This window comes from Pseudomonas sp. CK-NBRI-02 (assembly GCF_008124495.1).
GTDB classification, from domain to species: domain Bacteria; phylum Pseudomonadota; class Gammaproteobacteria; order Pseudomonadales; family Pseudomonadaceae; genus Aquipseudomonas; species Aquipseudomonas guariconensis.
The window spans coordinates 1-56,398 of sequence record NZ_VSJH01000004.1; the positions used below are offsets into that span (position 1 = coordinate 1).

53 protein-coding genes and 6 pseudogenes (1 of these 59 cut by a window edge) are annotated in these 56,398 nt (G+C 59.8%); 18 read left to right on the top strand and 41 right to left on the bottom strand.

Annotated elements, in window-relative coordinates; all coding sequences use genetic code 11:
- On the bottom strand, nt 1-1,035 hold a 1,035-nt coding region (locus tag DQ397_RS03435), incomplete at its 3' end, for a cache domain-containing protein (RefSeq protein WP_148921474.1).
- Between the two features lie 328 nt (nt 1,036-1,363).
- On the opposite strand from DQ397_RS03435, the gene DQ397_RS03440 reads away from it, so the two are divergent.
- The 6 genes from DQ397_RS03440 to DQ397_RS03465 all read left to right on the top strand — a co-directional run bounded on the left by DQ397_RS03440 (nt 1,364) and on the right by DQ397_RS03465 (nt 6,496).
- Complete coding sequence (locus tag DQ397_RS03440; protein WP_043214736.1) at nt 1,364-2,329, top strand: amino acid ABC transporter permease; 966 nt, start codon at nt 1,364-1,366, stop codon at nt 2,327-2,329.
- A 15-nt stretch (nt 2,330-2,344) separates the two neighbouring features.
- Nucleotides 2,345-3,109, top strand: a complete 765-nt coding sequence (locus DQ397_RS03445) for an amino acid ABC transporter ATP-binding protein (RefSeq protein ID WP_043214733.1) — start codon at nt 2,345-2,347, stop codon at nt 3,107-3,109.
- A gap of 60 nt (nt 3,110-3,169) precedes the next feature.
- Nucleotides 3,170-4,009, top strand: a complete 840-nt coding sequence (locus DQ397_RS03450) for an ABC transporter substrate-binding protein (protein WP_043214731.1) — start codon at nt 3,170-3,172, stop codon at nt 4,007-4,009.
- Between the two features lie 80 nt (nt 4,010-4,089).
- Nucleotides 4,090-5,394, top strand: a complete 1,305-nt coding sequence (locus DQ397_RS03455; RefSeq protein ID WP_043214730.1) for an FAD-binding oxidoreductase — start codon at nt 4,090-4,092, stop codon at nt 5,392-5,394.
- 23 nt (nt 5,395-5,417) lie between these two features.
- Entirely contained in the window at nt 5,418-5,888 is a 471-nt protein-coding gene (locus tag DQ397_RS03460; RefSeq protein ID WP_043214728.1) for an Lrp/AsnC family transcriptional regulator, read from the top strand.
- A 116-nt stretch (nt 5,889-6,004) separates the two neighbouring features.
- Nucleotides 6,005-6,496: a GNAT family N-acetyltransferase gene (locus DQ397_RS03465; protein ID WP_043214726.1), complete on the top strand. Its 492-nt coding sequence runs from the start codon at nt 6,005-6,007 to the stop codon at nt 6,494-6,496.
- A gap of 151 nt (nt 6,497-6,647) precedes the next feature.
- Here the strand turns inward: DQ397_RS03465 and DQ397_RS03470 are convergent, their stop codons facing one another.
- The 3 genes from DQ397_RS03470 to DQ397_RS03480 all read right to left on the bottom strand — a co-directional run bounded on the left by DQ397_RS03470 (nt 6,648) and on the right by DQ397_RS03480 (nt 9,844).
- Nucleotides 6,648-6,839 (bottom strand): YhfL family protein, encoded by a 192-nt coding sequence (locus DQ397_RS03470; protein WP_043214725.1) that lies wholly within the window; start codon nt 6,837-6,839, stop codon nt 6,648-6,650.
- Between the two features lie 276 nt (nt 6,840-7,115).
- Nucleotides 7,116-8,126 carry an Ldh family oxidoreductase gene (locus tag DQ397_RS03475; protein ID WP_043214722.1) on the bottom strand — a complete coding sequence of 337 codons (1,011 nt, stop codon included), beginning with the start codon at nt 8,124-8,126 and terminating at the stop codon, nt 7,116-7,118.
- Between the two features lie 92 nt (nt 8,127-8,218).
- Nucleotides 8,219-9,844, bottom strand: coding sequence for an APC family permease (locus tag DQ397_RS03480; protein ID WP_043214720.1), 1,626 nt, complete (start codon nt 9,842-9,844; stop codon nt 8,219-8,221).
- 476 nt (nt 9,845-10,320) lie between these two features.
- Between DQ397_RS03480 and DQ397_RS03485 the strand changes: the two genes are divergently transcribed.
- From DQ397_RS03485 to DQ397_RS03510, 6 genes are all read left to right on the top strand, one after another.
- Nucleotides 10,321-11,034, top strand: a complete 714-nt coding sequence (locus tag DQ397_RS03485; protein WP_324834976.1) for an AraC family transcriptional regulator — start codon at nt 10,321-10,323, stop codon at nt 11,032-11,034.
- A 227-nt stretch (nt 11,035-11,261) separates the two neighbouring features.
- On the top strand, nt 11,262-12,194 hold the full coding sequence (locus DQ397_RS03490; protein WP_043214715.1) for a 4-hydroxyproline epimerase: 933 nt from the start codon (nt 11,262-11,264) through the stop codon (nt 12,192-12,194).
- Nucleotides 12,195-12,266: 72 nt separating this feature from the next.
- Nucleotides 12,267-13,214 carry a dihydrodipicolinate synthase family protein gene (locus tag DQ397_RS03495; protein WP_043214714.1) on the top strand — a complete coding sequence of 316 codons (948 nt, stop codon included), beginning with the start codon at nt 12,267-12,269 and terminating at the stop codon, nt 13,212-13,214.
- A 106-nt stretch (nt 13,215-13,320) separates the two neighbouring features.
- The gene (locus DQ397_RS03500; RefSeq protein WP_043214711.1) at nt 13,321-14,898 is read left to right on the top strand and encodes an aldehyde dehydrogenase (NADP(+)); all 1,578 of its coding nucleotides are present in this window, start codon (nt 13,321-13,323) and stop codon (nt 14,896-14,898) included.
- 95 nt (nt 14,899-14,993) lie between these two features.
- Nucleotides 14,994-15,653 (top strand): GntR family transcriptional regulator, encoded by a 660-nt coding sequence (locus tag DQ397_RS03505; protein WP_043214709.1) that lies wholly within the window; start codon nt 14,994-14,996, stop codon nt 15,651-15,653.
- Between the two features lie 82 nt (nt 15,654-15,735).
- On the top strand, nt 15,736-17,019 hold the full coding sequence (locus DQ397_RS03510) for an FAD-binding oxidoreductase (protein ID WP_043214708.1): 1,284 nt from the start codon (nt 15,736-15,738) through the stop codon (nt 17,017-17,019).
- Nucleotides 17,020-17,050: 31 nt separating this feature from the next.
- On the opposite strand, the gene abaF is transcribed toward DQ397_RS03510, so the two are convergent.
- Both abaF and DQ397_RS03520 read right to left on the bottom strand, forming a co-directional pair.
- Complete coding sequence (abaF, locus tag DQ397_RS03515) at nt 17,051-18,412, bottom strand: fosfomycin efflux MFS transporter AbaF (protein WP_043214705.1); 1,362 nt, start codon at nt 18,410-18,412, stop codon at nt 17,051-17,053.
- A 285-nt stretch (nt 18,413-18,697) separates the two neighbouring features.
- Nucleotides 18,698-19,357 (bottom strand): GntR family transcriptional regulator, encoded by a 660-nt coding sequence (locus tag DQ397_RS03520; RefSeq protein ID WP_043214741.1) that lies wholly within the window; start codon nt 19,355-19,357, stop codon nt 18,698-18,700.
- A gap of 487 nt (nt 19,358-19,844) precedes the next feature.
- Here DQ397_RS03520 and DQ397_RS03525 point away from each other — a divergent pair, with 487 nt between their 5' ends.
- Nucleotides 19,845-20,180, top strand: coding sequence for an OprD family outer membrane porin (locus tag DQ397_RS03525; protein WP_080642151.1), 336 nt, complete (start codon nt 19,845-19,847; stop codon nt 20,178-20,180).
- Here the strand turns inward: DQ397_RS03525 and imm45 are convergent.
- The 3 genes and pseudogenes from imm45 to DQ397_RS24900 form a co-directional block, all read right to left on the bottom strand.
- Complete coding sequence (gene imm45, locus DQ397_RS03530; RefSeq protein ID WP_080642150.1) at nt 20,146-20,463, bottom strand: Imm45 family immunity protein; 318 nt, start codon at nt 20,461-20,463, stop codon at nt 20,146-20,148. The two genes, DQ397_RS03525 and imm45, sit on opposite strands and share 35 nt — an antisense overlap.
- Before the next feature lie 359 nt (nt 20,464-20,822).
- Complete coding sequence (locus DQ397_RS03535; protein WP_080642149.1) at nt 20,823-21,260, bottom strand: barstar family protein; 438 nt, start codon at nt 21,258-21,260, stop codon at nt 20,823-20,825.
- 18 nt (nt 21,261-21,278) lie between these two features.
- Nucleotides 21,279-21,464, bottom strand: a pseudogene (locus tag DQ397_RS24900) (hypothetical protein); the annotation flags it as partial.
- Between DQ397_RS24900 and DQ397_RS03540 the strand changes: the two are divergent.
- A pseudogene (locus tag DQ397_RS03540) lies at nt 21,402-21,620 on the top strand (transposase); the annotation flags it as partial. The pseudogenes DQ397_RS24900 and DQ397_RS03540 overlap by 63 nt on opposite strands.
- Before the next feature lie 459 nt (nt 21,621-22,079).
- On the opposite strand, the pseudogene DQ397_RS24905 reads toward DQ397_RS03540, so the two are convergent.
- From DQ397_RS24905 to DQ397_RS03580, 8 genes and pseudogenes are all read right to left on the bottom strand, one after another.
- Nucleotides 22,080-22,364: pseudogene (locus DQ397_RS24905) on the bottom strand (polymorphic toxin type 50 domain-containing protein).
- A gap of 162 nt (nt 22,365-22,526) precedes the next feature.
- Complete coding sequence (locus tag DQ397_RS03555) at nt 22,527-22,763, bottom strand: hypothetical protein (RefSeq protein WP_043214700.1); 237 nt, start codon at nt 22,761-22,763, stop codon at nt 22,527-22,529.
- Entirely contained in the window at nt 22,760-23,170 is a 411-nt protein-coding gene (locus DQ397_RS24450; RefSeq protein ID WP_178113770.1) for a hypothetical protein, read from the bottom strand. Before DQ397_RS24450 ends, DQ397_RS03555 begins: the two co-directional genes overlap by 4 nt.
- 128 nt (nt 23,171-23,298) lie before the next feature.
- A pseudogene (locus DQ397_RS03560) lies at nt 23,299-23,625 on the bottom strand (hemagglutinin repeat-containing protein); the annotation flags it as partial.
- Between the two features lie 73 nt (nt 23,626-23,698).
- Nucleotides 23,699-24,091 carry a hypothetical protein gene (locus tag DQ397_RS03565; protein WP_148921475.1) on the bottom strand — a complete coding sequence of 131 codons (393 nt, stop codon included), beginning with the start codon at nt 24,089-24,091 and terminating at the stop codon, nt 23,699-23,701.
- Nucleotides 24,088-24,330, bottom strand: coding sequence for a hypothetical protein (locus tag DQ397_RS03570; RefSeq protein WP_148921476.1), 243 nt, complete (start codon nt 24,328-24,330; stop codon nt 24,088-24,090). The genes DQ397_RS03565 and DQ397_RS03570 overlap by 4 nt, the downstream gene beginning before the upstream one ends.
- A 68-nt stretch (nt 24,331-24,398) precedes the next feature.
- Nucleotides 24,399-24,494, bottom strand: a complete 96-nt coding sequence (locus DQ397_RS24910) for a hypothetical protein (RefSeq protein ID WP_148921477.1) — start codon at nt 24,492-24,494, stop codon at nt 24,399-24,401.
- Nucleotides 24,495-24,510: 16 nt separating this feature from the next.
- A pseudogene (locus DQ397_RS03580) lies at nt 24,511-24,753 on the bottom strand (transposase); the annotation flags it as partial.
- A gap of 71 nt (nt 24,754-24,824) precedes the next feature.
- Here DQ397_RS03580 and DQ397_RS03585 point away from each other — a divergent pair.
- Nucleotides 24,825-25,115: a hypothetical protein gene (locus tag DQ397_RS03585; protein WP_230387447.1), complete on the top strand. Its 291-nt coding sequence runs from the start codon at nt 24,825-24,827 to the stop codon at nt 25,113-25,115.
- A 39-nt stretch (nt 25,116-25,154) separates the two neighbouring features.
- Here DQ397_RS03585 and DQ397_RS24915 read toward each other — a convergent pair.
- The 4 genes and pseudogenes from DQ397_RS24915 to DQ397_RS03605 form a co-directional block, all read right to left on the bottom strand.
- Nucleotides 25,155-25,399 (bottom strand): annotated as a pseudogene (locus DQ397_RS24915) (CPCC family cysteine-rich protein).
- A gap of 488 nt (nt 25,400-25,887) precedes the next feature.
- Nucleotides 25,888-26,286 (bottom strand): hypothetical protein, encoded by a 399-nt coding sequence (locus DQ397_RS03595; RefSeq protein WP_043214263.1) that lies wholly within the window; start codon nt 26,284-26,286, stop codon nt 25,888-25,890.
- Nucleotides 26,286-35,138 (bottom strand): DUF637 domain-containing protein, encoded by an 8,853-nt coding sequence (locus DQ397_RS03600; RefSeq protein WP_052352499.1) that lies wholly within the window; start codon nt 35,136-35,138, stop codon nt 26,286-26,288. Before DQ397_RS03600 ends, DQ397_RS03595 begins: the two co-directional genes overlap by 1 nt.
- Before the next feature lie 22 nt (nt 35,139-35,160).
- The gene (locus tag DQ397_RS03605; RefSeq protein WP_043214264.1) at nt 35,161-36,864 is read right to left on the bottom strand and encodes a ShlB/FhaC/HecB family hemolysin secretion/activation protein; all 1,704 of its coding nucleotides are present in this window, start codon (nt 36,862-36,864) and stop codon (nt 35,161-35,163) included.
- A gap of 542 nt (nt 36,865-37,406) precedes the next feature.
- Here DQ397_RS03605 and DQ397_RS03610 point away from each other — a divergent pair.
- The 3 genes from DQ397_RS03610 (at nt 37,407) to DQ397_RS24920 (ending at nt 39,949) form a co-directional block, all read left to right on the top strand.
- A complete protein-coding gene (locus DQ397_RS03610) occupies nt 37,407-38,144 on the top strand; it encodes a hypothetical protein (protein WP_043214266.1) in 738 nt (245 codons plus the stop codon).
- Between the two features lie 144 nt (nt 38,145-38,288).
- Nucleotides 38,289-39,032, top strand: coding sequence for a hypothetical protein (locus tag DQ397_RS03615; RefSeq protein WP_043214267.1), 744 nt, complete (start codon nt 38,289-38,291; stop codon nt 39,030-39,032).
- A gap of 218 nt (nt 39,033-39,250) precedes the next feature.
- Nucleotides 39,251-39,949 (top strand): DUF4145 domain-containing protein, encoded by a 699-nt coding sequence (locus DQ397_RS24920; protein WP_080642137.1) that lies wholly within the window; start codon nt 39,251-39,253, stop codon nt 39,947-39,949.
- Nucleotides 39,950-40,305: 356 nt separating this feature from the next.
- On the opposite strand, the gene DQ397_RS03625 is transcribed toward DQ397_RS24920, so the two are convergent.
- From DQ397_RS03625 to DQ397_RS03725, 20 genes are all read right to left on the bottom strand, one after another.
- The gene (locus DQ397_RS03625; RefSeq protein WP_043214268.1) at nt 40,306-40,515 is read right to left on the bottom strand and encodes a hypothetical protein; all 210 of its coding nucleotides are present in this window, start codon (nt 40,513-40,515) and stop codon (nt 40,306-40,308) included.
- Entirely contained in the window at nt 40,487-41,026 is a 540-nt protein-coding gene (locus tag DQ397_RS03630) for a DUF2514 domain-containing protein (protein ID WP_052352500.1), read from the bottom strand. The genes DQ397_RS03625 and DQ397_RS03630 overlap by 29 nt, the downstream gene beginning before the upstream one ends.
- A complete protein-coding gene (locus DQ397_RS03635) occupies nt 41,023-41,466 on the bottom strand; it encodes a structural protein P5 (RefSeq protein ID WP_043214270.1) in 444 nt (147 codons plus the stop codon). The genes DQ397_RS03630 and DQ397_RS03635 overlap by 4 nt, the downstream gene beginning before the upstream one ends.
- Before the next feature lie 70 nt (nt 41,467-41,536).
- Nucleotides 41,537-42,133, bottom strand: a complete 597-nt coding sequence (locus DQ397_RS03640) for a tail fiber assembly protein (RefSeq protein ID WP_238556634.1) — start codon at nt 42,131-42,133, stop codon at nt 41,537-41,539.
- Complete coding sequence (locus DQ397_RS03650) at nt 42,133-42,927, bottom strand: hypothetical protein (protein WP_043214275.1); 795 nt, start codon at nt 42,925-42,927, stop codon at nt 42,133-42,135. Before DQ397_RS03650 ends, DQ397_RS03640 begins: the two co-directional genes overlap by 1 nt.
- Before the next feature lie 15 nt (nt 42,928-42,942).
- Nucleotides 42,943-43,818 (bottom strand): hypothetical protein, encoded by an 876-nt coding sequence (locus tag DQ397_RS03655; protein WP_043214278.1) that lies wholly within the window; start codon nt 43,816-43,818, stop codon nt 42,943-42,945.
- Complete coding sequence (locus DQ397_RS03660; RefSeq protein WP_043214280.1) at nt 43,819-44,133, bottom strand: hypothetical protein; 315 nt, start codon at nt 44,131-44,133, stop codon at nt 43,819-43,821.
- Complete coding sequence (locus tag DQ397_RS03665; protein ID WP_043214281.1) at nt 44,130-47,597, bottom strand: host specificity protein J; 3,468 nt, start codon at nt 47,595-47,597, stop codon at nt 44,130-44,132. Before DQ397_RS03665 ends, DQ397_RS03660 begins: the two co-directional genes overlap by 4 nt.
- Before the next feature lie 198 nt (nt 47,598-47,795).
- Nucleotides 47,796-48,392, bottom strand: coding sequence for a tail assembly protein (locus DQ397_RS03670; RefSeq protein ID WP_238556635.1), 597 nt, complete (start codon nt 48,390-48,392; stop codon nt 47,796-47,798).
- A 72-nt stretch (nt 48,393-48,464) separates the two neighbouring features.
- A complete protein-coding gene (locus DQ397_RS03675; protein ID WP_043214283.1) occupies nt 48,465-48,815 on the bottom strand; it encodes a hypothetical protein in 351 nt (116 codons plus the stop codon).
- A 107-nt stretch (nt 48,816-48,922) separates the two neighbouring features.
- Nucleotides 48,923-49,216 (bottom strand): hypothetical protein, encoded by a 294-nt coding sequence (locus tag DQ397_RS24665; RefSeq protein WP_080642138.1) that lies wholly within the window; start codon nt 49,214-49,216, stop codon nt 48,923-48,925.
- 156 nt (nt 49,217-49,372) lie between these two features.
- Nucleotides 49,373-50,128, bottom strand: a complete 756-nt coding sequence (locus tag DQ397_RS03685; protein WP_043214286.1) for a C40 family peptidase — start codon at nt 50,126-50,128, stop codon at nt 49,373-49,375.
- Between the two features lie 2 nt (nt 50,129-50,130).
- The gene (locus DQ397_RS03690) at nt 50,131-50,880 is read right to left on the bottom strand and encodes a phage minor tail protein L (RefSeq protein ID WP_043214289.1); all 750 of its coding nucleotides are present in this window, start codon (nt 50,878-50,880) and stop codon (nt 50,131-50,133) included.
- Nucleotides 50,877-51,215: a phage tail protein gene (locus DQ397_RS03695; protein ID WP_043214291.1), complete on the bottom strand. Its 339-nt coding sequence runs from the start codon at nt 51,213-51,215 to the stop codon at nt 50,877-50,879. Before DQ397_RS03695 ends, DQ397_RS03690 begins: the two co-directional genes overlap by 4 nt.
- On the bottom strand, nt 51,215-54,505 hold the full coding sequence (locus DQ397_RS03700) for a phage tail tape measure protein (protein ID WP_148921479.1): 3,291 nt from the start codon (nt 54,503-54,505) through the stop codon (nt 51,215-51,217). Before DQ397_RS03700 ends, DQ397_RS03695 begins: the two co-directional genes overlap by 1 nt.
- Nucleotides 54,506-54,553: 48 nt before the next feature.
- Complete coding sequence (locus DQ397_RS03705) at nt 54,554-54,778, bottom strand: hypothetical protein (RefSeq protein WP_043215903.1); 225 nt, start codon at nt 54,776-54,778, stop codon at nt 54,554-54,556.
- Nucleotides 54,775-55,119 (bottom strand): hypothetical protein, encoded by a 345-nt coding sequence (locus tag DQ397_RS03710; RefSeq protein ID WP_043215904.1) that lies wholly within the window; start codon nt 55,117-55,119, stop codon nt 54,775-54,777. The genes DQ397_RS03705 and DQ397_RS03710 overlap by 4 nt, the downstream gene beginning before the upstream one ends.
- A 39-nt stretch (nt 55,120-55,158) precedes the next feature.
- Nucleotides 55,159-55,659 carry a hypothetical protein gene (locus tag DQ397_RS03715; protein ID WP_043215905.1) on the bottom strand — a complete coding sequence of 167 codons (501 nt, stop codon included), beginning with the start codon at nt 55,657-55,659 and terminating at the stop codon, nt 55,159-55,161.
- A 55-nt stretch (nt 55,660-55,714) separates the two neighbouring features.
- On the bottom strand, nt 55,715-56,101 hold the full coding sequence (locus tag DQ397_RS03720; protein WP_148921480.1) for a DUF3168 domain-containing protein: 387 nt from the start codon (nt 56,099-56,101) through the stop codon (nt 55,715-55,717).
- A gap of 1 nt (nt 56,102) precedes the next feature.
- Nucleotides 56,103-56,398: the 3' portion of an HK97-gp10 family putative phage morphogenesis protein gene (locus DQ397_RS03725; RefSeq protein ID WP_043213209.1), read on the bottom strand. The gene runs 196 nt beyond the window's last position; only the last 296 of its 492 coding nucleotides appear in the window; its start codon lies off the right edge, out of view; its stop codon occupies nt 56,103-56,105.

Sequence of the window (56,398 nt, forward strand, 5' to 3'; positions counted from 1 at the left end):
GCGCTCGACGAAGCGGTTGAACGACGTGGCCAGCTCGCCGAACTCGTCCTTGTGCTGCACCGCCAGGCGGCGGGTCAGGTCGCCTTCGCCTTCGGCGATGTCCTGCATGGCGCGGCCCATGGTGGTCAGCGGACGCATCAGCACCGGGATGAGCAGGCCCAGCAGGCCGGCGATGGCAGCCACGGCGATGAGCATGGCGATGATCGCCGAAGTACGGAACTGGCTCAGTGCGGCGTAGGCTTTGTCTTTGTCGATGGACAGACCGATATACCACTGCGCCGAAGGCAGGCCTTCGACCGGAGCGAAGGAGATGATCCGATCCTGGCCGTTGAGGGTGACGTCCTGCATACCTGGCTCGACCTTCAAGGCGGCATCGGGGTAGATGTCCTTGAGGTTCTTCATCAACTGGTCCTTGTCGGGGCTGACGATGACCTGGCCGTTGCGATCGGCGAGGAAGGCGTGGCCGATGCCGCCGAAGTCTACCGAATTGATGATCTTCACCAAGGTATCCAGGGTCAGGTCGCCACCGACCACCCCAAGCAGGGCGCCGTCGGCGCGGCTTTTGACGGGCGAGGCAATGGTGACCATCAGGCCACCGACAGCGCCTTGGTAGGGAGCTGTGATCACCGTATGGCCGGCACTGGTTGCCGCGTTGTACCAAGGCCGTTGGCGCGGGTCGTAGCCATCGGGCATCTGCGTGTCGGGACGCTGGGTGAACACGCCAGTGGCATGGCCCAGGTAGGTGAAGAGGAAGTTACTGGTGTAGGACGGTTGCTCGATCAACCCGGCCAAGTTCTCGCCGGCGCCCTGCTGGGCGATGTCCTGGGCCAGGTTTTCCAGTACCAGGATGCGTCCGGACATCCAGTTCTGCACGCTGCTGGCGGTCAGGGCGCCCGCCTGTTGCACGGACGACTCGATGTTCTGGCGGATGATGTTGCGCTGCAGGTAGTCGTTGTAGAGGGTAAACAAGGCAAACGCCAATACCACGATGCCACAGGCACTGAGCAGAATCTTGTGGCGGAATTTCAGGTTCATGTTCAGAGACCTTGGTAATTTTTCTTTTTTTTGAAGGTTGCACGCTCACCCCGCCGTAGCGGGGTTCTACCCATTCGCTATCGGCTGCCCAGGCTCGGTTCTTGAGTACCCCTTAGCGGTTTTCCGACCTACGGCACGCAACGCCTTCGCGCGCCCTCATGCCTAGCAGATTTCAAAGGCTCACCTGCATCTGTAGGGGTACGCCTCCTACAAACGCCCCAAAAAACCCTTTGACCCATGCAGATCGCAAGGTGCCGCCCGACGTTTTGCCCACCGATAATGGACCCACAACAACAAAGGGGCTCACCCCCGCAGAGGCACGAAGACAATGTACAAAGACCACATAGTCAAAACGCGTGTGACCGATAACGTCGCGTTCATGGGAACGATCGCTGTCGTCATCTTCGTCGTCGCGCTCTTCTCTGGCGTAGGTGAAGGCAGCCTGGCCCGGCTCATGGGGCCGATCGTGCTCGACCTGCAAGCCCCCTTGCTGCGCAATATCGCCGTGGCGGCCACCCTCTCGACCACGCTGGTCCTGAACCTGTTCATCCTCGGACGCTTCCCGTTGCGGGCGCAGATCATCACGGTCTGGTGTGAACTGCTGGTGCTGTTCTTGCTGTTCTTCGACACCTTCAACCTGTCTTACAGCTTCATCGCCAGCAAGGTCGGCTACATGATCACCCAAGGGGTGTTCACCACCGTCTATGTTTCCACTCTGTCTATTGCCATCGCGTTCGTCCTGGCCCTGCTGGGCGCCACGGCGCGGTTGTCCACTAACGGCTTCGCCATCGCCATCGCCAGCTTCTACACGTCGTTCTTCCGCGGCGTGCCGCTGTTGATCCAGATCTACCTGATCTACCTGGGCATTCCACAGCTCGGCTACGTGGTCGGCGCAGTGCCTGCCGGGGTACTGGCGCTGTCGCTGTGCTACGGCGCCTACATGACTGAAATCTTCCGCGCCGGTATCAGCAGCATCCCGAGGGGCCAGTGGGAAGCTTCGCGGGCAATCGGTCTGACGCCCTGGCAGACCATGAGCCGGGTGATCCTGCCGCAGTCGATGCGCTTGATCATTCCGCCGACCGGCAACCAGTTCATCTCGATGCTCAAGGACAGCTCGCTGGTCTCGGTGATCGGCGTCTGGGAGCTGATGTTCCTGGCTCGCACCCAGGGACGCGCCGAGTTCCGCCACCTGGAAATGCTCATCACCGCCGCCGTGCTCTATTGGCTGCTGTCGATTGTCCTGGAGACCGTCCAGGCCCGCCTCGAAAAACGCTTCGACCGCGCCCACCGCTGAACAAGGAGCATCACGATGAATCAAGCCTTCGCCTGCGCGGCGCCACACGCTGCAGTCTCGATCCGTGACCTGCAAAAATGGTACGGCGACTTCCATGTGCTCAAGGGCATCGATCTGGAGATCGCCAGCGGAGAAATCGTGGTCGTCTGCGGCCCTTCAGGGTCAGGCAAATCCACATTGATCCGCTGCCTCAACCTGCTCGAGGACTTTCAGAAAGGCCAGGTGCTCATCGCCGGCGCCCCGTTGACCCGCAGCGCCGACAGCGTAGCCGGGATCCGCCGCCAGGTGGGCATGGTGTTCCAGCAGTTCAACCTGTTCCCGCACCTGACCGTGCTGGAAAACCTGATGCTCGGCCCACGGCTGGTGAGCAAGCTCAGCGAGGCCCAGGCACGCGCACTGGCCTACGAGTACCTCGATCGGGTACGTATCAAGAGCCAGGCCGACAAGTTCCCCGGCCAGTTGTCAGGTGGCCAACAGCAGCGTGTCGCCATCGCCCGCGCCCTGTGCATGCGCCCGCGCATCATGCTGTTCGACGAGCCCACTTCGGCGCTGGACCCGGAAATGGTCAAGGAAGTGCTCGACGTCATGGGCGAGCTGGCCCAGGACGGCATCACGATGCTGTGCGTGACCCATGAGATGGGGTTCGCCCGCAAGGTCGCCGACCGGATCATCTTCATGGACCAAGGCCGCATCATCGAGCAGGCCAAACCCAACGACTTCTTCGACAACCCCCAGCATGCGCGGGCCCGGGAGTTCCTCTCGCAAATCCTCAGCCACTGAAACCACACCTTGCTACCGCACGCATTCGACACCCACTACCGTGTAACCGGAGACGTACCGATGACCTCAGTTGCTCGTATCTTCGCTGCCGCCGCCGTCGCCAGCGCCTTGTCGATCACCACCTGCGCCGCCTGGGCAGGCGCGACCCTGGACCGAATCCAGCAAAGCAAGGTCCTGAAAGTGGCCACCGCCGCGAACTGGCCGCCCCAGTCATTCCTGGGCGAGGACAACACCTTGAAAGGTTTCGACATCGATGTGGCCAACGAGATCGGCCGCCGCATCGGCAGCAAGGTGACGTTCGTCACGCCGGAGTACGGCATCATCACCGCCGGGCACTGGTCCAGCCGCTGGGACCTGTCGGTCGGCTCCATGACGCCGACCACCGAACGTGGCCGGGTGCTCGACTTCCCTGCCATCTACTACTACACCCCATACGTCTTCGCCGTGCACAAAGACGCCGCCGGTACCCAAGTCGCCGACCTCAACGGCAAGACCATCGGTGTCGAAGCGGGCACCACTTCCGAGGATTACATCAATCGTCGGCTGAAGATCGACGCCGCAGACGTGCCGCCGTTCAGCTACAGCATCGAGCCCGGCGACGTGCAGACCTATGGCGATAGCATGGGCCCGCTCGACGACCTACGCATGGGCAACGGCACGCGCCTGGATGCCACGCTGTCCGCCCTGCCCACGGTGATGGGGGCCATCAAGCACGGGTATCCGATCGTGCCGGTGGAGGGCAAGCCCGCCTACTACGAGCCCCTGGCCATCGCCGTGGACAAAGGTGACGAAGCCTTCAATGCCCAACTGGCCAAGATCATCGCCGACATGAAGTCGGACGGCACACTCAAGCAACTCTCCGAGAAGTGGTACGGCACCGACCTTACCCGCGTCCAGTAACCCCTGACTGCCCGGCCCACGCCCTTCATCACGAAGGGCGCACGGCCCGCCTGCGCCTCGAAAAAAGGATGACCGACTCGATGTCCAGCTACACCAACAACTATTACACCGCCACCATGCGCCCTGCCCCTTCGCGCCCGACACTGGCGGGCAAGGCGCAGGCAGATGTGTGCATCATCGGTGGCGGCCTGGCGGGCCTGAGCACGGCCTGGGAGCTGCTTGCCCGAGGGCGCTCGGTGGTGCTGCTGGAGGCAGCCCGCGTGGCCTGGGGCGCCTCCGGTCGCAACGGCGGCTTCGTACTGCAGGGCTGGTCCGAAGGCCTGTCGGCAATCGAACGACGCTGCGGTACCCACACGGCCGGGGCGTTGTTCCGCCTCTCGCTCGAAGGCGTCGACATCGTGCGAGCGATGATCGCTCAACATGGGCTACCCGGTTGCGCGCCCACCACGGGCAAGCTTAGCGTGGTGCGCTATGACGACGGCGACAACCTCCAACGCCAGCGCGATCGTCTGGCGCGCGAGTTCGGTTTTGAAATGGAGTACCTCGACACTCGGGCGATCCGCGACAAACTCAACACTGACCGGTACTTCCAGGGGCTGCGCGACAGCCACGGCTTTCATTTCCATCCCCTGAACTACTGCCTGGGCCTGGCCGAGCTGATCGAACTCAAAGGTGGCAGGATCCATGAGCAGTCGCCGATGGTTCGGGTCGAAAGCCGCGCCGGGCGCCATCAGGTGATCACCGCACAGGGCAGCGTCGAATGCGCTGAGGTGGTGTACTGCTGCGGCGGCTATGGCGGCCCAGAGTTCGGCCCGCTGCGTCGCGCCTTCCTGCCGATTGCCACCTACGTGGTGCTGACCGAACGCCTGGGCGAGCGCCTCGCGGACGTGGTTCGTACCACCGATGCAGTCGGCGACAACCGCCGCGCCTCGGACTACTACCGCATCGTCGATGGCGACCGCCTGCTCTGGGGCGGACACATCACCACGCGCAACTTGCAGGATGAAAAGCGTCTGGGGCAACTGCTGACCCAGGACATCCTCGCTGTCTACCCACAACTGCGCGGCCTGAAGATCGAAAAGGCCTGGTCGGGCCTGATGGGCTACGCCCGCCACAAGATGCCGCATATCGGCCCGTTGGGCGCGGGGCGGTGGTCTTGTGCATCGTTTGGGGGCCATGGTATGAACACCGCACCTGTCGGGGCGCGCGTGGTGGCCGAGGCCATCTGCGGCGAAACGGACCGCTACCGCCTGTTCGATGCCTATGGCCTGGAATGGAACGGCGGCCCCTTTGGCCCTGCGGCGGCACAGACGGTCTATGCCGGCCTCAAGCTGATGGACAAGTTCCAGGAGGCGCGGTCGCAACGGCGGGCCATCAAGTACTGACCACCTGATCAAGGCCCACGTCCATGGATGCGCAAACCCCCGGTTCACTGTTCAGCCTGACCGAAAAAGACCGGCAACTGCTCGCGCTGCTGCAAGCCAACGCGCGCGAGCCCACCGCCTCGCTGGCACGCAAGCTCGGCGTCTCGCGTTCGGCAGTGCAAGAGCGCATCGCTCGCCTGGAAAAAGCCGGTGTGATCACCGGCTACAGCGTGCGCATCGACCAGGACAAGCTGCAGCAAACCATCAACTGCTTCACCATGACCTCCTGCACCAACAAGAGCTACACCGATGTGATGACCTCCTTGCGCAAGATGGAGGCGGTCCAGGCGGTGTATGCCGTATCGGGCGAAACAGACTTCATCATCCACCTGGCCACCCACACTTTGGGCGAGCTCAACGCCGAGCTCACCCGCATCAACATGATCAAGGGCGTGGCGCACACCGCCTCGCATATCGTCATGGAAACCAAGTTCAGCCGGCGGTTGATGCTGTAGTCATCGGTTGCGCTCATCCATGTCCAACGCACTGTATGGCCGGTTTCCTGCGGATCTGTCACTAACGCCCGGGATGGGCCTGCACTAGCATCGGTCACTCCGTCGGAGTGCAGCGCATGAATGAATTCCCCTGCGATATCGATTTCTCGGGCCTGACACCTCGCAGGCTGGAAGTGAACGACCACGCGATGATCTGTGACCACCGAGAACGGATGTTCCTGGAGGCCGGGGGCGATCCTTCGCAACTGCGTGTGATGACCGAACACTTTCGGCCCTGGCTGCTGCCGCGCCTGACCGATGGGCGCTACTACGGGTTCGCCTTGATGGACGGAGCAGTCAACGCGGCGGCGATCGGTCTGATGAGCATCGACTGGCCGCCCCACCCTTCCCATCCGAACCAGGATCAGCGCGGTTATGTGCTCAATGTGTTCGTCGAACCGGCCTACCGGCGGCGGGGGTTGGCGTCGGCCTTGATGCGACTGGCCGAGGCTGAGTTCCTCGCGCGTGGGGTTGGCTTTGGGGTACTGCACGCAACGGAAGTTGGCCGGCCGGTGTATGAGGCACAGGGATGGAAGGCCACTGCCGAGATGGCCAAGTCACTGTGTTAGATAGTTGTGCTTTTGGTTTGGATGGTTGGACCTCAACAACTAATATCATAACGCCACTACTTGTTGGGCTCGGGCAATAAAAAACCCCCTACTCCATTAAGAGAGGGGGTTCTGATTACACCCAATCGAGGTGTAATCCGTACATCCAAAATTACTGCTGTTGTGGCAGCTTGTCGATCGGGCCGCAACCACCGATAACTTTGGAAATGGAAACCGATGGGTGGAACAGGTAGTCGTACGAGCAGTTCTTTGGCTGGTTGTAGACTTGGCCGGTGCAGCCGGAGAGCAGGGCCACGCCCGAAATGACAGCAACAGCGGCAGTGGCTTTGATCAGCTTTTTCATTACTAAATCCTTTAATTTATAATTCACCATCGCACTGATGGCGGCGCGATATTAACCACTTTGTCAAAAAAAATAAACGCCGTTTTCATGGTGCCATAACAAGAGTCGGCAACTTCCTGAGCGCACATAACGCACCGTTATCCAATTGGATTGTTTTTAACTAGCGAGCCATGCAAACAGCAACGCAAGCAACATCCGATTAAAACAAATGTTCGAACGTTACTTGCACGTTGCAACCAGCGCCTAGTTGTATTCAGGTAACGCTTGAAGTCCACTTCACAGCAGGCGTCGAATGTCCTCGACGACCTGACGATTCACCCAGACGCCTTGGGCCAACGAGCGCTTGCGAGCATTGAAGCGCCGCTGGGAAGGCAAGCGTGCCCCCTGGTCGGTGATGGCGGCGAACAGATGCTCTGCCCGCTGCAACCCGGCTTCGAGGTCGTCGCCGAGAAACGCCTTGGGGTCAAACGCCAGCAACAGTTCGCCATGGCACGGCGTGGCACCGGCGCCGCCATCGAAGGCCATGGACTCAAGGCTGGTCATGTCGCCAATCAGTGCGCCTGCCAGCAGCTCGATCATGGCTGCCAGGGCCGATCCCTTGTGTCCACCGAAGGTCTGCATCGCGCCGGCCAGCGCAGCGCTGGCGTCGTTGGTCGGCTGGCCCTCGCTGTCCAGCGCCCAGCCATCGGGGATCGGCTTGCCCTCCCGCGCATGCAGCTCGATATCCCCCCGGGCGATGGCACTGGTGGCGAAGTCGAAGACGAACGGCTCGCCAGCCGGGCGCGGCCAGGCGAACGCCAACGGGTTGGTGCCGAACACGCCCCGCTTGCCTCCTGCCGGCGCTACCCAGCTGTGGCTCGGGGTCATCGCCATGCCGACCAGGCCATGGGCGGCGATGGCCTCCACCTCCGGCCACAATGCAGAAAAGTGGAAGCAGTTGCGAATCACCAGGGCAGCAATGCCCTGCCGACGGGCCTTTTCCACCAGCACGGGAAGGCCGGTCTGGAAGGCCAGCAACGAGTAGCCCTGGTGGGCATCGACCTTGACGATCGAAGGCCCGACGTCATGCAGCGTCGGCAGCACCGCCGGATCGACCTTGCCAGATCGCAGCGAACGCACGCACACCAGCACCCGGTACAGGCCATGGGAATGGCACTCGTCGCGTTGACCTTGGGTGATCACTTCGGCGATGGCCTGGGCGTGGGCAGTGGACATGCCGTTGGCCAACAGCGCGCTGACGGCCAGTGCATGGACCTCTTCGAGCGTCATGTGGACCCTGTCATTCATTTGCGATTTACTCCCTGAATGCGACCGCGGCAGCCCTAGGCTGCCGCGGTGCGTGCGTGAAAATGCCAGGCGTGGCGGAGTCGACCTGCGACTCAGCGTGCGTGGGCGGTGGTGAATCCTTTGGCGCTTGGCTGGACGTTCGGTTGTTCTTCCTCTTCATCGGCATCCAGACGCAACAGGTGTGCCGGCACGCCGGTGCGTGCGCCCCAGTAGTAGATGCCCAAGGAGCACAGGCCAACGACGACATTGTCCAGCGGATGGGCGAGCACGCCGATGCCACCGAAACTGCCGAGTTTGGAGAACACGATGATCATCGCGTAGAAGCCCACCAGCCACAGCGACGAATGCACTTGCTGCTTGAGCGACAGGTGTTCGGTGGGCACGAAACGGCCGGCCAACAGATAGACGACGAACATCAGGATCTGCAGGCTCAGCAGCCAGGACACCGTGCTCCAGCCCGACCAGTAGACGATCAACGAAGCGATGATGAACGACACCGGCCCCAGCACGCTCATGGCCTTGACGCGGAATGGGCGCTCCAGGTCGGGTGCGCTGCGGCGCAAGGCGGCGACCGAGACCGGAGCGACCGCGTAGCTCAGCACCAGGGCTGCCGATACCACGTTGATCAGCGCCTCCCAGGAAGGGAACGGCAGGGTCCAGAAGATCGACAGGCCGAAGGTCAGCCACAACGCCGGGCGCGGGATGCCGGATTTCTCGTCGATGCGGGTGAACACCTTGAAGAAGGTGCCGGTCCGCGCCCAGCCGTAGATGACCCGTGGCGTGGCGTTCATGTAGATGTTGCCGCAGCCGCTCGGCGAGATCACCGCGTCGGCGACCACCAGGTAAGCCAGCCAACCCACGCCCAAGGCGACGGCGATGTCGCGGTAAGGCAGCGAGAACTCCTTGTTGATCAGGCCCCAGCCATTAGCCAGCATCTCGGTCGGCACACTGCCCAGGAACGCCACTTGCAGCAGCACATAGATGGCGGTGGACAACAGCACCGAGAGGATCAGCGCGATAGGAATGGTTCGTTGCGGATTACGCACTTCGCTGGCCACCGAGATGATTGGCGTCAGCCCCAGGTACGCGAAGATGATGCCACCCCCGGAGACCGCCATTTCGATGCCGGACATGCCGAACGGCGCGAAGCCCTGGACCTCGAGGTTTTCCGGGCGGAAGAAGCTGTAGAGCACGACGATGACCAGCAGCGGCACGATGAACTTGAACGTGCTGATCAGGTTGTTGGCCTTGGCGAAGGTCTTGACGCTGCGGTAGTTGACCACGAAGAACAGGCACAAAAGGGCGAATTGCACCAGCCAGCCGGCCAGGGTCGCGTCATTGGTACCCGGATGGGTCAGTTGTGGAAACCAGGCCGCGGCGTACTGACGCGAGGCGACGACTTCGATCGCCACCAGGCTCGAGAACGCGATGATGGTGATGAAACCCATCAGATAGCCCAGCAAGGGCCCGTGGGAAAACACCGGATAGCGCACCACGCCACCGGCGCGCGGCAAGGCGGCGCCCAATTCGCAGTAGACGATGCCCAGCAGCAGCACGGCGAAGCCGCCGATCAACCAGGAGATGATGCCTGCCGGGCCTGCGATGGCCGACACATGGCTGGCGGCGAACAGCCAACCGGAGCCGAAAATGGCCCCCAGACCGATGAACGTCAAGTCCATCAGCGACAGTTGTTTCTTGAATTTACCTTGGCCTGACATAGCTAAGCCCTTTTTTGTGGATTATTGAAATAGGCAGAAACTGTGTTGCAGATCAGTGTGCTTGGGCGGTGAAGTTGCAGCCTCTCGATTCGAGAATGCGCGCTCACCGGGTGTCCGGTGCGTGGCGCTCTGTTTTTAAGCGATGGGTGAACAAACCCCGTCCCAGAGAGGCGGGTGGTCTATGGCCGCCTGTGGATCGAAGGGTCCGACGAGGTGCCTGGCACGCTCTGTCTTTTTTAGGTTGAACTGATCGCGGCCACGATTGCTTGATGGTTTTCATCAGCCCTGATGACGAATTCAGCACAATTTGCAGCCACGACTTGACGCGAGGGCCAGCCGCCGAGGCATCCTGAACGGCAAACACAGCCCCTGTCGAAAGCACCCCAGGCTGCCTTCGCTCTCTCAGGACACGCACCATGCCCGAGCAGCATTTCTCCACCTTCAGCGAAGGCCTCACCGCCCACCGGCCGAAAGACATGAAGGAGCTGATGGCCTGCATCTCGCTGATGCAGCCCATGCTCGACGCCATTCCCAATGCGGTGATCTTCGTCAAGGACGCCCAGGCCCGTTACCTGATGGCAAACCGCACGCTGGTCGAGCGTTGTGGCCTCAAGTCCCTCGCCCCCCTGCTCGGACGCACCAGCGCGCAAGTCTTTCCCGCGCAGCTCGGGCCGGGCTATACCGAGCAGGACCGTCGCGTCCTGGAAGGCGGCCTGGTACTGCAGGATCAACTGGAGGTGCACCTGTACGGCAGCCAGGAGCCGGGCTGGTGCCTGACCCACAAGCGCCCGATTCTCAATCGCCGCGGCGAGGTGATGGGGCTGATCGGCATTTCCGTCGACCTGCAGTCAGCCGCCCAGGCTCACCCGGCGTACCAGCGGCTGTCGGCGGTGGACACGTACATCCGCGAGCACTACCACCGCCCGATCACGCTGGACGACCTGACCGAAGTCGCCGGCCTCTCGGTGGCGCAACTGGAGCGGTACTGCAAACGCATCTTCCACCTCACGCCCCGGCAGATGATCCACAAGGCACGCCTCGAGCAGGCGCACCTGCTGCTGCGCACCGACCTGCCGATCACCGAGATCGCCCTGCGCTGCGGCTACACCGACCACAGCGCGTTCTCGCGCCAGTTCAAGACCATGACGGGCTTCACCCCGCGCCAGTACCGACAGGCAACCCGCAGCTGACCATCGGACAAAACACCTGACCGCACGTCACTGTGGGCGCGGGTTCACCCCGCAAATACGGGGCTGAACTCACCACCGCACTCTCGGCTGAACACGCTTGCACAGGTATCGATATCCGCCGAGGGAACGCATGAGGGGGTTGATTGTATAAAATCTACATTGTATAAAATCTGCAATCCGCCCATCCCAGCCCCCCGGCGAATGCGTTCAGAGGATTTACAATTTCAATGAAAAGCATCCATGTCATCGACTCCCACACCGGCGGCGAACCTACCCGCCTGGTCATGAGCGGCTTCCCTGCCGTCGCCGGCCAGACCATGAGCCAGAAGCGCGACGCATTGCGTAACGACCATGACCAATGGCGCCGCGCGACCCTGCTCGAGCCACGCGGCAATGATGTGCTGGTCGGCGCCCTTTACTGCGAGCCCGTCTCGCCGGACGCCACCTGCGGAGTCATCTTCTTCAATAATACCGGCTATCTGGGCATGTGCGGCCACGGCACCATCGGCCTGGTCGCCTCGCTGCATTACCTGGGGATGATCGAACCAGGCGAGCACAAGATCGACACCCCCGTCGGCCCGGTCAACGCCACTCTGCACGCCGATGGCGCCGTCACCGTGCGCAACGTGCCGGCCTACCGCTACCGCCATGATGTGCCGGTCCAGGTGCCTGGCTATGGCGAAGTGCGTGGCGACATCGCCTGGGGCGGCAACTGGTTCTTCCTGGTGTCCGACCACGGCCAGGTGCTGGAACTGGCCAACGTCGAAGCGCTGACCGCCTACACCTGGGCGATCCTCCAGGCTCTGGAGGCCAGCGGCATCTTCGGCGAGGACGGCGGCGTGATCGACCACGTCGAACTGTTTGCCGCCGACCCGCAGGCCGACAGCCGCAACTTCGTGATGTGTCCGGGCAAGGCCTATGACCGTTCCCCCTGCGGCACCGGCACCAGCGCCAAGCTCGCGTGCCTGGCCGCCGACGGCAAGCTCGCCCCAGGCCAGACCTGGGTCCAGGCCAGCATTACCGGCAGCCGATTCGAAGGCCGTTATGAACAGGAAGGCGAGCGCATCCGCCCTTCGATCACCGGCCGCGCCCATGTCACCGCCGACAGCCAGCTGCTGATCGACGAGCAGGACCCCTTCGCCTGGGGCATCTGCCAATAACACCCACGCGCGTCGCGTGCGATGCGCGCCTCCTTCACGACCGACCTGAATGAATGCTTCAAGGAGCCCACAATGACTGACAACATCTTCACTGGCTGCATTCCTGCCCTGATGACCCCCTGCACCCCGGACCGCAAGCCAGACTTCGACGCGCTGGTGAAAAAGGGCCGCGAGTTGATCGATATCGGCATGAGCGCCGTGGTGTACTGCGGCTCGATGGGTGACTGGCCGCTGCTGACCGAAGCCGAGCGCCAGGAAGGCGTGGCCCGCCTGGTCGCCGCTGGCATCCCGACCATCGTCGGCACTGGCGCGGTCAACTCCCGTGAAGCCGTCTCCCATGCCGCTCACGCCGCCAAGGTCGGCGCCCACGGCCTGATGGTCATCCCACGCGTACTGTCCCGTGGCTCGTCCATCCCGGCCCAGAAGGAACACTTCAAGGCCATCCTGAACGCGGCGCCGAACCTGCCGGCGGTGATCTACAACAGCCCCCACTACGGCTTCGCCACCCGCGCCGACCTGTTCTTCGAACTGCGCCGCGAACACCCGAACCTGATCGGCTTCAAAGAGTTCGGTGGCGCGGCCGCCATGAGCTACGCCGCCGAATTCATCACTTCCAAGGATGAAGAAGTCACGCTGATGGCAGGCGTCGACACCCAGGTCTTCCACGGTTTCGTCAAGTGCAACGCCACCGGCGCAATCACCGGCATCGGCAACGCACTGCCACGTGAAGTGCTGCTCTTGATCAAGCTGTGCAAGGAAGCGGCCGTGGGTGATGCCAGGGCACGTCGCCTGGCCCTGGAGCTCGAAGGCGCGCTGGCGATCCTGTCGTCCTTCGACGAAGGCGTGGACCTGGTGCTGTACTACAAGCACCTGATGGTCCTGAACGGCGACAAGGAATACACCCTGCACTTCAATGCCACCGATGTGCTGAGCGACAGCCAGCGCCGCTACGCGGAGAACCAGTACGCCCAGTTCCGCCGCTGGTACGCCAGCTGGTCGGTTGAAAACAACCTGGTCTGACCCCGCCCGGCGTCACCTCCCTGAGGCGGCGCGCCCCCTTTGGCGCGCCGTCCTCACCGTCCCGCCCGACGCGGGAATCCGTCTTTCCCGACCTCAGGAGAGCCCCATGAGTCTTTCAGGTAACCTGCTGATCGGCCAACGCGCCATCGCCGGTACACAAGCCCCGGTCTTCGCCATCAACCCCGCCACCAACGCGCAGCTCGAACCGGCCTATCCAGGCGGCAGCCGTGAGCATGTCGAGCTCGCCTGCAGCCTGGCCTGGGAAGCCTTCGACCGTTATCGCGATACCTCGCTTGAAGCACGTGCCGCCTTCCTCGAACGCATCGCCCAGAACATCGAAGCCCTCGGCGACACGCTGGTCCAGCGCGCCGTGGCTGAAAGCGGGCTGCCGCAAGCACGCATCCAGGGCGAAATCGGTCGCACCTGCTTCCAACTGCGCACCTTCGCCCGCACCGTCCGTGCCGGCGAATGGCTCGACGTGCGTGTGGACGAAGCGCTGCCTGAGCGCCAGCCACTGCCGCGTCCGGACTTGCGCCAGCGTCATGTCGCCCTAGGCCCTGTGGCGGTGTTCGGCGCCAGCAACTTCCCCCTGGCCTTCTCGGTGGCCGGTGGTGATACCGCCTCGGCCTTCGCCGCCGGCTGCCCGGTGATCGTCAAGGCCCACAGCGCCCACCCGGGCACCAGCGAACTGGTTGGCCGCGCCATCCAGCAGGCCGTTCAGGATTGCGAACTGCCCGAAGGGGTGTTCTCGCTGCTGTATGGCTCCGGTACCGAAATCGGCATTGGCCTGGTCAATGATCCACGCATCAAGGCCGTCGGCTTCACCGGCTCGCGCAGCGGTGGCGTAGCCCTGACCCAGGCCGCCCAGGCACGCCGCGAGCCCATTCCGGTGTATGCCGAAATGAGCTCGATCAACCCGGTATTCCTGTTCGAGTCGGCACTGGCCAACCGCGGCGCCGCGCTCGCCGAAGGCTTCGTCGCCTCCCTCAACCAGGGCGCCGGCCAGTTCTGCACCAATCCGGGCCTGGTGATCGCAGTCAAGAGCCCTGCCCTGGACGACTTCATCGCCACCGCCAGCACTGCCATCGCCAAGAGCCCAACCCAGACCATGCTCACGCCCGGCATCTACAAGGCCTACAGCACGGGCGTCCAAGCCCTGGCAGCCAATGCCAATGCACGCCTGCAAGCCAAAGGTGCCGAGAGCGAAGGCCACAACCAGTGCCAATCGCACCTGTTCGTGACCACTGCCCACGACTTCATGCGTGACCACACCCTGCAGGCCGAGGTGTTCGGCTCCTCTTCGCTGATCGTCGAGTGCGACGACCTGGCCCAGGCCAGGCAAGTGGCTGAGCAACTCGAAGGCCAGCTCACGGCCACCGTGCACATGGACGATGCCGATACCGACGCGGTTGCCAAACTACTGCCAACCCTGGAACGCAAGGCCGGACGCATCCTGATCAATGGCTGGCCGACGGGTGTTGAAGTGTGCGATGCGATGGTCCACGGAGGCCCGTTCCCGGCCACCTCCGATGCCCGCAGCACCTCGGTGGGCACCGCAGCGATCCTGCGTTTCCTGCGTCCGGTGTGCTACCAGAACTTCCCCGACAGCCTTCTGCCAACGGCGATCAAGCAGGGCAACCCGCTGAACCTCAGCCGCTTGGTCAACGGCCAGCGGGTTAGCTGACCGGCAATAGCGCATCCACCTACAGGACGTCGGTGGATGCGGTTTTGCCCTTTGCATACAATATGCAAATTCCAATCGGGTTCTCGAACAGTACTATGGCTAGCTTCAAGACACGTGCCCAGCACGTTGCGGACGATCTTCGCAAACGCATCCTCAGCGGTGAGTTCAAAGGCGCCACCCAATTGCGCCAGGACGCGCTCGCGCGGGACTACGACGTCAGCCGGATCCCCGTGCGCGAGGCGCTGCTGACCCTCGAGGCCGAAGGGCTGGTGCAGTTCCATCCGCATCGGGGCGCATTCACCACCGAACTCTCCACCGCCACCATCCGCGAACTCTTCGACCTGCGCGTATTGCTCGAATGCCGGGCCCTGGCGCAGGCCATACCGAAACTGACCCCAAGCGAACTCGACCGGGCCGAGCGCCTGCTGGACCAATACGATGCCGCACTGGATTCAGGCAGCGACATCGACAACTGGAGCGAGCTGAACTTCGCCTTCCACACTGCCTTGTACTCGCCGGCCCAGTTGCCGGAAACCCTGGCGATGATCACGCACCTCAATACCAAGTGCGATCGCTACATCCGCATGCAGCTGCTCTACACGCGGGAAATCCAGAAAGCCGAAAAAGAGCACCGAGAACTGCTGGAACATGCTCGCAACAAAGACATCGAGGCGGCCTGCCGCCTATTGGACCGCCACATCCGCGAAGCCTGCGAGGGCATCGTCGCGGTCCTGGAAAACAGCCTGAACCACTGACCCCCTGCCCTGAGCTTCGTCGCCAGGGCGCGGTTTGAACACGACAATTGTATAAAATCTACGATCACCGAGGTGTGAGCAGATGCTTTCAAACGAACTTCACCGCAACGGTCACGAGGTCTATGACATCGCCGTGGTCGGCGCCGGCATCGTAGGCGTGGCCTGCGCCCTGGCCTTGTCGCGCCAGGGCCATCGGGTGCTGGTGCTCGACCGGGATGAGCCGGGCCAGGGGGCATCCTTTGGCAATGCCGGTCATCTGGCCACCGAACAGGTCTTCCCCATCGCTGACGTGTCCATCCTCAAGCGCTTGCCGGCCATGCTGCTGGACCCGATGGGCCCACTGCGCCTGGACTGGCGTTACCTGCCCAAAGCCCTGCCCTGGTTCACACGTTTGCTGCTGAACCTGCGTCAACGCCCCTACCGCAACAGCGTCGCCGCCCTGCGCGCACTCAACGAGGCGAGCCTGGATGCCTGGCGCCGCCTGCTGGGCTCCATTGCAAACACGCAGTTGCTCAAGGAAGACGGCTCCCTGCTGGTCTTCGAACGCCCTGAATCGCGCACCGCGATCGACGCGCTCAAGCAGAAGATGCAGGCTCAGGGCGTGCCCGTCGATTTCTGGGACGCCAACGCCGTGCGAAATGTGGCGCCGCAGTTGTCCGAATCGATCCAGGGCGCACTGTTTTTCCCCGCGACCGGTCATTTCATCGACCCTCACCAGGTGGTGAGGGCGCTGGTGCAAGCGGCCCAGAACAAGGGTGTTCACTTCGCCCGCCAGCGCGTCGAGGGTGCCCGGGTGCACGCCGATGGCGTTGTGCTGCGCACCGACAAGGGCGAGGTCAACGCCCGAAAAGCATTGATTGCCTGCGGTGCCCACTCCGCCAAACTTACCCAGCAACTGACCGGCAAGAGCGTGCCGCTGGACACCGAACGCGGCTATCACCTGATGCTGCCCAACGAGCACGGCCGCCTGCCCATGGCTGTCACTTCCCTGGAGCGCCGCTTCATCATGACGCCCATGCAAGGCGGCTTGCGCCTGGCCGGCACCGTGGAGTTCGCAGGGCTGGAGCGAGCGCCGAACATGCGGCGGGCCTGGCAACTGCATCGGCTGACCGAGGGGCTGTTCAAGAACGCGCTGAATGTAGAAGCGGCGAGCACCTGGATGGGCTTTCGTCCGTCCCTGCCGGACTCGCTGCCGGTGATCGACCAGGCCTGCGACGGCAAGGTTTTGCTCGCCTTCGGTCACCAGCACCTGGGGCTTACCCAGGCAGCGACGACTGCCGAACTGGTTGCCTCCATGACGGGATCGGTGCCCGCTGGTGCTGGGCAGTTGCCTGCGCTTGCGCCTTACCGTTTGGATCGGTTCTGAAGTCGGGGGCTGCTTTTCAGCCCCCAGCGTCTCAGCGCTTGGCCAACTCCTCGTCCACCGCCCGCAATGACTTGCCCCGGGTCTCGCGGGTCGCGGCCACCGCGACGATCGAGATCAGCGCAGCCCCCACCAAGTACCAGGCAATCGGCGTCGAGCTGTTGTACTCCTTGAGCAAAGTCACCGCGATCAGCGGCGCCAGCGAACCCGCCAGGATCGGTGCGACCTGGTAGCACAGCGACAGCGCCGTGTAGCGGACGTGGGTCGGGAACAACTCCGCCATCAGCGCTGAGTAAGGCGCGTAGGTCATGGACTCGATGGCCAGGCCCAAGGTGATCGCGGCCATGATCAGCCACTCATTGCCGGTGTCCATCATCGGAAAGCCAACGAAGCCCCAGAACCCGGTCAGCACCGCCCCGACCAGGTACACCGGCTTGCGCCCGATGATGTCCGACAGGTACCCCATGGCCGGAATCATGAAGAAATGCAGCAGGTGCGCGCCGAACATCAGCAGCAAAATCTGCGAGGTGTCCTTGTGCACCACGAGCTTGAGGTAGGTAATGGAGAAGGTCACCACGGTGTAATAAAGAATGTTCTCGGCAAACCGCGCGCCGATGCCGATCAGCACCGCACGCCAGTGCTTGGTCAACACCTCCACCACGCCCAGTTGCGTCTGCGCCACTTTCTGTTGGCGCGCCTGCGCCTCCTTGAAGATCGGCGCATCATCCACCCGCTTGCGGATCCAATAGCCGATCAGAACCACGACCGCGGAGAACCAGAACGCCACTCGCCAGCCCCAATCGAGGAACTGCGCCTCCGAGAGGCTCGAGGACAGGATCAGCAGGATGACCGTGGCAATCAGGTTACCGGCCGGAACACCCGCCTGGGGCCAACTGGCCCAATACCCCCGACGGTTGTCCGGGCTGTGCTCGGACACCAACAGCACCGCGCCTCCCCACTCGCCCCCGAAGGCAAAGCCCTGGATCAGTCGCAGCAACACCAACAGCACCGGGGCGGCATAGCCGATCTTTTCGAAGGTGGGCAGGCAGCCCATCAGGAAGGTCGTGATGCCCACCACCACCAAGCTGATCTGCAGCAGGTGCTTGCGCCCCAGCTTGTCGCCATAGTGGCCGAACACCAATCCCCCCAAAGGCCGCGCCAGAAAGCCCACGGCATACAGTGCGAAGGCCGCGATGATGCCATCCATCGCGCTGCCGGTCTGACGGAAGAACAACTGGCCAAAGACCAGGGCCGAGGCCGTGCCATAAAGGAAGAATTCGTACCACTCCGCCACAGCGCCGGCCATGGCGGCAGCCACCACGCGTTTGATACCGGCGGGCGCATGGTCCGCCTTACGGTCAAGCGTTTTGGATGCCACAGAGGTCGTAGAGGTCATCGATGTTCCGCTCCGTTGATCGTTCGTCTTCGGCGTCCGGCCCCAATGTCCGGGGATGGATCGTCCACTTTTGTTATATCGTATTTCGTATACGATTTTACCCGAGCAAGAATGGGGCCAGCACTTCGCCCGGCTTCGGGCAAAGCGGCGCAGGGCGCGCTGCTACAGGGCTATCGGGTAAAACGGGACATGCCGCACAGGGCCGGGCGGCCCCGAGGGACTGTTACGGGAGGAAGCAATATGGCAGGCGATGCCACAGAAGGGATCAGCCTCAGCGCCGGTCGCTCAGCGATGGGGCAAGTGCTCGTAAAGGCTCTGGCAGACGCCGTCGATGTGCGCTTCGATCAGCTGTGCGGCCAGGTCGGCATCGCGGTTTCGGCACGCGGCGACGATGTCCCGGTGTTCGTGATCGGCGCGCTCCTTGCCGGCTGACAGGCTCATCTGCATGCGCAGGTAGCGCTCGACCTTGTCGTGAATCGAGCGGATCAAGCCCACCAAAAATGGCCTTTGCGCGGGCTCATAAAGACATGCATGCAGCGCCCAGTTCAGTTCGGCCCAGCGGCCAATGTCATCCTCGCCAATGAACTCGGCGCAAATCCTTTCCGCTTTCTGGAACGTCTCTTCGGTCATGTTCGGCACCGCCAGGCGGATGGCCTTGACCTCCAGCAGCACACGCACCTCGAACATCTGCGCCAGCTCAGGCTCGGAAATCTTGGTCACCAAGGCGCCACGGTTGCGGTGAAAATCCACCAGCCCTTCCGCCTCCAGGCGCTTGAGCGCTTCGCGCACCGGGATCTTGCTCACGTTGAACGCCTGGGCGATGTCGTCCTGACGCACCGGCTCGCCTTCGGCCAGATGCCCGGAAATGATCGCTTCACGCAGGTGCTCGGCGATGATTTCAGAGGTCGAGGGTGTGACACCCAGATTGGGGGCTTTGCGGGGCAGGATCGGCACGGCGGCATCCAGAGGCAATACAGTGTGGATATCTTATACGATACGCGGCACGACCGGCGCCAACCCAGTGCCTTCGCGGCGGCGCTGATCAGCACATCGCGACCGGCGCTGATGCCCAGCTCACCGCGATTCGATGCGTACGGCGTTGTTGGCGATTTCCTTGTGGATGCGGTCGTTGACGCTGCGGGTATCGACCGAGGTGACGGTGCGTTCGTTGATGGACGTCGCCGATCAGGTGTCGGTTTTCGAAATAAATGCGATTTTTCGGAAATTAATGCGACTAGGCTGATTCTCTTAGCTTCTGGCGCACTTGGAAAATGAGCAATGCGTCAGCCAATAGGCTCCGGAAAAAATCGGGAGCCAGCACCATTATCAGATAAGCGCTTTGAATGGGGATTCATGGAGCTCTTACGAAAACAGCGATTACCGCAAGCGCTAGTAATCTGCGTGGGTCAACAATCACGACCAGAGAAACCATATGCCGCCAGCTAGCGGAAATGCAAACTCGGGCACGATCGACACCGCTGTTCGCGGCATTGAGATAACCTATAATTCCCCCCATACGATAACCCTCGCCTACCAGCAGCCGGGGGACCAGCTATTTGACTATGTGGACTTTGGCGATACCGACCGAAGCGGAGATTCAATTTTCTTACTAAATTCCATGCAGTACTCCAAATTTAAAGGCTCTAGGAAAAAGTCCTGGCAGCTTCGTAACGACCTGAGCAGGTTGGCACCATTTTCAATGGCTTGTTGCTTCACTTGGCCATTCTGGAACATCAAACCACCGATACAGACTCATACCTATCAATGAAATAAACATCCAAAACATCACAGTCAGGATAGATCCACCTCCCCCAGTTAGACACTACCCATTCTTTATCGAGCCCGCCATCCACAGAAGAGCTTTCCATAGGCAAGTAGACCAGTATCAATCCAGCCTTGTAACCGGAAGTGACAATTAATCCATACGGCCTATCTTCAATCTGACTATCGAATACCATAAAATCCACAAGCTCTTCGTATGGATACTTTCCGCGCGCTCTAAATATGCTGCCGCGTGCAAAAGAGCGACTTTTGTGATCAACCAATCTCACCCTAACCTCCGGTTATTTAATTTTCAGATTATGGCCACCAGCCTTATCGGCAGGTTTTGTTTTTTTGAATTCAAAGTTCACTTCCCTAGGTGCTTGCCATTTTTAGGATCGATAACCTCAAGCGTCCGTACTGGGTGCCTAGAGCATACAAATTGCCGTCACCCGACTTATATACATCGCGCCCATTTAGTTTAGACAGCTTATTATCCTTAACTAATCCATTAGCGACCGTCACGCTAGAAGCTGCGTTCTTGATCTGAGCTACCCGCTCCCCCGGGGGGGGTAATCTAGACAAGTTCTTCTCAAACTGAGCAACAGTTTGGCCGCCTGGTAAGGAACTTTTGCACCAACGGCTTAATCTATTTCTTCAGCAAATCTTCTACCGTAAGCCTATCAATATCTCTAAAGACCACTTCTATTTCGTGCCCTTCGTCACCAGCCCAATCAAGGGCCGAATCACGCAAAACCTCAAGGTATACTTGTAGATCCTCTCTTGGCAATTCTGGCAGAGTCACATGCACAAGAACGATCTTGTGGCATGGAATCCAGCTGAGATCTCTTAAGCAATCATATAAGGCATCCCAGTTAAACCCAAAATACCCCGGCAACCAAAGCAGATAATACAGTGCCCTTATTAATTCTTCTGCAACTCCGATGGAGGGGTCAATCCGCACATAAAAAACCTCAGCCGCGTCGTATGAAGGCGGGATGTCCACAAACTTGAATGGCAACATTTTCGACAGGCCTCCGATTTTAATCTGAATGAAGGTTTTGCAGTGGTCGGCTGTGTAATACATTTCGCCGCCTTTCCCTACGACGATTCGCTGTGGCCCTGGCCCTACAATACCTGGCGTAGGATGGACGTATTCGATGTAATAACCGGCTCGTTTTTTTGGCAAATCCGATGCACGATTCTGGAATATAGAGCAGTCGTTTCGATATACAAGGCCAAGCGCAAAATCGAGAAGGCCAAGGCGCAGGTGCGGGCCAAGGTCGAGCACCCGTTCCGGGTGATCAAGCGCCAGTTCGGCTACGTGAAAGTGCGCTTCCGCGGCCTGGCCAAGAATACGGCGCAGATGGTCACGTTATTTGCCCTTTCGAACCTGTGGATGGCTCCCCGACATTTACTGGCGAATGCAGGAGAGGTGCGCCTGTAATGCGCGGAATGGTTGCTGCGAGGCACTCGCGGCAACCAAAAATCATGAAACAAACGACGGATTTGATCATGTTTTGACCAGCCGTCGTTTTTGAAATCGCTGATGGCGAAGTGACCGGGAAATTTCGGGCTACTTCAGACCATCCTTAAGTCCACCTTATTTAAACAGGAGGTTCTTGCCTCTGAAAAACCCAAACCCCAGAGTCCTCAATCGGTGCTGGATAATCTACTCTTAGGCACTCCGCCGTAACCTCACACTCAGAACAATAATCCGCAACAGCCTCTGCTTCAATAAAAGAGGACAGTTCAGAGTCACCCCCTGAAATCTCCCCACCAATATAAAATCTTACATTCAGACGATGCCCTTTCAGAGTGAATACAACTGCCCGCATATTAGCTGAAACACAACCCAAAAGCGCTCTTTGCAGAGAGAGCCTGGCAAAAACCACAGCATCGATATTCATATCACGGCCTCACCGAAACTGTTAATCCCATCTTTAGAATAGTGAATAATTCCATTGGAAGTTGGCATAGCCTTTCCTGTCACAGGATCAACATAATTGCCAATAGCCCCGCCAAAGCTCACTCTTTATTTTGATCCTAGCGCTCCTACTGGAAGATTCCCGACCTGCTGTCCAGTGCCTGCCTTTTCCGCCAGCATTCTTGGGTCAGAAGTTAATATGCTTCGTCCGGACGTATATAAATTATGCCCAGGGAAATGTTTTTCTTGAGCGCTCCATTTTATTTCTGGGACTGTAGCAGTTGCTTTTGCACCAAAAAACCTAGTAAACCACTACACCCATCAGACTCGGCCCAGGAGAAACTCTGCCGTTAAAAAGCAGAGCGGGTAGCTTTGAGTCTTGACGCGTGGCCGGCTAGTGGGTGTCTCATTTTCATCATATTGCCACTACCCCTCAATCGACCTCTTCGCCAAAATTATTGATTCTAAGAAACCAGCCAGCGGGATTTTTAGAACTGAGCCATTCAAGTCAGCAAACACCTCAAGTTCTAATTTATCCACTCCTTTATCCTGATTAATTTGAGCTACCGACTCTCCCTTATACTGAATTTCAATAGTCAACTTCTCATAGCGGCTATCGCTAAACCCAAAAATCTCAAAGTCAGGGTTGCTGTCAAGTTTCATAGCTGCACCTTTGGATCTAAGAAACCCGAGAATGAGCCATCACTATTGAACCGTAGCCCTCTACCATCTGGCGTTCTCACCTCTAGCCCACCCCGACTCAAATTTTTAAAGGTTGCGTCAGGATGTTTGAGAATTTCATTAACAATTCCTTGAGCGGTAGCATTTTGCTTTTCAATCCCACCTGAAAGCTTAGGGAATGTTCCAGTTGAGCGCTGCCCAGATGCATGTTTTGTCAGGGCTCTAGCGGCCTCTGTCAGACCTTCCTTATTAATAGGATTTGCAGCCGCTGAGACGAGGTCATCAACCGTGCGCCCACCAAAGCTTCGCAATGCGCTGGAGGTTGCTTTTGCACCTACTTTAGCATTTTTCGCGAGATTACCAGCTGCCGCCATTTGCAAGACTTGCAAAGCGAAAGCCGTACGATCTCCATACTTCAGCCGGATCAACTCCTGCTGAATGGCAGTGATCGCCTCATCATTCGACTGGGAAGTCAGGAGTACTCCAACAGCAGCCCTGACATCCTCATGCCGTAAGCGATGGCCTGGCTCACGCTCTGCTGGTCAATGTGCTTGATGTCGATCTTCAGCCCTTCCACGGCCTTGATCGCGACGTTGCCTTGGGCAATCAGCTGGGTCTGGCGCAGCGTCTCATCGGTTTGGCCCTTGCCTTTGGATGACTGCCAGGCCAGATCGCCTTTACTCTTCTCATGGCTCTCCTGGTGCAGGTCTTTCACTGCTTCGAAGGTGACGCTGCCACCACTGACAATGGCGATGTCGTTACCGCTGTCGAGTTTGGCACCTTGGTATTTCTGGTCACCGCCGCTGCGCAAGGTGATGTCGGCGCCCGCGCTGATTTCGCTGCCTCAAACTCAATCTGCACTTCGCTGCAGCACCTCCTCATAACGTCGCCTGATACTCACTACCCCCTGTGCACCATTAGCCCACCATTTCCTTTAAGAAACGAAGCCCATTCTCGTCCCGAATTGCATATACGCTTTCATACTGAAAAGAAAGAATAAATTTGCACGTTTTTTTCTCAGATAAAAAACTCAAAAAATGCTTAATTTCATTAGCGCTCGCTGCCAAAGAGTCGATTGGACAATGAAATGCACCTCTCACCCCCACATTCCAACTTAAATTCGCCCCTTCAGTTACCACCTCACTTAAACCATCACATTCACAAAATACAAAATATGTATTAGAAATTTCAAAATTCCCTGACACACCGTCACTCTCAGAACAAACATCAGCCCCAAACTCAGATAGCACCTGGGAAACTTCACCCAAAGCAATACCAGACTCTATCTCAAGACTCATAGTTACTGTCATTTCACAACCTCAATCACTTTGAACTCCCCACCCTTCATGAGGTATAACTTTTTCAAACCTTCAACCGGCTTAAGGCTCAAGGCATCTCCCACTTGATTGATAGTCAAAGGAGAGTCAGCCAAGTTAATTACTATGCTACTGGCCTGCTTTTTGACCTTATCACCTATTGTCATCAGCACAGAACCTACACTGCCAGTTCTCGGAGATGCAACATCAGCCAACTCTCCATTGATACGCAAATCCGGGTTGGCTCCTTTTTTACCAGTATTAGCCAGTTGCTCAACGTCATTGAATCGCCCCTGCTTTCCTAGACACTCTCCAAGCTCAGAAAATAGCGTTTCTCATACTCTACTGGCGACAGCTGCATAGCACTGCTGTGTCGACGTTTTGGGTTATAGAACATCTCGATGTAATCGAAACTTTAAGATGTCTCGCTCTTCCGTCACGCGCTTGAGTTCAGCACGCAGCTTGCGCAGTTCGGCTTGCTGGTCATCGTCTTGCTGACGCTGATCTTGGGGTTTGCTGTAGAGCTTGATCCAGGCGTAGAGACTGTGAACGGACATGCCCAAACGCTGGGCAACATCGGCGACAGGCTTGCCTTTCTCGGTCACTTGTTTGACCGCTTCGATCTTGAATTCTTCAGGGTAACGCTGACGACTCATGACACCTCCTATTTGGGCCTCATTATGAGGCTTGGAGGTGTCTACGAAACCAGCGGCGATTCATAAGCGTTATGAACATCGCATTGATGCATGTGGCCATCCCCTTCAAGAGCAACCGGAAAGGTGCCAGCTTCTTCACGTCGAATGACCCGATTCTGGAACCAGACTTAGCCGCTCTACTCGAGGGCAACCTGATCCAGGACGTGCTGGCTCCGTTGGGCGCAGATGGCTGGACGCTGGTCAGCGTACAGCCCGTGTGCCGCGCCGAGATCAAGATCGGCAACCACAATGCCCAAGGCTGGGCCTATGGTTTCCCGATGCCCACAGGATATCTCCTGTTCCTACAACGAGAGCGACTATGAAGCTATTTATGAGTCATATCCTGTCGCTTTTGCACCGAGTTAGTCCGGAATTTCTTCCACAAATGGCTCACGGACAGAGTTCAGGAATTTTTTGTCGACAGCGCCGATCGTAACGAAATTAATTCTGGCCTGCTCAAGGCTGACGGAATTCGCCCCCCATCGTAAGTCGGATCACGGAATTGTGCATCGTCATCTTCCCACCCACAAACAGGGCAAATCTCAAAAGTTCCTGGAGGACTCTCATCAAACGTCAAAAATTCACAACAAGGGCAAGGGTGTCTCACTGCTTAATCTCCTATTGCCGATTTCAGTAGTTAATTCCATCAGTAGGAGGAAACATCGTTCTAGGTGCACCATCTTGCTGTAACACACCAAATGTACTTGTACCTGGGTCATATCTAAGTGTGTCCCCTCGTGCATTGGTCTTTGCCGTGCTGGTGATGTTTTGCAGCGCCTGATTGACCGCGAATCGACTGATGTCGCCCACCGTATTCAAACGGTGTGGCGATCTTGCCAGTCATTCGCGATGTGGGTAGTACCGTCAACAACTATATGGATGGCCAGTACCATCGCCTAGGCGGCGCTGCATGACGTCCGCCGAGCAGGCCGAGCATGTAGTCGCTGTTGAGGAAGCCTTTGAGGCTGCCCCAATTGAATTGGGTTGACCAATCTGCAAAACACCTGAGCGCGCCTTATAGATTGGTCGAACATAATATTTTTAAAGAGCGGTGGATAAGCAAAGCGTTATCTACCCTACATCCAGGCTACTCGCTCAATTAGACAGGGACTTCCTTGAGTATCGTTCTTCTAATATTTCAGCAGACCTTAGAACACTCTCCCCCTCATCAGGAAAGAAAGCAGAGTAAACATCAGCTGCAACTTTCATCAGAAGAACGTAGTCAGGCACTGGGATACTTGAAGTTTCCACTTCACCCAAAAAGAAACTGACCTCATTGAAGTCTTCCGGGTCGTCCCAGTCCTGATCAAGTGAGTAGAAAAAACCCTCACTTACAGAGAAGCCAACTCCCCGCGAAGCGTCATAGATAAACGCAGGAAAATTAGTTCGCCCTCTCACTATAGATGCCTCTATCAGCTCATAAAGGTCCTCATAATCCAGGCCAGTTGAAGCAAATGATTCCTTGAGGCTTTCAAGCCAAGCCAAGCCAGCCATCAGTTCGTCCTCGGCGGCATAGTAATGAAGGAGTTTGTTATTTCTCCAGTTTTGCTATTACGTATCACCTGGAAGTAATAGCCGTCAACCTTAATACTAGCCTCTCTCAACGCCGGACTGGTTTTGAAGAAAGCCTCGGCCTGAACTGCCGCGCGACTAGACATATCAGCCACCTTGCTATCCGGCAGCACCTTTGGATCGTATGTCGTTTTCGTGGATGTAGGCTTATACCCACCAATCAATTCGCCCTTAGTGTTGGTTCTAGGCAACTGATAGCGGTACTCAACAAGACCTGGAAAGCGGGCGTCCGTGATTTTGTTGGAGATTTTCGCGCCGGTTATTTCAACCGACTCTAGGAAGGCATCGCTATTATGAGCCCCAGAGATCGTGCCCGCCTTGCTATTTCGCACGCCAATCTGAGTGTTGTGACTGAGAACTGACTCGCCAAAGTTCTTCGGAAGTGTGGAAGCTGCTTGACCTCCTGTCGTGGCAGTTCCTTTTGCACCCGCAACCCGCTCAGCCTTAACCGCCGCCCAGTACTCATATGCCTTGTTTACATTAGACGAAGCCCCAGGTACAGCCCCTGCTCCCGGACGGCTACCACCCGCCCCCGCCATCCCGGCAATGCCGCCAATGACGATAGCACCGAAGCCATACACTTCATCCAAGGAATTCAAAGCTTTGAAGCTTCGATCAAGCAGCTCGAACTTGATGTTCTCACACGTGGGCGTCGTGCACTGTAGCGTTCCGAGCGCGGCCAGCCCGCCTTGGATCTGGGTCATCAGGTCCTTCGCGCGTACCGGCCCCATGGTTTTCAGCGCGTCATCAAGGTTCTCCAGACTCTCCTTGTTGTAGCCGCTGCCAATCCACATGTCCCGTTCACAGCTTGGTTTACCCTTGCAACTGTGAATGTCTTCAACCAGGTCTTCCGCTCGCTCATGATTGAGGAAGTTGTATTGAGTGGCGTTCTTGGCAATCCAGGCACCGGTCTCCATCCCTTTACCATCGGGCTTCACCAACCCTGCCGCCACGAGGCCCACCAACTGCGACGACATGACCAGTAAGGCGTCCCTGTTCTTGGGACTCAACCGTGTAACGGCTTGCCTCAACTCGGTCGCCAACGCTTCGTTGGCACCAGCGGCAATGGCGCCACTGGCGAAGTCCTTGCCCGCGGCCTCGGCCACCAGCCCACCTACCAGCGCGTGCGCCGCAATCTTCTGCGCACTGCCATTTTCCAGGTGCAGATTACCCACGGCATTGAACGCAGCGGCGGCTAGCGTGTTGTACAGCGAGTCTTTTAACGCGCTACCGAAACTTCCTCCCTGCCCCAATGCTTGGCTCAAAGCCGTGCTGGTGATGTTTTGCAGCGCCTGATTGGCGGCAAATCGGCTGATGCCCTCAACCGTATTCAACGGCGCAACGACCTTGCCAGTCACCGATTGTGTTTCGGTGCCCGTCAACTTATCGAAATAACCTGCGCTCAGCCCACCCACGATGCTGGCAATGGCTATTTGCTTGAGGCTGTCGCTGCTGAAGCTATCCTGCAGTACCTTACCCAGGTCACCCTTGTTGTTGATCAGGCTGACCGCGGCAGTGCTGGACAGGCTCCCTGCCGCACCAACACCCGCCCCAAACGTTACCGTAGCCGTTCCCACTCCCGCGCTACCGAGCGCACCGGCGGCAGCCAGCCCGCCAATCGCGGCTGCCGCAATCGCAATGGCAATCTGTGTGGCCGGCCCCATGCCCGAGTTGCTGTACTTCCAACTGTCATGGATCTCCCGCACCTGCCGCCAATCCACATCCCCGCGCTTTTCCGCCTCCTTCAGCCACGCCAAATTCGGGTCGGCCTTGACCATCGCGTCGATGGCCTGGCTCACGCTCTGCTGGTCGATGTGCTTGATGTCGATCTTCAGCCCTTCCACGGCCTTGATCGCAACGTTGCCTTGGGCAATCAGCTGGGTCTGGCGCAGCGTCTCATCGGTTTGGCCCTTGCCTTTGGATGACTGCCAGGCCAGATCGCCTTTGCTCTTCTCATGGCTCTCCTGGTGCAGGTCTTTCACAGCTTCGAAGGTGACGCTGCCACCACTGACGATGGCGATGTCGTTACCGCTGTCGAGTTTGGCACCCTGGTACTTCTGGTCGCCGCCGCTGAGCAAGGTGATGTCGGCGCCCGCGCTGATCTCGCTGCCCACCGCCTTGATGTCAGTGACTTCGTCACGCTGGGTTTTGCTCTGGCCCCAGTTGCCCTTTTCCTTCATGTCGTACAGCGAGTAGTCGCTGTCGTTGGCGGCGAGCAGCTCGATCTTGTCGCCGGCCACCAGGTAGGCTTCATTGCCAGCGCCGATCTTGCTGCTGACGAGGGTGATGTTTTCGCCGGCATTGACCAGCACGTCGCCGCCCGCCTTCAGCTCGGCGGACTGCTGGCGGACCATGTCGTCCTGGCGCTGGATTTCCTTGCCGCCGCCTTTGTAGTCGCTGTTGCTGTGCGTTTCGTTCGCGGCGGCGCTGATCAGCACATCGCGACCGGCGCTGACGGCCAGGTCTCGGCCTGCCTCGACCCGGCTGGCCACGACATTGACGTCACGACCGGCGTTCACTTGCAGATCCCCGCCCACCTGCACGTCGCTGCCGTGCTGGGTGACCTCGCTGATGTTGCCGGTGACCCGACGGCTCTTGAAGTCGGCGCTATCGACTTCCTGCGCGGACACTATGCTCAGGTCACGCCCGGCCTGCAATGCCGCGTCGCCCCCGGCCTGGATCACGCTGCCGGTGCTGACCAGGTCGCGCCCGGCGATGATGCCCAGCTCACCGCGCGATTCGATGCGGGCGGCGTTGTTGGCGATTTCCTTGTGGATGCGGTCGTTGACGCTGCGGGTATCGACCGAGGTGATGGTGCGCTCGTTGATGACGTCGCCGGTCAGGGCCGAAAGATTGACGTCGCCACCGCTGATGATGCCGCCAGCGGCATTGCGGATGCTGTCCATCGCCAGCAGGTCGAGCCGCTTGCTGGCTTCGATCAGGCCAGTATTGTCGAGGTGGGTGGCGGTGGCCGAGAGGTTGCCACTGGCGCGCAAGGTACCTTGGTTGCTCAGGTCGCCACCGCTGATCAAGGCCACATCATTGCCCATGATCAACGCGCCGTTAGGGGCCAAGCGGCCATCGGCCTGGGCCAGGTAGAGCACCGGCACCAGGACCTTTTCGCCGTTGACCACCGCCTCTTCGAGCCAGACGATGTCGTGGGTCAGTGCGGCGACCTGTTCGGCGGTCAGGCCGACGCCTACCTTCAGCTGAACGCGGTCTTTGTAAGCAATGGCGTTGTCCATCAGGTACTTGAACAGGGCTTCGTCGTTGGCTATGCCGTCGATGTAACGCTGGCCGGTACGTGCCACCACGGCCTGTTGGATCAGGCGCTGTTCATAGAGGCCATCACCCAGGCGCTTCTGCGCCTTGTCCGGGTCGTAGCCGACCCGGTCGAGCAGATAGTCCGAGCCCAGGAAACGCTTGAGCTTCGTCAGCTCAGGGTTGGTTTCGATCAGGTATTTGTGGCTGTTGTCCGGGGCAGCCGTGTTGGGCACGCCCTGTACACGCGGCACGCTCAAGGTAGAACCGGACACCGCATTGGCGCTTTGCCCGGCGACGATGAGCCCGCCTGTGCCTTGTGCGCTGCCACCGGCACCGCTCTGGCCACTGAGGCGGAACAGGCCGTTTTCACCTTGAGGTAGGGTGAAGCTCGGCAGGCTGATGGGTTTGACCTGGCGCTGTACCAGGTCCGGCGGCAATTGCGAGGTGACTGCGAACTGGCCGGTAGTCGCACCGTTGGCCGTGTTGACGTTGCGCTTGCTGATGGTCTGGGAGCCGGCATTGCGACGCACCACACTGTTGTCGAACTGGTCGCTGGCATTGATGTTGACGTTGCCGGCGGCCTGAAGCACGGCGTTGGCGACTGGTGTGCCCGACACTTGTACTTCTGCCGTTGCAAGGCCATGGAAGTTATGCGCGGGGTAACCGCCGGACTCGAAGACCTGCTGACGCGTCAAGGCACCAGGGTTGTAGTCCGGCGAGGCGGGATCGTTGTAGCGGTTGTACAGGTCCTTGTTGGCCCTGAATGTCCAGTAATAGGAATCGGTGCGGGTATAGAAAGCCCCGTCCAGGTGCTTCTCGACGCCTCCCGCCGCTCCTTGATTACGGAAGGTGGCAGCCTGGATATCGATGTTGCCGCCCGACGCGATGCTGCTGTAGAGGTTATCGAACGCGCCACCGCGGAACCGGAAGTCACCACCGGCGGTGATGCTCGCCTGGGGTGAGTCATGCGTGACGACGTCCTCGTAGCGCTCCCAGGACTGGAACTTGAACTCACAGCCCTTACCGTCGCAGACGTCGTCAGCGAACATTCGGATGTTGCCGGCGACCAACTGCTGGCCGATCTGGAAATCGTCGTCACGGCGATTGTCGAAGTCCTGCACCAACAGCGTCATGGCTCCGGCGCTTTCGAAACTGCCGGAAACGTTTTGGACGCTGCTCGCCCAGCCTTGCTGGTCATTGGCGGCGATATGCAGACTGCCCAGGCTGTAGACATCGGCATAGCGGTTGTTGAAGTTCCCGACGCGCAACTGCATGTCGCCGCCGCTGAAGATCAATCCGTTTTCGTTGAGCAGGGTCGCGGCGGTCAGGTGCAGATCATCCGCACTGCCCAACGTGCCGTAGTTGTTCAGCGTGGCGGCGCTGACACGCAGGTCTTGGGTCGATGTCAACCGCCCTCTGTTTTCGACCAGGCCGGTGCTGGTAACGCTGGTGGTGCCTCCCCCGATAATGCTGCCTGCCTGGCCAAGCGTGATGGAACCGGTGCGCAACGTGAGGTTGCCCACGCTGCTCAGGCGTGCGCGGCTCCCGTAGTTACCCGTCAAGGTGAGGTCGAGGCTGCCATCGCTGGCAATCAGCCCACTGTTGCTCCAGTTGCCGCCGCTGCCGGTCAAGCGCTGCACTGCGAGCAACTGACCATTGGCGCCCTGATTGAGTTGGCCAATCGTCAGGTTGAGATTACGCGCCTGGATGATGGCGTTGTTGGTCCAGGCGGAAGCTTGATAACTGAGGTCGCCATTGGTCGTGAAGCTGCCCCCGGCCAGGCCGGCCTGGGCCAGGTTGATGCCGAAATTGCCGGTGCCGACATGCAGCACGGTACCCGCAGTGTTCTGCAAAGTGCCTGCGCGAAGGTCGAGGTTTTGGGCCGCCGTCTCGATTCGACCGAGTCGGTTGTTCAACAGACCGGATGCAGCTAAAAGCGTGGTACCTGTCTGGCCCAGCGCGCGAATGGCGCCGGAGGTATTGTCGATACTGGCAGCTGACAACGTCACCGGGCCACTGCTTTCGATCAAACCGTACTGGTTGCTCAAGGCGCCTTGCAGGCTGAAGTCGATACTCGCGGCACCGACCTTGCCGCCCAGGCCGGCACTGCTGCCCTGGTTCAACAGTTGATCGGCGCGAACGTGCAGCAGCTCGCTGGCATACAGCCCACCACCACGGTTATCGAGTTCGCCGGTAACGATGCGGCTTTCACCGTCGATCGCCGAGAGGTGGCCTTTTCGGTTATCGATGGCCGTCGTCGCTTGCACATCGAGCGATTGCGCCTGGGTCGTGCCTGCGTTGTTGCCGAACCAGTCGGTGACCAGTTTCAGCCAGCCCGCACTGCTGAGAACACCGCCGCTGCCGTTGTCCAACCGGGTACTTTGCAAATCCAGATTGCCGGCCTGGCTGGTGATGTGCCCGCCCTGGTTGTTGGCCACCTCCTGAATGCGCAAGGTCGTGTCGAGCTGCCCTCGCAGGGTGCCGTCGACGTTGTCCAGGTCAGAAGCCGCGATCTCCAGCGTTCCCGCCTTGCTGTAGATCAGGCCGCCCTGGCGGTTGACCAGGGCCTCGGTCAGCGTCAGGTCTAGTGCATCCTGACTGGCGACAGTGCCAGTTGCACTGTTGTCGAAGCGCCCGGCGAGGATGTGAAGCAGCCCTTGGCTGACCAGTTGCCCACCACGGTTGTCGACGGACCTGGCAGTCAGATCCAGCGGTCCGGCGCTGGCCAATGTGCTGCCCGCCCCGATGTTTAGCAGCGCACCGAGCAAGCCGAGGCGCAAATCACCATCACTGACCAGGCGGCCACCGCTGTTGTCGAGGCTGGCGGTGTCGAGCTTGACCCCGTTCGCGGTGATCTGCCCGCCGCGGTTATCCCAGGCCTTGCCACTGCCGACCAGGGTGCCGTGGGCGCTGAGCAGCCCGCCACTGCGGTTGTCAAGATTACCGGCCAGCTTCAGGCCAAGATTGCCCTGAGTTGAGAGGATGCCACTGGTGTTATTCAGGCTTGCGGCGTCGAGCGTGATATCGCCCCGGCTGACCAGCGCACCCTTGCCATGGTTGTCCAGCGCACCGCTCAACGTCAGGCCAAGTGCACCCTCGCGGCTGGAAAGCGTGCCGCCTGCGCTGTTGTCCAGGCTGACGCCTTCGACGGTCAGCCCCCGCCAGCCAGACATCAAGCCTTGGTTGGCATTGCGCAAAGTGGCCGCCTGCAGGCCGAGCGGGCCCGCGCTGATGATCCGCCCTTGATCGCCGTTGTCGAGCGTGCCGCGGGCGACGAGGTCAAAGCTTTGCTTGCTGGAAACCTCGCCACCCCGGTTGTCGAAGTTACCCAGCCCTTTGATCTGCAGCAGGCCGCCTGCGCTGAGCAAGCTGGCGCGATTGTCGAAATCGCCCGGCTGAGCGCCCGTCCCCAGTTCGATCAGGACGTTGCCTTCACCAATCAGTCGCGCCTGTTGCTGAACCAGGCGGGCAACCGTCAACTGCAGGTTCTGCTTGGCAGAGACCTCACCACCGCCGAGGGATTCGAACTGCCCGGCCCGAAGCGTGAGTGCGCCCTGACTGGTGATCAGACCGCCTGATGTGCCACTGGCGTTGCTGCCATTGAGGATATTGTCGGTGGTCAGGTCGAGCCCCTGGCTGGCGCTGATCACACCGTCGCGGTTGTCGAGATCGCCCGTGGTGCCCGTCAGTCGCCCTTGGGCGATCAGGCGTCCATCGCGGTTGTCGGTCGCGCCGAGGGCAAGGGTTAGGTTGCCGTCGCTGGCAAGGCTGCCACCCTGACTGTTGTTCAACGCGCCAAGGTCAAGCTGCACGTCACCCAGGCTGCTGATCACGCCGAGGGCACTGTTGTTCAGGTGTGTGCCAGAGATGCTGACGCCGGCATCGCCGACCATCAGGCCACCGCGATTGTCCAGGCTGGGGCTCTGCACCTCGAGCGTGCCCTTGGCCGAAAGCAGGCCGTCGGCCTGGTTATCGAGCGTCTGTTTCACGCGCGCCTGAAGGGTGCCGTTACTGACGAGGTTGCCCTTGCCACTGTTGTCCAGCCGCTCAAGTTCGAACATCAGCGACTGCTCGGCCGAGAACAAACCAAGCTGATTGATCACCTCGCCGCCCGCTACATTCACGCGATTGGCGATGGCCTTGCCCTCGCGGTTATCCAGCCGCGTGGCGCTGATACCGAGCTGAGCGTCTGCGACAAGGCGGCCCTTGCGGTTATCGAGCGTTCTGGCTGTTAGCTGGGCATCGGCCCCTTTGAGCGTGCCGCCCTGGTTGTCCAGGGTGCCTGCCTTCACCTGCAGGTTGCGGCTGGCCACCACACTGGCGCTGTTGCGCAGATCCTGCGCCGTCAGCGTTACATCGCCCTGGGTGTTGCGACTGTTGTCTGCATTGACCCCAGCCTCGACGATACCGCTGTTAATGAGCTGCGCGCCGCTGAGCTGGACATGCCGCCCGGCTGCCACGCTCTGGTTGTTGCTCAATTGGCCGCGAGCGCTCAGCTCAGCGGTACCAGCGGCATACACAGGGCCATCGACGATGACCTGCTGAGCCTTGGCGCGCAGATCGCCTGCGCCGCTGACCTGAGCCATGCGCAATTGCCCATTGGCGTCCAGCTGGATATCGCCACCGCTGGCGATCAGCTTGCCATCAAGCTTTACACCCACTCCAGCTTCTGTACCCACCAGCTTGATCGACCCGGCGTACATGCCGCCCAACGCCGAAGAGTCGATGGCCAGCTCTGGTTTGGCGGTGCCGTTGTCAGTGCGAGCAGTGGCAGCCAGTGTGCGGGCGTCGACATCGTTGCGCCCGGCGACGATGGTCAGCTCGCGGGCCTGGATCTGGGCGTTGATCTTCGCGCTGCGGGTGATGATCTCGAAGCTATCGACGTTGGTGGCGTTGAGCCCAGCCCCTTCGATGATTACTTGGCCTTGGTCGACCTGGTGGCGGGTCAACTGGCCATTCTCGATCACCGGTCGCCCCGTGCTCAGCGTGGCCCGGGGCGTGTTGATGAAGCCGCAACCGTCACAGGTGATGCCGTGGGGGTTGGCGACGATGACGTGTGCCCGTTGCCCTGCAACTTCGGTGTAGCCGCGCAACTGGCTGGGGTTGGTACCGTTGACTTCGTTGAGGATGGTAGTAGCGGCGCTGCCCTTCAGATTGGGATTGCCGAGGACGATGCCACCCAACTGGGTCGCCTGGGTCCGCCCGGTGGCATTGTTGAGGATGACGCCCTGCTTACCGACGTTGTAATCACTGAAGCGGTTGTGCGAGAGCCCGCTGCCGTTGGGCGCGGCGATGTTGACGATCGGTACGCCGTTGCCCGCCCGATCAAGGCTCGTCCCCGGCGCACTGACCACGATACCTTCACCCGCCTGGGCCCATAACGGCTGCCAGAAGATGGCATTGGCCAATATGAAGGCCAAGCCACGCTTGGGCAATCCGCAAAAGCGCTCACGGGGTTGAATGCTGGCCGAGCGTTGGCGGGCCAGGAAGGCGAATAGGCGAACGTCCATGTGTGCTCTCGTGAATCAGGTGTCAGATGAAAAGGTCCAGGCGCAAATAGACCGGGTGTTCCTTGTCGGGCAGCGCATCGGGCCGCTCCAGGCTGCGGGCGAAGGTCACGCTCGCCGCGAGGTGCTCACCCCGGGCGAACAACTCCAGCGAGTGGCTGCTGGCACGCCCATGGAAGTCGCCGTTGTAGCGGTCATTGCGGATCACACCCAAGTCGTAACCCAGGCCCATGCCGTACTCGGCGACGATCGGCCGCAAGGAGGGCCAGGTGACCGGTCGACTCCAGCGCAGATCGTTGCGCCAGTAACCACCGCTGTCGCCGGACAGCGACTGGTCCTTGAACCCCCGAATCGAAGCCAAGCCCCCTAAACTGATACGTTGCGAGCTGAACAGCACATCCTCGCTGCGCTGGCCGTTGGCCAGGCTACTGAAGCTCAGGCGCTCGCCAAGGAGCTCGAAGCCTTGGATGAAGCTGAGGGTCGCGCTGTATTTGCGATAACGCGCCACCGGTTCGCCGGGCCGCGGATGACCATTGTCCTGGGCATCGAAAGCACCGATGCCCTGCTGAATACCGAGATCGAGGTTGACGAAAGCCCTACCCAGGCGACGGCCATGGTTGATGCCGAACTGCGCCTCGCTGAGGCGATTGCTGCTAGCGTCCAGACGCGTATCTTCGATGTAGTTGTTGGTACGCAGGTGGACGATCCCGACGTTCAAAGCCGTCTTGCTGACTGCGTCACGGTGCACAACGCGCTCAGCGCGCAGTTGGTGGTTCTGGTTGTCACCGGTCTGCTTGAAGGCAAAGTTGTTGGCCCGTGCTGTCGAGCGATATTCGTTTTCGCTGTAGCTGTAGCTGAAGTTCCACCACCCCCACGGCAGGTTGTAGTACAGCACGCGGTTGTTCGAACCTTGCGTGTGATCGCTGACCACATCATGGCCCCCACGCAACACCAATTGGTCAGCCAGCCCCAACGGGCGGTCCCATTCAAACCCCACATTGACTTGCTGCTCGCCCGTGCTGCGCTGGCCTTCATTGTTGCGCGACAGCGAGGCACGCCAAGGCTTTTGCGGTGCATTGCGTACCAACACACGGCTACCACCGACCGCCTCGCCTGGGGAGAGCTCCATCTGCGCCTGGTTCGACGGCAAACGATTGAGCTGGTCGACCATCTGCTCGATCTCACGCAGATTGAGCAACTGGCCCGCCGAACCGGGAAAGGCCATGGCCAGTTCACGTTCGGACAGACCACTGCTGTCGTCGGTGCGAAAACTTTCCAGACGCCCTTCCACGACCATCACCTGCAAATGGCCTGACGAAAGATCCTGTTGCGGCAAGTACGCACGACTGGTGACCAAGCCGCGCGCCAAGTACAGGTCGGTGATGGCCTTGAGCAAAGCGTTGAGCTGGGATACGCCCAGGCATTGGCCGATGAAAGGCTTGAGCAGTGCCTGACGGTCACTGGCCGACAGGCTGTCGGCGCCTTTGAGTTCGATGGTGCTGATGTCGAAGCAGCGCACGTCTTCCGGACGCTGGGAGGGTGCGGGCTGGGCAGCCTTACCCGGCAAAGAACGCAGCTCCTCGAGTCGGCGCTGTTGTTCTTCGAGGAGGCGGTTCTGCCGTTCACGGATCAAATCCTGGTCGCCCGGCGAAGCCCACACGGAGCTGACGACACTGCCAAACACGACGCACAAGACAAACCCTTGCGCGGTAAGCTGACCGCACTTCATTGACGCTTCCCTGAGTCATAGAAAATCGGGGAGCGATGTTATTTAGGTGTCACATTAGCGTCAATTTAACACCGCCCTTTTGGCGGTAAGACGGTTCTGAAATTCGGATAAACGACTACAACGCACCAAGAGCTGGTGGGAATAAATACGGCGCTGCATCCTCCCAGCTACGAAGCAGAGCAATGCCAAGCATTCGACCGAGAATGCAAAAAGCCCCTGAAACTTTCGTTTCAGGGGCTTTTCATGTATGGCGGAGAGATAGGGATTTGAACCCTAGGTACCCGCGAAGGTACAACGGATTTCGAATCCGTTTTTGGCCTCATATTTTTCTGAGCTGATTTTATAAAAACTAGAAAAATCAGCCAGTTCAACAAAGCCTAACGCAACACGACTCCACACCATTCGGGGGATCTATTCCCCCAAAATTCCCCCAAAATTTTTGATAGCATTTCGGTACTGCTAGGAGGTTAGGCAATTGTCCCGCCAGCTAATCCTCCTGACGTTGGACCCTCGACAGACTGCTTGTGCTCTAGAGAAAGGCAATGGAAATCAAGAATAACCCTGTAGGTCGTCTGCATAACATTCTCCGAGAAGCCAATGCTCACAAGGAGACCTCAATCACACAAGATGTTTGGATGGCGGTCCTCGACGCCCCGCATGGGGACATGGGCAGCCTGCTCCGTCTCATAGCAGAGGTGATCCACCTTCAGGAGCAAGCCAAACAGGCATTGAAAGAGTGGGTTGAAGGTGATCAGACTATCTACTTAGCTCCATTCCATAAGTTGGACCAAGTCTTCGCGAAGATTGATCTAAGTTCCAGATGGTCCCATTCAAAGCAGTATCTTGACGAGACGACGCTGAGTGCTTTGGCATTTGGGAGCCACCTGCTTGAGTCAAAATATGGAACATATCAGCTAACAGCAGAGCAGACCATCGAGTTTATCGAAAAGCTCGAACAGTTGATGCGCGACTGCATGAACTCAAATCTGCCAGAACCTTTGCAGAAACTATTCCATACAAATTTAGATTCTCTCCGCCAGGCGCTGATTCGCTACAAAATTTCAGGCATCGAGGGCTTGGAAGCTGAGGTTGACAGGGTAATAGGCGCAATGTCTCGTTATAGTGCAGATATACGAGACCAAACAGACGAAACATCTAAGGGCTTTATGAAGTCCGTATTCGAAATCATTGCGAACCTGAATGAGTCAATACAACTAGCGGAGACAGCAGTGAAACTCACCGGACCATCTTTTATAGCACTACTGCCTTTACTCCAATGACCTTGCCATCCAGTCAAAAAATAGCACAGAACCACTAGGCACTGAATTTGGCAAAAAAATACTGCTAGGCCGCCGGAGGCGTGCGACCTAGGCATCAGAACCTATCACCTATTAGCTTGCGGCGTCGATGGAGAAAATCGCATCATGGACCAAACAGAAAATCCTATTGAAGAGCTTTATAATTTACTTGAAGTATTGCTCAAGCATAACGTCGCGGACAGCTCCCTGAATGCATGGGCTTCAGCTTTGAAGTTCAATTCATCAAACACGGATGAAGCGGTTAGTGCATTAAAAGAAGTTCTTTTACTTATTGAACGCTGTGAATCCGCCGCGCAGCACATTCCTGGTGACAAAGAATTGTTTCTCACCCCTTTAAGGCGCGTACAACAGATGCTGAAAAAACAGAATCTGACAACTGCGTGGCAAAATAGCATCAATTATCTTGATGGCGCAACGATGACCGGGCTTAAATATGGCGTGTACGCAATCAATCAATTTTATCCAGGCGCTCAACCGGAAAAGTCTTCCAGCATTAGAGATTATGTAAGAAAAATCGACGATCTGCTTGAAGAATTTCTAAAATCCGATCTTCCCGATGAAGTGAAAAATCTTTTCGCCAAGCACCTACATGCCCTTAGCTCAGCGATGACAAGCATCCGAATCAATGGCGTGGATAATCTTGAAGATACCCTAGATACTATTTATGGCTCGCTATATCGGCGTTCAGAGGCAATCCACGAAGCCTCCCCAGGAAACGAAGGGATAATTAGAAAATTTATGGATATGCTTGGGAATGCGAACGAACTAGCATCGGGTTGGCAAAATGCGAGCGCCTTGCTTACCTACAGCAGTCCGATGTTGCTGCCACTTATCAAAACAGTAGCCTGACATCAGGCCAGTCAGCCGGGTGGCGTTAACGCATCATACTCCGCTTCGCACTGCTGGCCAGCTATTCGGTAATGCTCAGAGAAGACTCCTAAGGCACACGGCCGAGATGCTTCCCCGAATCACCACGGGTGGGATGATACGACCGAAGCCGACTATCCTGGTTGCATTACGCTCGGCTGGGCCAAAAACAATCCAACGGATACTGAGATAAGTCAATTATGTCGCTGCTTGTAGCAGGTTGCCCACGGTGCAAATCAGAAAAGATTACCTTTGATGTGCTAGCAGAAAATCGCATAGGGTTTGCATATAACTGGCAGCATATATATGAATGTTTCTGCGTATGCCGATCCTGTTCTAAATCCAGCATTTTCATACTGGAGCAAAGCGAGGCAAGCACAACCGACTGGTTATCCAACAATAAGTTATCCACCTGTAAAGTAGACCTAAATAAAATCTTCCGAGTGAAGGGATACGTGTCCTTAAAAGATCAGTCTGCATTCACTCCGCCCGAATACTTACCCTCGCATATTGAAGAGGCCTTCAAAGAAGGCGCGGCATGCTTAGCGATAGGCTGCAACAACGCTGCCGGCGCCATGTTCAGGCTGTGCCTAGATTTCGCGACTAAAAGACTACTTCCTCCTGATAGCGAAGCTCCAAACAGCAAAATTCGCAGAAGTCTTGGGCTACGAATCGAGTGGCTTCTGGAAAACGGCAAACTGGACCGAAATCTAGCGGACCTATCCTCGTGCATAAAAGATGACGGTAACGACGGCGCTCATGATGGAACGCTCAGTCAGATTGATGCAGAGGATATAAAGGACTTCGCCTTTATCCTGCTTGAACGTCTATTCACTGAGCCTCAGCGCTTGGAAAACGCCAGAAAACGCAGAGATCTTCGACATCAGCAACAGCGATAACCGAGTAGGTGAATGCAGGAGTTCTCAACGACATGCGGAAATAGCCGCCTCAAGTTGCTTTCCATATCCGATCCCCTGGAGACGCTCAGCCAGTAGCGAAAGCATCTTCACCTCCAGAGTGTCGGTCTTGCACAGGCCTGGAGCGCTGCGTGCCGGTGGTGGGACATTTTGGCATGGACCACCGGTCTGGCCGGACTGGCTGCTTTTTGGGTAGGGATGATCGCTTTTGCGAATGCTGCCTGGTCCTACCTAGGGCAAGCTTCAATCCTGATCGCCCCGGTTCTGCCTTAAAAGGTTCTAGTTCGTCTGGCCGTGGGCAATGTCCGGAACCAGGGACCTGATCTGATCAAGCCGATTCAGTGATGGGTGTCGCCGGCTCCGCCCCGGGACTTCAGCTGAAACTCGGTGACAGCCTGATATAGCGAATCCGCCAGCAGCTTCAAGCGCGCCACTTCTGCCTCCGGCGCGCCCATATCCTTGGCTTCGTGGTACTTCCTGGTGGCATCGATGGCCTGCTGGATCAGCTGATCGCCAGCCTCAGCCAGGCCTTGAATGGTCCTTTTCACCGCCCTGCTCCGGTTTTCTGATCAGGGCATCATACTCCGCCTCGCACTGCTGGCCAGCTATTCGGGCTCGGTCATACGCTTTCGCCAGCTCTCCCGCTCGAGCATCAGCCCGTGTGAGCAGGTCGGAGAGCACCATGGCGGCGCGGGTGGCTGCCTGGCCTCGGGCGATAGCGGCGGGATCCGGGCCGGGGCAACGGACGGTGGCAGCGAGCTTGCCGGCTTCGTTGCGCAGCCGCTGGCCAGCAGCATCGGCGCCAGCAGCACCAGCATCAGCCAATTGGTGTTCTTCTCTTGCATGGGCTCTTGCCTCCTCCTGCGCCTGGGCGCGTCGTTGTTCTTCCTGACGAGCGCTACGCTCGCCCAAGACCTCGGCCAGGCGGTCGCCGCTGTCGCGCTGAGCCGACGCAGCGGCAGCCTCAGCGCGCTCGACAGACCGGCCGTGCTGGTAGGTGCCCCAGTAGGACGCCACCAACAGCAGGAGCGCCAGCGCACGGATACCCCAGCCGTTCACGCCAAGGCCCTCCGCACGCCCTCGTCGATCACCTCAGCCTTGTATGGGTTGCCGCCGTTCTCATGGATGATGATGCTCTCCACGAACACCCGCAGCGTGGAAGGATCCTTGATGTTGATCGGGTCCGTGGTGCGCACGCCCAAGCGCTTCGCCACAGCCAGGGCGTAGGCCTTGGTGTCGTTCTCGTTCGACGGCGCCCAGCGGTTGATGGTCTCCAGCACCGTGTCGATGCCCTTCCCGCCCACACCGGGCATGCCGTCCTTGCCGCGGTAGGCAATGAGCAGCTTGCCCAAGGCACGGATTCCGTTCTCTGGCGAGTCGAAGCGGGCAAAGCGCGGCTTGCTGGCCCCGAGCTCCAAGCCCAGCTGCCCCACCCAATCGTTGCGTGGGTTGAAATCGATGTTCCCAGGATTGTTGTTGCGGACGCCGCGTGCAGTCATAGGTTTTCTCCGGGCAAAAAAATACCGCCATCAGGCGGTTGTCTTCGTTGGCAGACTGTCGTTCAGTTGATCAGGCCGGCGGCGCGGGCCAGGTGATCTCGTTGGGGTAGCCTGGCTGATCTGGCAGGCGGTTCAGTGCAACGCGGTAGCGCTTCCAGGCCGTGAGCTCTGCACCCTCTTCTGCCGTAGCCTCGCCCAGGTCCATGGCATCCTGCAGGGGTGCGATTGCGTCGTCTGCAATCTTGCGCAGGCGCGCGGTTTCAGCCTGGACAGAGGCCAGTAGCTCAGCGGCAGCCGCGGCCTGCTTCATCTCGGCAGTGATGACCTGCGACCAGTCGATCACGCCCACCGTCGGCACAAGCGGATCTACCCACTTCAATCCAGGCAGAGGCACCCGGCCGTCGGCTGGCTCGCGAATGTCGATAGGGAAGCGCGCATTCTCAGGCGCGTCAGCGGCATGTGGCAGCATTAAGGTAACGACCAACTCACCATTTACACGCTCCACTGGAGCAACGATAAATGAGCTGCTAGCCGCCTCGACTGGCAAGGTGGAGCCGTCAGCCAGGCGCGAAAAGTCCAGCGAAACGCCATTGATTTCGAGCTGATCGCCGGCCTTGGCAACGGCAAGGGGCATATCAGAGCGAACCGGGGAAAGTTTGATGATCATCAGTACCACCTCCCGATGGCTTTTGCAGAAATATAAGTGGAGGTCCCGGCTGCCCGCGGAGCCATGTCGAATCCCCGCAAAGTTACGGTCGAACCGCTTGGTGCGCCCGCAATGGAAGCCCAGTTTGCTGCCGACCCCCACCGAAACGCACCTGGAACAACTACCGGGGCACCTACGAATGATGCTGGGAACGACCATGTCCGTGTCCCCTGGTAGATGCCGCCTGTGTAAGCACTGTCAATTGCCTGGTCGGTTACGTTAATGCTCATCCAGCATTCCATGGTCCCGTCGGCATACTTCGTGTACTCACCATTGGCATTGCTACCGCGCTCAATGATGGCTCCCGTTGGTACGCCACCGCTTTGGCCTACGAGGCCTAGAATGTCAGCCACTGCCGCCGACTTGAGCCCCAGGCCAGTGCGTGCCGCCGCCTGCGTGGTGCCGCCCGTCCCCCCCTTCGCTACTGGCACCACGTTCTCGGTCGATACCGAACCAAGCCCTGCGAGCGTCGATCCCCACTGCTGGAGAATCGAACTGATGGCGTCCCGGAGGCTCTTGTCGTACCCCTGGATCGGCGTGATCGCATAGCTTCCGCCGCTAACCGTTGCGCCTTTGTAGGCGGGAAGAATGCTCAGCACCGTGGCGCTGGCAATGTTGGTCACTTCGTACCAATTGCCGTCAGGGCCAAGGAAAGCATCGCCCACTCGGCCATTGGCGGAAAAGTTGGTACCAGTTCCGGTCACCGTAGTTTGGCCAGCCGTGATCGCGACCGTGCCTGATCTGTACCAGGGCATGGATTGCTCCAATATTCAATTAAAAGGAAATGGAAGATTGTCAGTTCTGATGACCAACGCTTCCGGATACTTATCAGTCGGTATGCCGTAGTAGCTGTTGTAGGTGACGGGGGCGCCCCAATACATGGTTGTTCTCGCAGCATCACATGCCATGAAGTAGATGCCGCCCGACGCACCATATGCCCCGTCCATGTGAGCCTGCTGGTTCGTAACCGCTGGGAAAGGCGTACCTGGTGCGGACATTCCATCCATTCGCCCCTGGCCGAACGACCGAGAGAATGTCGTGGCTGCAGCGAATTCACCTGAGCCGACCGAGATAAACATCCGAGCCACGCAGTAGTACGGGCCAGAATTTATGAAGCGCGTGGCAAGCCTGGTCGCCCCCACAAACGGAACGCCGTAGGTTGCCACCCCATTGATCACGGTAGGTGCAGGTGGCGGCGGCGCTGAAATTGTGGCCACGACGTTGAGTGGGTACTGCAACGAGTTGAAGGTCAGTGTGCCCGCCTCGCCGTAGCACTTCAGGCCTGCACCATTCAACGTGTCCCGCATCGTGTCGAAGTAGTAAAACTTCGTCGAAGGGCTCGCGCCGATATAGTAGAAGGTCGTGGTGTCGCCCGAGCGAGAAGACCCGCAGGAAATCCCCGAGCCAACGATGAAGACAATCGGTGCAACTGCGCCGGTGACGCTGAAACCATGGATGGCATCGGTTATCGATGACTCAGCGTAACTGCTGCCCTCGTTGGGCGGCAGGTTCGCAGACTTGTAATCCAGGCGCGGCCAGTTGAGCAGCAGCGTCATGTACCCGCTTTTCAGCAGACCGTAGGTGATCTTTTCCGTGTCGAATAGGAGAGTGCCGTCATCCTTGTAGACCTTCAAACCCGCTGACATTTAGTGGTATCCGTAGTGAATTCGGCAGTTCAACGAGTAGAACCCCCACCCGCCGGCGTAGGAGTACTGCCAGGCTAAGGTCGCGCTGGTGGCCCCCACGGTGAGGGTCACCCCTGGGCGCTTTCCCAGATACTTGTTCTGCGCCGACAGCTCGGTGATGGCGTAGAAGAGCTCCTTTCCAGCAGGAGGTAACGGAATCGAGAGAGAACCATTGGACGCTCCTGTATCCACGTACCCCATCATCTGGCTGATCGAGCTCGTCATGTCGAGGAGCACCAAGCCGCTAGGGTCATAGATCTTCAGGCCAGTGCTCATACGTTCACTCCGAGGTCAATCGCCAGGTTGCCATTGGCATGGAATATCCGAAGGCGCTGGTTATTCAGGAGCAAACGCCCCTGCCCTGCGACTGTTCCGTTAATTTCAAAGGTGCCAGACTTGTTAAGAATCCAGCCCTGCTGGCCCGCCACATAGTTGGTTGAGCTGATGTAGCTGCCGATCTTGGCGTTGGTGATCGTGCCGTCGGCGATGAATGCCTCGTTCATGAACACCTGTCCTCCCTGCACGGCAAACGGCGACGAGAGCGTGCCGTTGATACCGTTGACCACAGCGAATCGGTCAACCGACACCAAAAACTGACTCTGAAGGCCGGCCGGGCCGTTTTCGATTCCAAGGCCAATGCCAGCAGCCACATACTGGCCTTGGGCGTTGAGCTGCATTTTGACCGCCCACATAGTCCGGGCCTTGCCATCGAGGTCTGCCTGGGCCTGACTGACGGTCTGAACTGCGGCATTCGTCTGACCGATTGAGGCTTCAAGCGTCTCGGTCTTCTTGACGATTGCTTCCTCTCTCGTCGCCGTTGCTTTGACCTCGGCAGCAAACGCAGCGGTCGAACTCCATTGATTGAGGGCGGCTGCAAGGTCCCCCTCGACGCTGTCATCGCGATACGAAGCCCTGAGCACCTGCTGGCTTTCGGCGGCGACAGTCACCTTGCCGTCGACCTCGGCAATTTTGGTCGTGTTGGTGCTGACCTGCTGGGCGAGACCATTGGCAGTGGCGACCGACTGGCCGACATCGATCCAGTATGTGACGTTTGGTGGTGCGTTCGCGCCGGATGCGTTGGCCGGCACAGCGGTCTTGGCTTGGTAGATCCGGCCATCCTCGATGACCATCTGATCCTTCGTGTAGGCCAGGTCCTTGTCGTAAGCCTTCAAACCGTCCAGCGCATCGATTTGCTCCTGCAGGCCGTCGACTTTCTCCTTGAGCGCTTCGCCCAGCATCGACTCATCGATCTGGCCGCTGATCATCTCCAGGATCGGGCCGGCGTCGGTCTCCGACACGCCGAGCACACCACCACCCACCGGATACCAAGGCCCGATGTTGCCGATACGGTCAACCAGGCGCGCCCAATAGAAGAACCGCGCGCCAGCCGCCAGGCCCTGCATTACGTACTCGCTCTGCGGATACGCCACGTCGGCCAGTTTCGTGGCCAGCTCCAAGTCATTGGCCTGGCCATACCAGACCTCGGTGCGCTGGGTATCCTCCGCATCAGCGGGGAAGCCCCACTTGAGCGCAATCCCAAAGACAATCGAGGTGGCCGTCAGGAAGGTGACCGCCGGTGGCAGGCCTTCCTTGCCCTTGAGCTCCGTCAGCATCGAGTCGCGCCACATCGACGTGATGTCAAAGGCGCTGACCGCCCGCACGCGAGCCAGGTAGGCGCCAGCGTAGATGCCGACCACGTCGACAGACGTCGTGCCCACCCGCTGCAGGCGCACCCAGTTGCCGTCGTCCTTGCGCCACTCCACGTCATAGGCCACGGCGCCCTGCACCGCTGGCCAGTCGATGGTCATGGTGCTGACCGCGATACCTTGGGACACGACCGAGGCCGAGGACAGGGTCACGCTCGCCGGCGGCGGCACAACGGTGATCGGAATGACGCTGATCGGGCGCTCCTGCAACTTGGCGCCTGTGTCGATCGCTGCGAACTTGCTTGGGTTGAACTCCAGGGCAGTGATTTCGTACTCACCCTCGGCCGTACGCGATGTCTTCAGCACGCGGAACAGCTGCACGGCCAGGTCGCTCGCATCGATAGCCCACTGCAGTTCAGGCTCCGGCGGCACGCTGTAGGCGGTGGTCACCGTCACGGCACGACCGTTCACCGATTGCACCGTCCGGCCCTGGGCGCTGCCGTTGGGCAGGTTGATGATCAGCCGATCGCCGGGTTTGACCTGGGTGTCACGGTCCAGTGTCACGACGCGGCCTGCTGCCGCCGAAATCCGGCCACCATTTGGGCGACCCGATAGCAGCTCGTCGGCTACAGGGATGACGTGACCAGGCAGCGGAATGCGCCCTTCCATGCCAGTGCGGAAGGTGACAGTACGGTCTTGGTTGTTGCTCAGCAGCGCCCACTTGCCGCGGCGCTGGGCTTCGCTGGCCCTGGTGCACCCGATGGCCGAAATCTCGATCGGGCGATCCTGGTACCGGCGCTGCAGCGCAACGTCGGTCACCGGGATGACGTCGGTGTCGTAGTTGTTGGCCGGGTTGTCGTAGCTCACCAGGGCTCGGCTGTAGTGGGTGCTGCGCTCTGCCCCGCCGTAGGTGAACTCACCATTGATGACGTTGGCCCGGGTGAACACGTAGTCGAAGTCCTGGGCGCGCGGCATATCGGCCTGCATGAACAGCGAGCCATGGGCCCAGTACACCATGCCCCGGTAGATCGCCGACAGGTCACGCAGCAGCGTCCAGGCCTCGGCCTTGCCTTGCAGGTTCATGTCGCACAGGAAGCGCGGCTCTTGGCCCCCGACCCCGTCCGGCACCAGCTGGTCGCAGTACTGCGCGATGCGGTACATCTCCCACTTGTCGACCATCCACGACTTAATGCGCTTGCCCAGGCCGAACCGGTCCTCGACGCACAGCCCGTAGGTGACGAACGCCGGGTTGTTGGTCCAAGCCTGCTTGAATGTGCCGTCCCACGTCCCGGTGTAGTTGCGGGTGATCGGGTCGTAGTTGGTCGGCACCGGCCAGCGCCGGGCCTTGCACTTGACCGTCACCGACGGGATGTTCTGGAACTGCTCGGCGTCGAACTGGATGTACAGCAGTGCGGTGTTCGGGTACCGCAGCTTCTCATCGATGATCTCGGTGTATGCCGCAATGGTCATAGTGTCGGCGATGGTGCCGGAGTTGGCGTTCGGGGTGATCCGGCGAACGCGCATCACCCAGCCAGAGGTCGCATCGGGCAGATCCACGCGCACAGAGCGCTGGTAGCCGTTGGTGGTCTTGCCGCTCACCGCGCCGCGATGGGCCTGGACGAAGGCGCCGCCATCGGTGGCGATGTCGATGGCGTACTCGATGGTGTAGCCATTGGTGTTGCCCTTGCTGTCCTGCTTGACCAGACGCGGCCAGGAGAACCGCAGGCGCACAGCAGACAGCTGGGTATTGCTCAGCGTGCGGGTCCATGGGGTGTCGCTGCGCAGCTCGACGTTAACCGAGGTTTCGCTCTCGACCGCCGGGATGCCCTGGACGTAGGACTGCTCGACCGTGCCCCGCCGCCACTCCCACTTTACGCCGGGGAAGTTCATGTTGCCGCTGGCATCCTGGATTGGCGTGTTGTCCAGGTAGATATCCTTCGCCGTCGGCGTGCCCTCGAACTCGCCTTCACCCACGGCCAGTAGGATCTTGGCGATGTTGGTGGAGCGCAGGCTGTCGGGCGCCTCAACCGGCGTCTTGGGCTTGCTGCTGCCGCCCTTGGCGCCAGCAATCTCAGGTGGGAGTGTCGGGCCCATGCTTTCCTCCGGGCAATAAAAAACCGCCCGAAGGCGGTTCATTGAAGGCCTCGATAGGCCAGGTAGATCATCAATGCACTGTGAGCGATGTGGAGCATCCTGTGCATCACATCGAGAACGAACAGCAAATTCTTTTTCATGCGTCCCTCCTATGGCCAGAAGGGGAATCCTTCTGAGCAATAGTGAGGGTTTTTGCTGTTACGCCTTGTCCTCGGCATAGATCGAGGCCGAGATGATCGCCCCGCCCCAGCGGCGCTCACCGATGCAGATGGGCACCGGGTTGCCACTGGCCGTGGTGTTCTTGGCGCTGCCAAAGGCGTAGGACGGCATATTCTCCGGAGCGGCACTTTGGGAAAGGCCCTTGGCTTGGGGGCTGAGCATCTGGATGACACCGCCAGCGATCAGCGAAACACCTACCGCTGCTGCAGTCCCCCACGCTCCGCCAGCTGCGAATGCGGCGCCAACTCCGCCAGTGACGAAGGCAGCGGCGGCGATCAAAGCGATCCCGACTACGGTCTGCATAAGACCGCCACGCTTGCTTCCGCCGACCACCGGCACGATCCGCACCTCTTCCGTACCACCTCTGTAAAAATCATCCATTCCTACGTTCTTGCGATTGCGAAACACCGCGAAACGCAGGCCCATTCCGTCGAGTCGCTGAATTTCAGCCTCGAATCCTTCAAGCGTGGCTTTGAGGGCTTGGAAAACCTCCCAGGTGGATCCCGAATCGATTTGACGACGGTGCAGACGTCCAAACTTTGCTGCAAGCGAGCCGGACAGCTTGATAACCGTCATAGTCGAGTTGCTGGTATATGCAGCCACCATCATTTCTCCTTGGCACAAAAAAGCCGCCCGGAGGCGGCTCTGTTACAGGCAGCTTTTGACCGCCTCGATTCGTCGATTTTTTCGCCAATCCATCAGACCAGATTGGAAGTAGAGATCAACGCTGCTTCCGCGATCTGTCTTGGTAAAGTCAGCGAACTCAATTTGCCCGGCGCTTACGACGGTTTTTCCACCACTAGGTAGCGGCTGTATTGTGACGTCATAATGGACGCCAGCGAGTGACTGGTTCTGCCAAGCAAAAAGTACGCACTCAGCAACTGTTGTCACATCCCGCTGACTGGTAAAAGAGCGCGCCGGCCCTTCCGCTCGACGCTCATTCATCGACGCACAACCAGCCAGAATTACCAGCCCTAGCGCAGCGATAAGAATTCGCATGTCATCCCTCCATTGAAATGGAGAACTGTACCGCCACCATGCGATCAGACGCAAAGAGCCCAGCGGTGGGCTGGGCTCTTCTGGGAATCCAAAAATCTATCCGCAGACTAACCTGCTCTGCGTAGTCGTGGCCTAGCCCCGTCTACAGCAACCTGCCTAGCCCGATCTATACCCCAAGCCATGGCAGTGGTCATGTTCTCGCCTGGGCGAGAATCGTATGCTTCTTCGTGAAGTGCCTTCCCGGATGGAGCATAGACACCAAGAAACATCTGCGTGCTACCAGTACGCGACAGTCTCACTTGGACATCGATCGAAGTGCCGTCATCAAGGATCTCATCATGATCGCGGTGATGTAGGACCGGATCTGCCCATTCCCAGAATTTCGTCCCTCTCTTTCTCATGCTGGCCTCCTTACGATGCATGGTGAATGTCATTCCACCTTAGCGTCATAAATAGCGAGCTCAAGATTCTTGCGACCAAATATGTCGTAAATCGGACGACTGACAATCATCCCTGCCTTGGCACTCATGTTACCCACGCTTGAAACTAATGCTTCTTCACTTCGCATCGAGATGGCGCAGCACAAGGCGGGCCCGATCCTGCCAGGGCCCGCCGTAAATGATGATCTCGGACGGTCTGCCGTACAGGTGGTGCAGCATGAATGGGCCTGGCCCATACACCTCGGCTTGTTCCCCAGGCAGCTGCGGGTCGCCTCCCAGGTAAATGCCCGCGTGATTTGGGTGCACAGTGCGACCCACGGCCATGACGATCATGTCGCCGCGCTGGGGCTGGCTGACCTGGTAGAAGCCGGCCGCCTCAAACGCCTGCTCATACAGGCTCGGGCCATCGGCCTGCTCCCACCAGCCATCCGTCCGAGCGTAGGCCGGGAACTCAAGCCCCCACTCCCGCTGGTACCAGTCGGCGCAAACCTGCCAGCAATCCCAGGCGCCGTGCACGAAGGGGCGCCCCAGCAACGCTGTATCGCTGGTTGGCGTGATGGTGCGCAAGTCACCCTCTGGCCACGACAGTATGTGCCATGGCACGCCCGTAGCCTCACACATGGCCAGGTCCCGCGGTGACGGTCGGCTGGTAGCATCCGGATGCGAGTGCACAATACCGACCACCTGCCCTTGGTCTTCCGCCTGGGCGTACTGCTCGGGCGCGATTCGAAACTCTTCGGTCGGGTCGGTGGCCACGTTCTCGCACGGGAAATAGACCTGCTTTCGACCGACAGCGAGCAGCAGGCCGCACGCCTCACGCGGGTACTCGGCCGCGGCGTGCTGCTGCACGGCGGCAAGGATGTGTTTCAGCATGGTCAGCTTCTCGCGATGAGGGAGACGGCCGGAAAGCCGCCAAAGGGCTTGGCCTTGGTATCGCCGAAGCGAACGTCGCAGCCTGTGTCCAGGCAGCCGTTGCACTGGTCCTTGGCCGGATCGCTCGTGGGCTTTCCGTCGAAGTCAAAGTACGGTCCGGTGTATCCGCAGTTCGGCCCCCGGTAGCCGCCGGTCATGGCCCAGTGGCACAGCTGGGTCATTTGCCGCCCGATCGATTCGCCACCCACATCGCCGGGGCTGGCCAGCTCCCACGACACCTGGGTGCCGTTTTCGGAGATTTTCTGGTCGATGTACCAGACCTCGACGCTTTCTTCGTTCGGGTTGGCCTCAGGGTTGCCGCCTGGGAAGTTGGCCGCATCCAGGTACTGGCCCAGCGTGTGCCGGATCGTCAGCTTGAACTCCAGCAGGTCAGCAAAGGCCAGGCACAGCGCGGTGATACGACCGCTCACGTTGCCAACGGAGATGGTCGGGCGCACAGCGGTACCGTCCGAATTGGCCTCCACTCCTTCGATCTGCATGGGCCAGGCACCGTATTCGTTACCCTGCCACCAGATCGATTTGGCCGGCAGCTGATCGGCATCGGCACCAGCCGCGGCCAATTCCTCCGGGGTGTGCGGAATGGCGTGGCCATGGAAGCGCAGGATATCGGCGCCGTACTCGCTGCCGTCCAGTTCGAACAGCATGATTTCGGCGCCAGGCTCCAGCTTTTGGAGCTGAGTGATCAAACTCATGGGTGATACGCTCGCTCAAAGGTCAGTGACAGCACGACAATGCCGCCGGGGCGGAACTGCCGGCGGCTGTCTGCACAGCGGTACATGCCCAGCTCCCCCTCCGGCGTGGTCCAGAGAAACGACCTGGCACCACCATGCGCGCGGATGAAATCGACAATCGGCTTGATCTCGTCCGTGAGACCGCCAAACGTCAGAGTGTGCGTATCGGCCTCGGGGTTCGGCCCATCGCCGGCCACCTGGGCGTAGCCACCACCGAACTGGGATCGGCGCACCCGGAACGTGCTATCCGTCCCGATCTCGTCGTCCGGCTCCCAGTTGAAGGTTTGCATGGCCATTAGCGTCTCCCGTTGCTGTTGCGGTGGCTCGTCCCGCCAGGGCGCCAGGAGGCGGCAATTGCCCGCTCGGCCGTCGCCTCCATCTGTTTCTGCAGGTTCTGCTGCAAGGCGGCGCTGTCGAGCTGCATGCCTTCGGCGCTCCGGTCCTCCACGGTGAAGTACATCGGCGCATCCACCTGAACCACCGTGCCGCCGCCGGACGAGCCGCCAACCATCTGCACGCCCAGGGAGCCATCGGCACCGCGGGCCAGCGGCATGATCGCCTCCGGGCCGGCCTCGCCAGCAACGCCCAGCCCACCAGTGCCCGTCCCAAACATCGTCGGGGTGTTGAGGATGGTGTTGGTGGCAAAGCCCGCTCCCTTGGCAAAGAACTGCACGCCAGAACTCCAGGCGCCGCCCTTGGCCTGTGGAATGTAGGCGCTGCTGTAGCCGGCCTGAGATGCTCCCAAATTAGAGGAAACCGCTCCCGCCGAGCCTGCTGGCAGGCCGTTGCCGCCACCGCCGCCGAAGAAACTGCCAGCTGCGGATATGCCCATACCGACCAAGCCGCTAAGCAGTGAGCTGGCGGCTTGCTGGCTGGCGATCCTGGCCATGTCCGCAATGACGCTGGTGGCGAAGTCCTTGAAGTTGGCCTTGCCGGTCATGGCGAACTCGGCGATGGCATCGCGCGCCGTATAGAAGCCTGCGGTCAGCATGTCGTCGGTTGCACCGGCGACGTTGGCGGCATCGGCCTGGATGTTCTCCCAGGCGCGGCGTGCGCCGTTTCGGTAGTTGCGCTGAGCCTCAAGCCGGGCGTCGAAACCATCCACCTCCATCTGCAGCTCACGGGCCTGATACTCGGCCAGGTCCGCCAAGCGCTGCTGGTAGGCGTCCTGGCTCAGGCGCCGGGAGACGTCCTCCTGCTGCTCTTCCAGCTGTCGCCGCGCCTCCGCGTACTTCTGGCGTACAGCATTGAGCCGGTCCGCCTGCTCGCGCTGGTCGTCGCCCATGCCGATGCCGGCCACGTCAGAGTTGATGGCGTCCTGACGCGTCTGGAGCACGACCTCCATGGCCTTGCGGTAGGCTTCGGCGCTGTTTCGCCGCTGCTCGGCCAGCGTCCGCTCCTCCTGGGCGCGCTTCTGCAACAGCGGATCGGCATAGGCCTCGTTCAGATTCTTGATGCCAGCCTCAAGCTCCCCGGTGGTGATCTTGCCGGCCGCCTGGGCCTTGCGTAGCCCCTCGACGCCTTCGACCAGTTCGGAAAGACGCTTCTTCTCTGGCAGCGCCCGGTCGATGAGCGCATCGAGCGCCTTGACCTCGTCCTGCAGGGACTTCGCTCGGGACTTGCTGCTGGCCGTCGCATCCTGGTTGGCCTTCTTCTGCGACTCGATCGCGCTGGCCGCCGACAAGATGGCCTGGCGGTCGGCATCGGTTAGGTCGACGTTTTCCGCAATGAAGCGGTTAGCGGCCTTGGTCGCATTGCCATTGTCCTGCAGGCCGGCCAACTGCTTCTGCAGCGTTTCCAGGTACGTCTGCCCGGCGCTGCTCATGCCGGCCTTGGCCACGTTGTTGGCGTTGGTGGCCGTGGTGTTGTCCTGGGTGACGCCGGTCAGAACGCGCAATGTGTCCGCGATCTGGTTCGAGCGCTGGTCGGCATCACTGACCGCGCCCGCTTGGGTGATCCACTGCTGCACGGTGCTGGCCGGCAACTGCATGCGGTCGCCCACTTCACGCAGGATCGGCGATAGATCCTCACCAGCGGCCCGAGCTTCGTTCAGGCGATCCACTACCGCCTGGTACTCGCGCAACTGCTGGCCATACCGCCCACCAGAGTCGCGTGCCGGCGCCGTGACCGTGGCCGAACGAATGGCGGCAGCCAGGTCGCCGTAGGCGCCACGGACAGCATCCGTCGCGTTGATCTGCTCCTGCTTCCAGCGAACCAGCGATGCCTCACGCTGGTCGCGATTGAGCTTTCCGAACTCCTCGCGCAGCTGCTGCACAGGCTTGTGCAGGTCATCCAGGCTGACGCCGGCCTTGTCGGCGTTGTCGCTCAACAGCAGGAAACTGGCAGCGGCGGTGCCGGCCATCAAGGCGAGCCCCAGCGGTCCGCCGAGGATGCCGAGCAGGCCCGCTCCTACCGACCGCAGCCCTGCCTGAGCAGTTGCGACAGCAGCGGTGGCGGATGCCTCCCGCTGTCTAGCCTGGGCCAGTTGGATGGACATCTGCGTCTGCACTGCAGTGCCGCGCGCCGCAGCGGCTTCTCGGGCGGCCAGGATGGTAGCGGTCTCCGCCTTGCGCTGGTCGGCGATCGCCGCTTGAAGAACGGCCTCAGCCTGGGCGATGCGTGCTGCCCTGTCGGCCAGTGCAGCCTTCATCGCCAAACCGGACTTCGCCACGTAGTTGGTCAGCGCCGCCGCGCCCACACCACCCATGGCCGCAGCCACCAGGTTGATGTTGTCTGCCACTGTGATCAAGGCACTGGAAAGGCCGCCGACTGCGCCTGTGCGCTCCTCCATGTTGCCCAGGTACGCCGATATGGCATTGCCGATGTTGACCAGCGCGTCTTGAACGCTGGTGGACATGTCGGCGGCGGCTTTACGGTTGGCCTCGACGGTCTGCAACAGGCCGGTGTTGATGTCATCCAGGGCCAGCTTGCCCTGGACACCCAGCTTGCGAATCTCCTCGGCGCTCTTGCCGGTGGCATTGGCGATTGCGGTGACAATCGTCGGCATGGCGTCCTGAATGGATACCCAGCCGTCGGCTTCGACCTTGCCGGTTTGCAGGGCTTTGGAATAGGCATCCAAAGCAGATCCAGCCTTGTCGGCAGCCACGGCGTTGGTCACCAGCAGGAAACTGAAGCTGTCGGTGATGTCGAGCGTCTGCTGGGTGTTGAAGCCCAGGCTGCGCATGACGTCAGCGGTGCGGATGTACAGCTCCTGGGCTTCGGCCAGGGGGCGATAGGTCTCCTGCGCCGTTTGCAGCAGGTGCTCCTGCACCAACTGGTATTCGCTTGCAGTGCCCGCTGCCGCCTTCATACGGTCAGCCATCTGACCGTAGGCGTCGACCTGTTTGATGATGCCGCCGATAACACCGGCGCCAGCCACCGCAGCGAAGGCCCCGCGAATCAATACGCCCGCCTGCTGCGCAGCAGAACCGGCGCTATCAAACGCAGAGTCGACTTGAGCCAGGTTGCGGTCGATCGATTGGGTCGTGCGCGCCACCACCTGGTCAGCACTGGCCAGCTCTCGCCGCAGTTGCGCCGTGGTGGCCTCGATCTGCACCAGCATGCCCTGGACTTGTTGGTCGGCCATGTGAAACTCCAAGCACAAAAAAGCCGCCCGGAGGCGGCGGTTTGCCTACTATTCGCGCTTGCCGCGCAGGAAGGCTTTCAGGCGATCAGCCACACTTCCGGTCTTCTGGGGCGCGGCCTGGGGCTTCGCCTTGCCCACGTTCATCCAGTCCAGGCGAGCGTCGAGGGCGAGCATGATTTGCGGAATGGGCGTGCGCCATGCGGTATCAGGCGGCCAGCCAAGCCAGCCGACAGCCACGCCGAACAGGTAGTCGACGTAGCTGCCATTCCTCACTGCGCTGTGCTGGCCGCCTCGGGCTTTCCCCGGTCGGCCACGCTGGGCGGGACAGGATTCAGCAGGAAGGTGATGTACTGCGCCAGTTTGGCCGACACCTTCGCGACACCAGTCTGAAAGACCTCATTGGCTACCGTGGCATGCTGCTCGGGCTGGAGCCCTGCACCGGCAACGATGATGTCGGCGCACGCGCCAATGGCCATCAGACGTGTGGCCTCCAGGCCACCGCGCAGACCGCCGAACCGGGTTTCGATTTGCAGTGCCGCCTCCAGGGTGGGCTGCAGAGTATAGCTGCGGGCGCCCACCACCAGGGTGACGGTGCCGTGCAATGCTTCGCTCATGGGGTTTCTCGCAAGAAGGGATGGGGCTTACCCCATCAATCACGGGGTGGCCGGGCCGGCTTCGATTTCGAGGATGTCGGTGTTGATGGCCAGCGTCACGTTGCGGCGCACGACGTTATCGGCAGTGCCGGGCGCGACGGTGTTGTTCATCACCTTCACGCCGAAATAGAAGGTGGTCGGCAGAATGGCCGGGGTCGCGCCTGGGTCACCGTCGTTCAAGGTGACCTTGATGTTGTAATTGCCCTTGGTGCGGTCCTTGTGGGCTACACCAACGGCCTTCTGGCCGGCATCGCCGTTGTCCAGGCCCACCGTCAGGGTCATGTTGCCGGCGTCCGCGGTGCCTTTGTACTTGCGCACGCGGCCATCACTCAGCGCGGTGAAGTTCACCGGGTTGAAAGTGTCGCCGAACTCGCCCAGGTCTTCGATCTCGCCCACATCGACGTAGGTGTCGGCCTCGTACTCGGTTTTGGTGGTCGCCGGAGTCTTGCTGCCAATGGAAAGGCGGCAGCCGGCGGCTGTGTTGAGGTTGTCATCGGCCATGGGGATTCCTCCAAAGGCTCATTGGATAAAAGCCGCAGCGCGGCCGGTGAGTGATTCAGTGGGTGGTGATCACGCGAACGGTGATCGAGCCCTGGTAGGTAACGCCGTCCGCATCGCGCTGGGAGTCGGCTTGCAGCACGCGCACCGAGACAGCACGTCCGATATCGAGTGGCAGGCGGCGCTCATCGAGCGCAGCGATAACCTCGCCGTTGATCCGCTTGACCTCGGCCTGACCGACAGCGCCCGACCAGACCGACAGGTAGAACAGCCGCTGCTCACGCTTGCGGCCGGCCACCGGACTGATGTTGGTCGAGATCTCGCGATCAATGGAGACGTACGGCATGGGCGCATTCAGTGGCGCCCCATCGTAGATAGGGCAGCTGACCTCAGCGTCGAGCCTGGCAAAGATCGCTTCCTGCAATGCAAGTGATGGATCAGGCATTTCATGCTCCCTGGCTGGCTCGGCGCAGCGTTCGGGCGATGGCCGCTTCGATCTCGGCCAAGACGAACTCCCGATTGACCTGCATCGCTGGCCGGAGCCAGGGGTGGGCCGGACGAGCCGGGATATCCGGGTACTTGCCGAAAAAGTCAGTGCCGTCGCTCTTGTTGGTGGCCCGACGATTGCGCTTGTCGGCGCGCTTCCCGCCGGCGTAGCCCTTGGTGCCGTACTCGACGAACCGCAGGTAGTAGAAGCGCCGATTGTCGCGCTTCCCGCGAATGCCGATTTGCGCATCCAGGC

Excerpts from the sequence above, each read along its gene's own strand:
- DQ397_RS03440 (WP_043214736.1), top strand. The coding sequence starts at position 1,364 with ATGTACAAAGACCACATAGTCAAAACGCGTGTGACCGATAACGTCGCG.
- DQ397_RS03445 (WP_043214733.1), top strand. The coding sequence starts at position 2,345 with ATGAATCAAGCCTTCGCCTGCGCGGCGCCACACGCTGCAGTCTCGATC.
- DQ397_RS03450 (WP_043214731.1), top strand. The coding sequence starts at position 3,170 with ATGACCTCAGTTGCTCGTATCTTCGCTGCCGCCGCCGTCGCCAGCGCC.
- DQ397_RS03455 (WP_043214730.1), top strand. The coding sequence starts at position 4,090 with ATGTCCAGCTACACCAACAACTATTACACCGCCACCATGCGCCCTGCC.
- DQ397_RS03460 (WP_043214728.1), top strand. The coding sequence starts at position 5,418 with ATGGATGCGCAAACCCCCGGTTCACTGTTCAGCCTGACCGAAAAAGAC.
- DQ397_RS03465 (WP_043214726.1), top strand. The coding sequence starts at position 6,005 with ATGAATGAATTCCCCTGCGATATCGATTTCTCGGGCCTGACACCTCGC.
- DQ397_RS03470 (WP_043214725.1), bottom strand. The coding sequence starts at position 6,839 with ATGAAAAAGCTGATCAAAGCCACTGCCGCTGTTGCTGTCATTTCGGGC.
- DQ397_RS03475 (WP_043214722.1), bottom strand. The coding sequence starts at position 8,126 with ATGAATGACAGGGTCCACATGACGCTCGAAGAGGTCCATGCACTGGCC.
- DQ397_RS03480 (WP_043214720.1), bottom strand. The coding sequence starts at position 9,844 with ATGTCAGGCCAAGGTAAATTCAAGAAACAACTGTCGCTGATGGACTTG.
- DQ397_RS03485 (WP_324834976.1), top strand. The coding sequence starts at position 10,321 with ATGAAGGAGCTGATGGCCTGCATCTCGCTGATGCAGCCCATGCTCGAC.
- DQ397_RS03490 (WP_043214715.1), top strand. The coding sequence starts at position 11,262 with ATGAAAAGCATCCATGTCATCGACTCCCACACCGGCGGCGAACCTACC.
- DQ397_RS03495 (WP_043214714.1), top strand. The coding sequence starts at position 12,267 with ATGACTGACAACATCTTCACTGGCTGCATTCCTGCCCTGATGACCCCC.
- DQ397_RS03500 (WP_043214711.1), top strand. The coding sequence starts at position 13,321 with ATGAGTCTTTCAGGTAACCTGCTGATCGGCCAACGCGCCATCGCCGGT.
- DQ397_RS03505 (WP_043214709.1), top strand. The coding sequence starts at position 14,994 with ATGGCTAGCTTCAAGACACGTGCCCAGCACGTTGCGGACGATCTTCGC.
- DQ397_RS03510 (WP_043214708.1), top strand. The coding sequence starts at position 15,736 with ATGCTTTCAAACGAACTTCACCGCAACGGTCACGAGGTCTATGACATC.
- abaF (WP_043214705.1), bottom strand. The coding sequence starts at position 18,412 with ATGACCTCTACGACCTCTGTGGCATCCAAAACGCTTGACCGTAAGGCG.
- DQ397_RS03525 (WP_080642151.1), top strand. The coding sequence starts at position 19,845 with ATGCCGCCAGCTAGCGGAAATGCAAACTCGGGCACGATCGACACCGCT.
- DQ397_RS03535 (WP_080642149.1), bottom strand. The coding sequence starts at position 21,260 with ATGTATTACACAGCCGACCACTGCAAAACCTTCATTCAGATTAAAATC.
- DQ397_RS03555 (WP_043214700.1), bottom strand. The coding sequence starts at position 22,763 with ATGAAACTTGACAGCAACCCTGACTTTGAGATTTTTGGGTTTAGCGAT.
- DQ397_RS03565 (WP_148921475.1), bottom strand. The coding sequence starts at position 24,091 with ATGACAGTAACTATGAGTCTTGAGATAGAGTCTGGTATTGCTTTGGGT.
- DQ397_RS24910 (WP_148921477.1), bottom strand. The coding sequence starts at position 24,494 with ATGTTCTATAACCCAAAACGTCGACACAGCAGTGCTATGCAGCTGTCG.
- DQ397_RS03585 (WP_230387447.1), top strand. The coding sequence starts at position 24,825 with ATGAACATCGCATTGATGCATGTGGCCATCCCCTTCAAGAGCAACCGG.
- DQ397_RS03595 (WP_043214263.1), bottom strand. The coding sequence starts at position 26,286 with ATGGCTGGCTTGGCTTGGCTTGAAAGCCTCAAGGAATCATTTGCTTCA.
- DQ397_RS03600 (WP_052352499.1), bottom strand. The coding sequence starts at position 35,138 with ATGGACGTTCGCCTATTCGCCTTCCTGGCCCGCCAACGCTCGGCCAGC.
- DQ397_RS03605 (WP_043214264.1), bottom strand. The coding sequence starts at position 36,864 with ATGAAGTGCGGTCAGCTTACCGCGCAAGGGTTTGTCTTGTGCGTCGTG.
- DQ397_RS03610 (WP_043214266.1), top strand. The coding sequence starts at position 37,407 with ATGGAAATCAAGAATAACCCTGTAGGTCGTCTGCATAACATTCTCCGA.
- DQ397_RS03615 (WP_043214267.1), top strand. The coding sequence starts at position 38,289 with ATGGACCAAACAGAAAATCCTATTGAAGAGCTTTATAATTTACTTGAA.
- DQ397_RS24920 (WP_080642137.1), top strand. The coding sequence starts at position 39,251 with ATGTCGCTGCTTGTAGCAGGTTGCCCACGGTGCAAATCAGAAAAGATT.
- DQ397_RS03635 (WP_043214270.1), bottom strand. The coding sequence starts at position 41,466 with ATGACTGCACGCGGCGTCCGCAACAACAATCCTGGGAACATCGATTTC.
- DQ397_RS03640 (WP_238556634.1), bottom strand. The coding sequence starts at position 42,133 with ATGATCATCAAACTTTCCCCGGTTCGCTCTGATATGCCCCTTGCCGTT.
- DQ397_RS03650 (WP_043214275.1), bottom strand. The coding sequence starts at position 42,927 with ATGCCCTGGTACAGATCAGGCACGGTCGCGATCACGGCTGGCCAAACT.
- DQ397_RS03655 (WP_043214278.1), bottom strand. The coding sequence starts at position 43,818 with ATGTCAGCGGGTTTGAAGGTCTACAAGGATGACGGCACTCTCCTATTC.
- DQ397_RS03660 (WP_043214280.1), bottom strand. The coding sequence starts at position 44,133 with ATGAGCACTGGCCTGAAGATCTATGACCCTAGCGGCTTGGTGCTCCTC.
- DQ397_RS03665 (WP_043214281.1), bottom strand. The coding sequence starts at position 47,597 with ATGGGCCCGACACTCCCACCTGAGATTGCTGGCGCCAAGGGCGGCAGC.
- DQ397_RS03670 (WP_238556635.1), bottom strand. The coding sequence starts at position 48,392 with ATGACGGTTATCAAGCTGTCCGGCTCGCTTGCAGCAAAGTTTGGACGT.
- DQ397_RS03675 (WP_043214283.1), bottom strand. The coding sequence starts at position 48,815 with ATGCGAATTCTTATCGCTGCGCTAGGGCTGGTAATTCTGGCTGGTTGT.
- DQ397_RS24665 (WP_080642138.1), bottom strand. The coding sequence starts at position 49,216 with ATGAGAAAGAGAGGGACGAAATTCTGGGAATGGGCAGATCCGGTCCTA.
- DQ397_RS03685 (WP_043214286.1), bottom strand. The coding sequence starts at position 50,128 with ATGCTGAAACACATCCTTGCCGCCGTGCAGCAGCACGCCGCGGCCGAG.
- DQ397_RS03690 (WP_043214289.1), bottom strand. The coding sequence starts at position 50,880 with ATGAGTTTGATCACTCAGCTCCAAAAGCTGGAGCCTGGCGCCGAAATC.
- DQ397_RS03695 (WP_043214291.1), bottom strand. The coding sequence starts at position 51,215 with ATGGCCATGCAAACCTTCAACTGGGAGCCGGACGACGAGATCGGGACG.
- DQ397_RS03700 (WP_148921479.1), bottom strand. The coding sequence starts at position 54,505 with ATGGCCGACCAACAAGTCCAGGGCATGCTGGTGCAGATCGAGGCCACC.
- DQ397_RS03710 (WP_043215904.1), bottom strand. The coding sequence starts at position 55,119 with ATGAGCGAAGCATTGCACGGCACCGTCACCCTGGTGGTGGGCGCCCGC.
- DQ397_RS03715 (WP_043215905.1), bottom strand. The coding sequence starts at position 55,659 with ATGGCCGATGACAACCTCAACACAGCCGCCGGCTGCCGCCTTTCCATT.
- DQ397_RS03720 (WP_148921480.1), bottom strand. The coding sequence starts at position 56,101 with ATGCCTGATCCATCACTTGCATTGCAGGAAGCGATCTTTGCCAGGCTC.